The 57,367-nt window shown below is 69.8% G+C and carries 51 protein-coding genes (1 of these 51 running past the window's edge); 20 read left to right on the top strand and 31 right to left on the bottom strand.

All coding sequences use genetic code 11. The features are described from left to right. From ACIRHA_RS22205 to ACIRHA_RS22260, 12 genes are all read right to left on the bottom strand, one after another. Positions 1-2,808, bottom strand: the 5' portion of a protein-coding gene (locus ACIRHA_RS22205) for a DEAD/DEAH box helicase (protein WP_403848312.1). The gene continues 3 nt to the left of window position 1, outside the view; the window shows 2,808 of its 2,811 coding nt (coding positions 1-2,808); its start codon is at positions 2,806-2,808; the stop codon falls past the left edge of the window. Between the two features lie 150 nt (positions 2,809-2,958). Continuing rightward, the gene (locus ACIRHA_RS22210) at positions 2,959-3,849 is read right to left on the bottom strand and encodes a diacylglycerol kinase (protein ID WP_403848315.1); all 891 of its coding nucleotides are present in this window, start codon (positions 3,847-3,849) and stop codon (positions 2,959-2,961) included. A 42-nt stretch (positions 3,850-3,891) separates the two neighbouring features. Further along, a complete protein-coding gene (tatC, locus tag ACIRHA_RS22215) occupies positions 3,892-4,866 on the bottom strand; it encodes a twin-arginine translocase subunit TatC (RefSeq protein WP_403848318.1) in 975 nt (324 codons plus the stop codon). Between the two features lie 51 nt (positions 4,867-4,917). Continuing rightward, entirely contained in the window at positions 4,918-5,211 is a 294-nt protein-coding gene (gene tatA / locus ACIRHA_RS22220; protein ID WP_403848321.1) for a Sec-independent protein translocase subunit TatA, read from the bottom strand. Positions 5,212-5,468: 257 nt separating this feature from the next. After that, positions 5,469-5,666, bottom strand: coding sequence for a hypothetical protein (locus ACIRHA_RS22225; RefSeq protein WP_403848323.1), 198 nt, complete (start codon positions 5,664-5,666; stop codon positions 5,469-5,471). Positions 5,667-5,675: 9 nt separating this feature from the next. Next, positions 5,676-5,957 carry a hypothetical protein gene (locus ACIRHA_RS22230; RefSeq protein ID WP_403848326.1) on the bottom strand — a complete coding sequence of 94 codons (282 nt, stop codon included), beginning with the start codon at positions 5,955-5,957 and terminating at the stop codon, positions 5,676-5,678. An 82-nt stretch (positions 5,958-6,039) separates the two neighbouring features. Next, the gene (locus ACIRHA_RS22235) at positions 6,040-6,996 is read right to left on the bottom strand and encodes a helix-turn-helix transcriptional regulator (RefSeq protein WP_403848328.1); all 957 of its coding nucleotides are present in this window, start codon (positions 6,994-6,996) and stop codon (positions 6,040-6,042) included. Between the two features lie 18 nt (positions 6,997-7,014). After that, positions 7,015-7,968 carry a helix-turn-helix transcriptional regulator gene (locus ACIRHA_RS22240; RefSeq protein WP_403848330.1) on the bottom strand — a complete coding sequence of 318 codons (954 nt, stop codon included), beginning with the start codon at positions 7,966-7,968 and terminating at the stop codon, positions 7,015-7,017. 129 nt (positions 7,969-8,097) lie between these two features. Beyond that, positions 8,098-8,472, bottom strand: a complete 375-nt coding sequence (locus ACIRHA_RS22245) for an FKBP-type peptidyl-prolyl cis-trans isomerase (protein WP_389279417.1) — start codon at positions 8,470-8,472, stop codon at positions 8,098-8,100. A 75-nt stretch (positions 8,473-8,547) separates the two neighbouring features. After that, positions 8,548-9,564, bottom strand: coding sequence for an FKBP-type peptidyl-prolyl cis-trans isomerase (locus ACIRHA_RS22250; RefSeq protein WP_403848333.1), 1,017 nt, complete (start codon positions 9,562-9,564; stop codon positions 8,548-8,550). Between the two features lie 155 nt (positions 9,565-9,719). Then, positions 9,720-11,081 carry a Pup--protein ligase gene (gene pafA, locus ACIRHA_RS22255; protein ID WP_351337432.1) on the bottom strand — a complete coding sequence of 454 codons (1,362 nt, stop codon included), beginning with the start codon at positions 11,079-11,081 and terminating at the stop codon, positions 9,720-9,722. A 9-nt stretch (positions 11,082-11,090) separates the two neighbouring features. Beyond that, positions 11,091-12,350: an MFS transporter gene (locus ACIRHA_RS22260; protein ID WP_403848336.1), complete on the bottom strand. Its 1,260-nt coding sequence runs from the start codon at positions 12,348-12,350 to the stop codon at positions 11,091-11,093. Between the two features lie 120 nt (positions 12,351-12,470). Here ACIRHA_RS22260 and ACIRHA_RS22265 point away from each other — a divergent pair, with 120 nt between their 5' ends. Then, positions 12,471-13,517 (top strand): LacI family DNA-binding transcriptional regulator, encoded by a 1,047-nt coding sequence (locus ACIRHA_RS22265; RefSeq protein ID WP_403848338.1) that lies wholly within the window; start codon positions 12,471-12,473, stop codon positions 13,515-13,517. A gap of 61 nt (positions 13,518-13,578) precedes the next feature. Here ACIRHA_RS22265 and prcA read toward each other — a convergent pair whose 3' ends face one another. The 6 genes from prcA to arc all read right to left on the bottom strand — a co-directional run bounded on the left by prcA (position 13,579) and on the right by arc (position 19,804). Then, the gene (gene prcA, locus ACIRHA_RS22270) at positions 13,579-14,349 is read right to left on the bottom strand and encodes a proteasome subunit alpha (RefSeq protein WP_403848341.1); all 771 of its coding nucleotides are present in this window, start codon (positions 14,347-14,349) and stop codon (positions 13,579-13,581) included. A 71-nt stretch (positions 14,350-14,420) separates the two neighbouring features. Then, complete coding sequence (gene prcB, locus ACIRHA_RS22275) at positions 14,421-15,266, bottom strand: proteasome subunit beta (RefSeq protein ID WP_403848344.1); 846 nt, start codon at positions 15,264-15,266, stop codon at positions 14,421-14,423. Beyond that, entirely contained in the window at positions 15,218-15,820 is a 603-nt protein-coding gene (locus tag ACIRHA_RS22280; protein WP_403848346.1) for an endonuclease VII domain-containing protein, read from the bottom strand. Before ACIRHA_RS22280 ends, prcB begins: the two co-directional genes overlap by 49 nt. A gap of 5 nt (positions 15,821-15,825) precedes the next feature. Next, the gene (locus ACIRHA_RS22285) at positions 15,826-16,044 is read right to left on the bottom strand and encodes a ubiquitin-like protein Pup (protein ID WP_306319237.1); all 219 of its coding nucleotides are present in this window, start codon (positions 16,042-16,044) and stop codon (positions 15,826-15,828) included. A 201-nt stretch (positions 16,045-16,245) separates the two neighbouring features. Further along, positions 16,246-17,757 (bottom strand): depupylase/deamidase Dop, encoded by a 1,512-nt coding sequence (gene dop / locus ACIRHA_RS22290; protein ID WP_403848349.1) that lies wholly within the window; start codon positions 17,755-17,757, stop codon positions 16,246-16,248. Between the two features lie 280 nt (positions 17,758-18,037). Then, complete coding sequence (arc, locus tag ACIRHA_RS22295; protein ID WP_403848352.1) at positions 18,038-19,804, bottom strand: proteasome ATPase; 1,767 nt, start codon at positions 19,802-19,804, stop codon at positions 18,038-18,040. Positions 19,805-20,067: 263 nt separating this feature from the next. Between arc and ACIRHA_RS22300 the strand changes: the two genes are divergently transcribed. Next, the gene (locus ACIRHA_RS22300; protein WP_403848355.1) at positions 20,068-20,382 is read left to right on the top strand and encodes a ferredoxin; all 315 of its coding nucleotides are present in this window, start codon (positions 20,068-20,070) and stop codon (positions 20,380-20,382) included. An 85-nt stretch (positions 20,383-20,467) separates the two neighbouring features. Here ACIRHA_RS22300 and ACIRHA_RS22305 read toward each other — a convergent pair whose 3' ends face one another. The 3 genes from ACIRHA_RS22305 to ACIRHA_RS22315 all read right to left on the bottom strand — a co-directional run bounded on the left by ACIRHA_RS22305 (position 20,468) and on the right by ACIRHA_RS22315 (position 23,905). Next, positions 20,468-21,043 carry a hypothetical protein gene (locus ACIRHA_RS22305; RefSeq protein ID WP_403848358.1) on the bottom strand — a complete coding sequence of 192 codons (576 nt, stop codon included), beginning with the start codon at positions 21,041-21,043 and terminating at the stop codon, positions 20,468-20,470. Between the two features lie 241 nt (positions 21,044-21,284). Further along, on the bottom strand, positions 21,285-22,190 hold the full coding sequence (locus ACIRHA_RS22310) for a tRNA (adenine-N1)-methyltransferase (RefSeq protein ID WP_351337459.1): 906 nt from the start codon (positions 22,188-22,190) through the stop codon (positions 21,285-21,287). 62 nt (positions 22,191-22,252) lie between these two features. Next, on the bottom strand, positions 22,253-23,905 hold the full coding sequence (locus ACIRHA_RS22315) for a site-2 protease family protein (RefSeq protein WP_403848361.1): 1,653 nt from the start codon (positions 23,903-23,905) through the stop codon (positions 22,253-22,255). A gap of 179 nt (positions 23,906-24,084) precedes the next feature. On the opposite strand from ACIRHA_RS22315, the gene ACIRHA_RS22320 reads away from it, so the two are divergent. Next, entirely contained in the window at positions 24,085-24,984 is a 900-nt protein-coding gene (locus ACIRHA_RS22320; RefSeq protein WP_403848363.1) for a RecB family exonuclease, read from the top strand. 49 nt (positions 24,985-25,033) lie between these two features. Continuing rightward, a complete protein-coding gene (locus ACIRHA_RS22325) occupies positions 25,034-25,705 on the top strand; it encodes a response regulator (protein ID WP_403848366.1) in 672 nt (223 codons plus the stop codon). A 112-nt stretch (positions 25,706-25,817) separates the two neighbouring features. Here the strand turns inward: ACIRHA_RS22325 and ACIRHA_RS22330 are convergent, their stop codons facing one another. From ACIRHA_RS22330 to metH, 4 genes are all read right to left on the bottom strand, one after another. Further along, a complete protein-coding gene (locus tag ACIRHA_RS22330) occupies positions 25,818-27,395 on the bottom strand; it encodes an ABC transporter substrate-binding protein (RefSeq protein WP_403848369.1) in 1,578 nt (525 codons plus the stop codon). 69 nt (positions 27,396-27,464) lie between these two features. Further along, positions 27,465-29,072, bottom strand: a complete 1,608-nt coding sequence (locus tag ACIRHA_RS22335; RefSeq protein WP_403848372.1) for an ABC transporter substrate-binding protein — start codon at positions 29,070-29,072, stop codon at positions 27,465-27,467. A 368-nt stretch (positions 29,073-29,440) separates the two neighbouring features. Continuing rightward, the gene (locus tag ACIRHA_RS22340) at positions 29,441-30,136 is read right to left on the bottom strand and encodes an HAD family hydrolase (RefSeq protein WP_403848375.1); all 696 of its coding nucleotides are present in this window, start codon (positions 30,134-30,136) and stop codon (positions 29,441-29,443) included. Positions 30,137-30,295: 159 nt separating this feature from the next. Next, positions 30,296-33,805 carry a methionine synthase gene (metH, locus tag ACIRHA_RS22345; RefSeq protein WP_403848377.1) on the bottom strand — a complete coding sequence of 1,170 codons (3,510 nt, stop codon included), beginning with the start codon at positions 33,803-33,805 and terminating at the stop codon, positions 30,296-30,298. A 279-nt stretch (positions 33,806-34,084) separates the two neighbouring features. On the opposite strand from metH, the gene ACIRHA_RS22350 reads away from it, so the two are divergent. From ACIRHA_RS22350 to ACIRHA_RS22365, 4 genes are all read left to right on the top strand, one after another. Further along, positions 34,085-34,858, top strand: a complete 774-nt coding sequence (locus tag ACIRHA_RS22350) for an IclR family transcriptional regulator (protein WP_403848380.1) — start codon at positions 34,085-34,087, stop codon at positions 34,856-34,858. A 366-nt stretch (positions 34,859-35,224) separates the two neighbouring features. Then, complete coding sequence (locus tag ACIRHA_RS22355) at positions 35,225-36,019, top strand: MIP/aquaporin family protein (RefSeq protein WP_403848383.1); 795 nt, start codon at positions 35,225-35,227, stop codon at positions 36,017-36,019. Positions 36,020-36,065: 46 nt separating this feature from the next. Then, positions 36,066-37,613, top strand: coding sequence for a glycerol kinase GlpK (glpK, locus tag ACIRHA_RS22360; RefSeq protein WP_403848386.1), 1,548 nt, complete (start codon positions 36,066-36,068; stop codon positions 37,611-37,613). Positions 37,614-37,622: 9 nt separating this feature from the next. Further along, on the top strand, positions 37,623-39,239 hold the full coding sequence (locus ACIRHA_RS22365; RefSeq protein WP_403848389.1) for an FAD-dependent oxidoreductase: 1,617 nt from the start codon (positions 37,623-37,625) through the stop codon (positions 39,237-39,239). A gap of 205 nt (positions 39,240-39,444) precedes the next feature. Here the strand turns inward: ACIRHA_RS22365 and ACIRHA_RS22370 are convergent, their stop codons facing one another. From ACIRHA_RS22370 to ACIRHA_RS22390, 5 genes are read right to left on the bottom strand one after another with little or no spacing between them, the layout of a single operon-like run. After that, a complete protein-coding gene (locus ACIRHA_RS22370; protein WP_403848392.1) occupies positions 39,445-39,978 on the bottom strand; it encodes a MarR family winged helix-turn-helix transcriptional regulator in 534 nt (177 codons plus the stop codon). 58 nt (positions 39,979-40,036) lie between these two features. Further along, positions 40,037-40,651: an SRPBCC family protein gene (locus ACIRHA_RS22375; RefSeq protein ID WP_403848395.1), complete on the bottom strand. Its 615-nt coding sequence runs from the start codon at positions 40,649-40,651 to the stop codon at positions 40,037-40,039. Between the two features lie 23 nt (positions 40,652-40,674). Then, a complete protein-coding gene (locus ACIRHA_RS22380; protein ID WP_403848398.1) occupies positions 40,675-43,020 on the bottom strand; it encodes a xanthine dehydrogenase family protein molybdopterin-binding subunit in 2,346 nt (781 codons plus the stop codon). Positions 43,021-43,025: 5 nt separating this feature from the next. Then, on the bottom strand, positions 43,026-43,577 hold the full coding sequence (locus ACIRHA_RS22385) for a (2Fe-2S)-binding protein (RefSeq protein ID WP_403848401.1): 552 nt from the start codon (positions 43,575-43,577) through the stop codon (positions 43,026-43,028). Then, positions 43,574-44,434, bottom strand: a complete 861-nt coding sequence (locus tag ACIRHA_RS22390; RefSeq protein ID WP_403848403.1) for an FAD binding domain-containing protein — start codon at positions 44,432-44,434, stop codon at positions 43,574-43,576. Before ACIRHA_RS22390 ends, ACIRHA_RS22385 begins: the two co-directional genes overlap by 4 nt. Before the next feature lie 207 nt (positions 44,435-44,641). Between ACIRHA_RS22390 and ACIRHA_RS22395 the strand changes: the two genes are divergently transcribed. After that, positions 44,642-45,766, top strand: a complete 1,125-nt coding sequence (locus ACIRHA_RS22395; RefSeq protein ID WP_403848406.1) for a TetR family transcriptional regulator — start codon at positions 44,642-44,644, stop codon at positions 45,764-45,766. Here ACIRHA_RS22395 and ACIRHA_RS22400 read toward each other — a convergent pair. Next, positions 45,756-47,138, bottom strand: a complete 1,383-nt coding sequence (locus tag ACIRHA_RS22400; RefSeq protein ID WP_403848408.1) for an MFS transporter — start codon at positions 47,136-47,138, stop codon at positions 45,756-45,758. The genes ACIRHA_RS22395 and ACIRHA_RS22400 overlap by 11 nt on opposite strands. A gap of 230 nt (positions 47,139-47,368) precedes the next feature. On the opposite strand from ACIRHA_RS22400, the gene ACIRHA_RS22405 reads away from it, so the two are divergent. Genes ACIRHA_RS22405 through ACIRHA_RS22455 form a run of 11 tightly spaced genes read left to right on the top strand, consistent with a single transcriptional unit; the run spans position 47,369 to position 57,367 of the window. Beyond that, the gene (locus tag ACIRHA_RS22405) at positions 47,369-48,853 is read left to right on the top strand and encodes an aldehyde dehydrogenase (RefSeq protein ID WP_403848411.1); all 1,485 of its coding nucleotides are present in this window, start codon (positions 47,369-47,371) and stop codon (positions 48,851-48,853) included. Between the two features lie 23 nt (positions 48,854-48,876). Then, positions 48,877-49,827: a VOC family protein gene (locus tag ACIRHA_RS22410; RefSeq protein WP_403848414.1), complete on the top strand. Its 951-nt coding sequence runs from the start codon at positions 48,877-48,879 to the stop codon at positions 49,825-49,827. Beyond that, entirely contained in the window at positions 49,824-50,618 is a 795-nt protein-coding gene (locus ACIRHA_RS22415; RefSeq protein WP_403848417.1) for an aspartate dehydrogenase domain-containing protein, read from the top strand. The genes ACIRHA_RS22410 and ACIRHA_RS22415 overlap by 4 nt, the downstream gene beginning before the upstream one ends. Then, positions 50,615-51,409, top strand: coding sequence for an alpha/beta fold hydrolase (locus ACIRHA_RS22420; RefSeq protein WP_403848420.1), 795 nt, complete (start codon positions 50,615-50,617; stop codon positions 51,407-51,409). Before ACIRHA_RS22415 ends, ACIRHA_RS22420 begins: the two co-directional genes overlap by 4 nt. A gap of 15 nt (positions 51,410-51,424) precedes the next feature. After that, complete coding sequence (locus ACIRHA_RS22425; protein WP_385759546.1) at positions 51,425-51,946, top strand: cupin domain-containing protein; 522 nt, start codon at positions 51,425-51,427, stop codon at positions 51,944-51,946. Further along, the gene (locus ACIRHA_RS22430) at positions 51,939-52,694 is read left to right on the top strand and encodes an SDR family oxidoreductase (RefSeq protein WP_403848423.1); all 756 of its coding nucleotides are present in this window, start codon (positions 51,939-51,941) and stop codon (positions 52,692-52,694) included. The genes ACIRHA_RS22425 and ACIRHA_RS22430 overlap by 8 nt, the downstream gene beginning before the upstream one ends. 41 nt (positions 52,695-52,735) lie before the next feature. Beyond that, entirely contained in the window at positions 52,736-53,515 is a 780-nt protein-coding gene (locus tag ACIRHA_RS22435) for an SDR family oxidoreductase (RefSeq protein WP_403848426.1), read from the top strand. Between the two features lie 9 nt (positions 53,516-53,524). Next, positions 53,525-55,171 carry a thiamine pyrophosphate-binding protein gene (locus ACIRHA_RS22440; RefSeq protein ID WP_403848428.1) on the top strand — a complete coding sequence of 549 codons (1,647 nt, stop codon included), beginning with the start codon at positions 53,525-53,527 and terminating at the stop codon, positions 55,169-55,171. 10 nt (positions 55,172-55,181) lie between these two features. After that, on the top strand, positions 55,182-56,123 hold the full coding sequence (locus tag ACIRHA_RS22445) for a PDR/VanB family oxidoreductase (protein ID WP_403848431.1): 942 nt from the start codon (positions 55,182-55,184) through the stop codon (positions 56,121-56,123). Positions 56,124-56,133: 10 nt separating this feature from the next. After that, positions 56,134-56,361 carry a recombinase-like helix-turn-helix domain-containing protein gene (locus ACIRHA_RS22450; RefSeq protein ID WP_403848434.1) on the top strand — a complete coding sequence of 76 codons (228 nt, stop codon included), beginning with the start codon at positions 56,134-56,136 and terminating at the stop codon, positions 56,359-56,361. Positions 56,362-56,368: 7 nt separating this feature from the next. Next, the gene (locus tag ACIRHA_RS22455) at positions 56,369-57,367 is read left to right on the top strand and encodes a Rieske 2Fe-2S domain-containing protein (protein WP_403848437.1); all 999 of its coding nucleotides are present in this window, start codon (positions 56,369-56,371) and stop codon (positions 57,365-57,367) included.

Genomic DNA, 57,367 nt, shown 5'->3' on the forward strand with positions numbered 1-57,367 from the left:
CCCCACCGAGGAGTAGGCGACGACTCCCCTGCGCACGGCGTCCACGGCCTTGCGCGCGTTGCGCCCCACCGTGGAGCCCTCCGTGGGCGCGGCCGCCGCGATCTGCCCCAGCACGTCGATGACCTGCTTGCACCAGCGCACGAAGTCACCGGCCGGCATCTCGGCCTCCCGCAGCACCTCGTCGAGCCCCTTGCCGGACGCCCACTGGTAGGCGATCCAGGCGAAGCCGAGATCGGGCTCGCGCTGGCCCACGCCCTCCGCCTGGTTGATCCGGAACTCCTCCTCCAGGGCGTCGAGCCGGCCCCAGATCCGCACCATCTCGCCGAGCGCCGCCTTGGCCTTGCCGGCGGGCAGCTTGGGCGCGAGCGCGTCGTCCGCGACCCGCGCCTCGAACACCAACGCCGAGACGCACGCCGCGAGTTCGGCCGGGTTCAGGTCCTCCCAGACGCCGTCCCGCAGGCACTCGCTGGCGAGCAGGTCCAGCTCACCGTAGAGGCGGGCGAGCCGCTTGCCGTGCTCGGTCACCTCGTCGCCGCGCAGATAGTCCATTTCGGTGAGCAGCTTGACGATGCGGTCGAAGGTCCGCGCGATCGTGTTGGTGCGCCCCTCGATCCGCCGCTCCAGCTGCCCGGTGTCCCGCTTGAGCCGGTAGTAGCGCTCGGCCCACCGCGCGTGGTCCTCGCGGTCGGAGCAGCCGTGGCACGGATGGGCCCGCAACTCGGCCCGCAGCCGCGTGATCTCCCGGTCGTCCGCGGCCTGCGAGCGGCCCTTCTTCTTGTGCCGGTCCGGCACGATGTGGCCGGCCTTGGTGCGCAGCGCGGAGGCGAGGTCACGCCGGGACTGCGGTGAGCGCGGGTTGAACGACTTCGGGATGCGCATCCGCTCCAGCGCCTCCACGGGCACCGGGAAGTCGATCGAGGCGAGCCGCTTGACCTGGCGCTCGGCGGTCAGCACCAGCGGTCTCGGACCGTCGTGGTGCTCGAAGCCGCGATGCCCGTTGGACCGGCCGGCCGGAATGCCCGGGTCGAGCACGAGCGCGAGGCCCGCGAACTTCCCCGTCGGCACATGGATGACGTCACCGGGCTTCAGCTTCTCCAGCGCGGCCGCCGCCTGGGCGCGCCGCTGCGCGGCCCCCTGCTTGGCCAACTCGGTCTCGCGGTCCTTGAGTTCGCGCCGCAGCCGGGCGTACTCATCGAAGTCGCCGAGGTGGCAGGTCATGGACTCCTTGTAGCCCTCGAGCCCCTCCTCGTTCTTCTGCACCTGCCGGGAGATGCCCACGACCGAGCGGTCCGCCTGGAACTGGGCGAAGGAGGTCTCCAGGAGCTCCCTCGACCGGTGGCGGCCGAACTGGTCGACCAGGTTCACCGCCATGTTGTACGACGGCCGGAAGCTCGACTTGAGCGGGTACGTGCGCGTACCCGCGAGCCCCGCCAGGTACTCGGGGCTGAAGCCGCGCTGCCACAGCACCACGGCGTGGCCCTCGACATCGATGCCACGCCGCCCGGCGCGGCCCGTGAGCTGCGTGTACTCGCCGGGCGTGATGTCCGCGTGCTGCTCGCCGTTCCACTTGACGAGCTTCTCCAACACCACCGACCTGGCAGGCATGTTGATACCGAGTGCCAGGGTCTCCGTCGCGAACACGGCCTTCACCAGGCCGCGTACGAACAGCTCCTCGACGACCTCCTTGAACGTCGGCAGCATGCCCGCGTGGTGTGCGGCGATGCCGCGCTCCAGGCCTTCGAGCCACTCGAAGTAACCGAGGACGTGCAGGTCCTCGTCGGGAATCGCCGCCGTGCGCTCCTCGACTATCGAGCGGACCTCGGCCCGCGCGTCCTCGTCGTTGAGCCTCAGGCCCGCGTACAGGCACTGCTGGACGGCGGCCTCGCAGGCGGCGCGGCTGAAGATGAACGTGATGGCGGGCAGCAGGCCCTCGGAGTCGAGCCGCTCGATGACCTCGGGGCGGCCCGGCGTCCAGATCCGGGAGCGCTGCCTGCGCTCCCGCTCCCTGTCGGCCTCGCGCATGTGCCGGCCGCGTCTGCGGTCCTGGTACGAGGGGCGGCTGGCCTCCATGCGCGCCATCCGCGTCAGGTCGGGGTTGACCGCCTTCTTGCTGCCCTCGCCCTCCTCGAAGAGGTCGTACATCCGGCGCCCGGCGAGCACGTGCTGGAACAGCGGTACGGGCCGATGCTCGGAGACGATCACCTCGGTGTCGCCGCGCACCGTGTCCAGCCAGTCGCCGAACTCCTCCGCGTTCGACACCGTCGCCGACAGAGAGACCAGTGTCACGGACTCCTGGAGGTGAATGATCACCTCTTCCCAGACGGCGCCGCGGAAGCGGTCGGAGAGGTAGTGCACCTCGTCCATGACGACGTAGCCGAGCCCGAGGAGCGACTGCGAGCCCGCGTACAGCATGTTGCGCAGCACTTCGGTGGTCATCACGACCACGGGCGCGTCACTGTTCACACTGTTGTCGCCCGTGAGCAGGCCGACCTTGTCCGCGCCGTAGCGCTTCGAGAGGTCCTGGTACTTCTGGTTCGACAGGGCCTTGATGGGTGTCGTGTAGAAACACTTCTTGCCCTGCTGAAGGGCAAGGTGTACGGCGAATTCGCCGACGATCGTCTTGCCGGAGCCGGTGGGCGCCGCGACCAGGACGCCCTTGCCCGCCTCCAGCGCCTGGCACGCCTCGATCTGGAAGGGGTCGAGGCCGAAGTCGTACATCTCGCGGAAGGTCGCGAGTGCGGTGGCCTGCTCGGCGGCCCGCTTACGGGCTGCCGCATACCGCTCGGCCGGAGAGAGGTCCTCTGTCATCGTGCTTTCCAGCCTACCGACGACCACTGACATCGGACGATCATTATCCGGCAAGGGCCCTTCTGACGGATCAGCCGGACGCGGGAGGCCGCATCGTCCGGCCCCGCGACTCCGGCAAGATCCGTCAGAAGGGCCCTTGGCCTTGCCGTCTCAGCCGGTGAGGATCCGGACCGCCCCCGGCACGCACTCCGCGACCAGCGGCAACGCGCCGACCGGCTCCCCGTCCGCGTAGCCCGTGATGCCCCCGGCGGCCAGCTCGACACGCGCGGCCCGGTACACGCTCACCGCGGGGTGGTCGAGGTGGGTCCCCTTGTAGACGCGCGGGAACACCTTCAGCAGGGTCGTGCGGGAGCAGTCCCCGACCACGGTCACGTCGAAAAGACCGTCGGCCATGTCGGCCTCCGCGCAGATCCGCATGCCACCGCCGTACGAGCTGCCGTTGCCGACGGCGATCAGGGTCGCGGGGACCTCGCGTACGGAGCCGTCGTCGAGCGTCAGCTTGAAGGGCACCGCCTTGAAGGTGGCCAGTTCCAGTGCGATCGCCAGGTCGTACTTGAAGCGGCCGAGCGGCAGCCGCATCCGGTTGCCGCGGTCGTTGACGCGGGAGTCGAAGCCGGAGGCGAGCACGGTGCCGAACCAGTGGTCGCCGATCCGGCCGAGGTCGACCTCGCGGCTCCGCGAGCCCTTCAGCGCGTCGGCGACGAGCCGGCCGGCCGTGGCCGGGTCACGTATCGGAAGGCCGAGGGCGCGGGCGAAGTCGTTGCCGGTGCCTACGGCGACGATCCCGAGCGGTGTGTCGGTCCCGGCGACCGCCTGCAGTGCGAGGTTCACGAGGCCGTCCCCGCCGACGGCCACCAGCGCCCCGGTCCCCTCCGCCACCGCCGCACGCGCGCGTGCGAGGGCGTCGTCGGCGTCCGTTCCGACGACGGTGCGCACCTGGAAACCGGCTGCCCGCAAAGCGGAGGCGGCCGGCTGCGCAGCTTGTGCGCCCCGGCCGCGTCCCGCGGTGGGATTGACGAAGAGGGTGATCTCACGGCTCACGGGCGGACACTAACAAGTACCCCGCCCCGAACTGGAGTTACCTCAGGTCACATCGTCGTAACCGTTGACCCGGTCCGGCCGTGTCGCCGTGTCCGCCCGCTCGGAGGACGCCTGCTCCGGGAGCGCCCGGCTCGCCGGGACGGGCTCGATCTCGCCGATGTCCTCGGGCGTCAGGTCGAGCTCGGACGCCTCGTCGTCATCGGGTCCGTCGGCCTCGCTCAGCCGCCTGCGCCGGTCGTTGAGCAGCGAGAAGGTCACCGCTCCGAAGTAGAGGATCCAGATGGGACCCGCGAGCATCAGCATGGTCAGCGGGTCGGTGCTCGGCGTCGCCACGGCCGCGAACACCGTGATGCCCATGATCATCGCGCGCCACCAGCCGAGCATCCGCTTGCCGGTGATCGCCCCGATGAGGTTGAGGAAGATCAGCAGCAGGGGCAGCTCGAAGGAGAGTCCGAAGACGAGCACCATGCGCAGCACGAGGTCGAGCAGGTCGTCGAGCGGCAGCAGGTTCTGGGCGTTGCCCGGCGTGAAGTCGATGAGGACCTTCGCCGTCGTCGGCAGCACCCTGTAGGCGAAGTAGGCGCCGACCATGAAGAGCGGAGCGCCCGTGGCCACGAACGCGTACGCGTACTTCTTCTCGTGCCGGTGCAGACCCGGCGCGATGAAGCCCCAGAGCTGGTACAGCCAGACCGGCGAGGCCCCGACGACACCGACCATCAGCGACACCTTCAGCGCGAGGGTGAAGGGAGTCAGCAGACCGTTGAGGGTGATCTGGGCGCAGGGCTTGTCCGATGCGGTCTTCGCCAGCTCCGAGAACGACTGCGCGCAACCGACCGAGTCGAGGATCGGCTTGGTGATCACATTGATGATGTCGTTGTAGAAGAACGCGGCGACGATCGTGATCGCGACGATGCCCAGGAGCGCCTTCGCGAGCCGGTTGCGGAGCTCACGCAGGTGCTCCGCGAGCGGCATCCGCCCCTCGGGATCCTTCTCCTGTTTGCGGGCAGACTTGAGCAACCCACGTCCTCATCTCGTGCGGCAGGCCGCCATGGCAGGGGCGGCCTTCGATCAGCTCTTGGTCGTCTGGTTCGTCTGCTCGTTCACGGGACGCGAGCTGTCCACGTCGCCGGGGGCCGCCTGGATGGTGCGCGGCACCGCGGTGTCCTTGGCGTCCTGCGGCGGGTCGGAGGGAGCGGCCGCCTTGTCGCCGCCCTCGCCCTTCATGGCCTTGGCCTCGCTCTTGAGGATGCGGGCCGACTTGCCCAGCGAACGCGCCATGTCGGGAAGCTTCTTCGCGCCGAACAGCAGAATGACCACTACGAGGATCAGGATGATCTCGGGTGCACCGAGCCTTCCGAACATATCCGTTTACCTTCTCACTGAGGCGGCAGGGGCGGGGCTGCCGGTACCGATCGGACCTCGGACTGTTGTCCGACCACCGTGCTGGCAGCGATCGTATCCCGTGGGGGTAAACACGAGGCAATGCCCGTGCGTCCTCCCAATTGCGGACCGCGCCTCACTACCGGGCCGCCAAAGGGAGCGTACCCGCCGACCCCGACAACGGGACAGGCCGCGACGGTAAAGCGCTTTCCACACTCCGCCGGGGCGCCGACGGGCCGTCAGACCACGTCGCCGCCGGCCTTCGCGACACCCACCGCAGCCCGCTCGAGATCCTCGGCCGCGCGGTTGATCCGCTGCGTGGTGTCGGCCACTTGACTCCCGAGGCGCTGCGCCTCGATGAAGACCCGTACCGCGAGAACCGCCAGCACGGCGAGCCCCACGAAACCCACAGCAACCGCCAGCATCGCCCAGAACATGCGCCGAGCCTAGACGGTCTGGTGGAGGCGCAGCGTGCGCACCCCGCCACCGGTGAGGAGTTCGATGATGCGCTCACCGGCGGGCTTGCGCACCGAGGTCTCGCACTCGGGGCAGGTGAACGAGTAGAACGTGGTGCGACTGCTGCCCCCGATCGCCAACCGGATCGCGGTCGCGGCCAGTTCGAAGCGGGCGCGACAGTCGGGGCAGGCGGCCCTGAAGACGACGGGCGCGACGGTGGACGCCGTGGCGGGCAGTTCGGCGATGTCAGTGAATCCGGCCACACCTGTCATGTCACGCACCTCACACCATTTGTCCGTTGTGCACCGTACGTCGTGATACGTCGTCGGGGATCCGGGGGCGCGTCCAACTCCCTCACGCCGCCCCGTCGTACGCCACGAGCGCCTCGCGCGCCGCGTCCCGCGCGCTGGTCGCCAACTCGGCGGGCGCGACGATGTGCCCGTCCCGACCGAGCCGCAGCGCGAGCCTGCGCAGCGAGGACGGTTCCGGCGTGCGCAGCGTGATCCGCAGCCCGCCGTCCGGCAACTCCTCGGCGCTGTCGTGCGGGTAGTACTCGGCGACCCAGCGGCCACCGGGACCGACCTCGACGACCACCTCGGGGTCCTCGGCCGCGGGCTGCACAAGGCCCTCGGACAGATCCCGCAGTTCGACCTCCGGCGGCGCCGACGGCTCGTCCAGGACCTTGATCTCGGCGACCCGGTCGAGCCGGAACGTCCGCCGCGCCTCCGAACGACGACACCACGCCTCTACGTAGGTGTGGCCCACGCTCACGAGCCGGATCGGGTCGATCTCCCGCTCGGTGACCTCGTCACGGGCGGGCGAGTAGTAGCGGATCCACAGCCGGCGCCGCTCCGAGATCGCCCGGTCGACATCCGCGAAGACGCCGCCCTCCGACTCGAACGTGACGCTCAGGCGCGCGCTGGCGCCGGCCACCTCACCGGCCGCGGCCTCCAGCTTCGCGGTCGCCCGCAGCAGTGCGAGCCGGTCGCTCTCCCGCAGCCCCGGCAGCGTCGCCACCGCGCGGGCCGCGACGAGAAGCGCGGTCGCCTCGTCGGCGGCGATCCGCAGCGGCTCCGCGACATCGTCGGGGTTGTGCCACCAGATGCGGTCGCCGTCGGTGTCGATGTCCAGCAGATCGCCGCCGCGGAAGCTCGTCCCGCACAGCGGCAGCACATCCAGGTCGGAGATCAGCTCGTCCTCGGTGATGCCGAAGGCCCGCGCGACGTCCTCCACGCGCGCGCCGGGGCGCTCGCGCAGATACGTCACCAGGGACAACATCCGCCGGGTCTGGTCAATGGCGTTGGAAGCCATGCTTGTCCGTACTCCCCCTCAGCCCTTGGCCACGGCGCGCAGCCGGTCCACGACATCGGCCCGCAGCTCGGCGGGCTCCAGCACCACCACGTCAGGGCCGAACTCCACGAGCCAGGCGTCGAGCCCGTGCCCGTACGGGACCTCCACCTCGTCCCAGCCGTCGCCCAGCTCGCGCACGGAGGCGGCCTTGGCGCGCAGCGGGTAGCCGGCGCCCACCCGCAGCCTGATCAGCGCGGAACGGTCGGCGGTCTCCCCCGCCCAGCTCGCGACGGTCTCCCGCACGGTCACCACGTCCGGCACGGGCACCTTGAACTGAGCCGCGCGCGAACGCACCTTGCCGGTGATCCGGGACAGCCGGAAGACCCGCTCGGCCTGCCGGTCACGGTCCCAGCCCGCGAGGTACCAGTGGCCGCGCCAGCACTCCAGGGCCCACGGCTCGACGTGCCGCTGCTCGGGGCGGGCGGCCGTGGCCTTGCGGTAGTCGAAGACGACGGGGCGCCGGTCGCGGCAGGCCAGCATCAGCGGCTCGAAGGACGCCTCGTGCGCGGGGATACGGGGTTCGAGGGCGCCATGGCGCTCGTACGGGTCGACGTCCTCGGGCATCCCGGCCGCGCGCAGCTTCTGCAGAGCTCCGCTCGCCGCTCCCGCGAGGCGGGCCTGCTGCCACACCTTCGCGGCGAGGCCGAGGGCGGCGGCCTCCTCGGCGTCGAGTGTGACGGGCGGCAGGCGGTTGCTGTCACGGCCGGCCAGATAACCGACCTCGCCGTCCAGGTTCTCCACGGTCTCGATGACCAGGCCGAGTTCGCGCAGATCGTCCTTGTCGCGCTCGAACATCCGGTTGAAGGAATCGTCGCTGCCCGCTTCGAGGTAGGCCTCGATGGAGCCGCGCAGCTCGCGCTTGCTGAGCGGGCGCCGCGTCCCGAGCAGACACAGCGCCAGATTCATCAGCCGCTCGGCCTTGGCAATCGCCATCGACGCCCTTTCTGAAGATGACTCCCGACGGACGACCGTACCGCTCGGGGGTGTCCTGGCAAAAGCCGAAGGCCCATGCCAGGCGGCATGGGCCTTCGGTTGACCGCTCGCGGTCGGAGTGCGACTGACTCAGACACCCATCAGGTCACACACGAAGATCAGCGTCTCGCCGGGGGCGATGCGGCCGCCACCGGCGCCACGGTCGCCGTACGCGAGGTGCGCCGGGATGGTCAGCCGACGACGACCGCCGACCTTCATGCCCTGCACGCCCTTGTCCCAGCCCGCGATGACCTGACCGGCGCCGAGCTGGAACTCCAGCGGGTTGCCCCGGTTCCAGGAGGCGTCGAACTCCTCGCCGGTGGAGAAGGCCACACCCACGTAGTGGACCTTCACGAAGTCGCCGGCCTTGGCCTCGGCGCCGTCGCCCTCCCAGATCTCCTCGATCTGGAGGTCCGTCGGTGCGTCACCGATCGGGAAGTCGACCTCGGGCTTGTCGATGTTCACGTGAAGCGCTCCTGCTTGTTGACTGCTCTGCAACCGGGACAGTCTGCCATCTTGCCCGACGCGGTGTGCGACGGTTCAGTGCGCCGCGAGGACGTCGACCGTGAAGACCAGCGTCGAATTGGCCGGCAGCGTCTTACCCTGCGCCTTCTTGCCGTACGCCTGCTCCGGCGGGATCACCAGGAGCACCCGGTCACCGACGTGCTTGCCGACGAGCCCGTTGTCCCAGCCCTTAATGACCTGGCCGCCGCCGATCGGCGTCGTGAACGGCTGGCCGCTCTTCCAGGACGAGTCGAACAGCGCGGCCTTCTTCTTGCCCTCGTTGATCTTCCAGGCGGCACCGCTGTACTGCATGGTGACCGTCTGGCCCTTCTTGACCTCGGCACCCTTGCCCTGGATCAGGACCTTGTCGACCAGATCCTTCGGCGGGTCACTCTTCGGGATCGAGATCGTCGCCGGCTCTTCCTTGTCGGCCTGGATCTGCGGCAGGTTCGACGGGATCGAGGCCTGCTTGCCCGTGGCCTTCTTCGGGATCACCTTGCCGACGTCCAGGGCGAAGACGAGCGTGTCCGAGCCCTTGATGCCCACCTGCTGGTTGCCCTGGCTGCCGAAGCCCGCGGCCGGCGGCGCCACGACGAGGACCCGGCTGCCCTCCTTCTGCCCGAGCACGGCCTGCGCGAACGCCGGAAGCTGACCCTCGGCGCCCGCCGTCACCATCTGGTCGCCACCACCCTGCGAGCCGTACGTGGAACCGAGGTCCTTGCCGCCCTTCCAGACCTTCCCGGTGAAGTTCATCGACACCAGGTCGTTCTTCTTCACCGCCGGACCGTCACCCTGGGACACCGTGTGCACGACGAACTTGTCGCTCGGGTCACCCTTCGGCAGCGCGATCTTCGCCTGCTTGCCGTACGCCCCCGACACCTTCGGCATCGGGTCGGCCTTGTCGACCGCCTTCGGCACCGCGGCCCCCTTCGGCGAGGAGGACGACGAGTCGGCCTTGTCCGCCGAATCCTTCTTGCCGTCATCGCTGCCGCAAGCCGTCGCGGTCAGCGCCAGTGCCGGCACGATCAGTAGAGCTGCAAGTCGGCGTCGCACAGTGGTCCTCAAGTCGCTCGAATAGGGTCCGGCCACTCTAGGCCCTCCCCCTGTCAATCCAAGTCATTCCAAGGGGACGGCCAGGGGCCTCGTACGAATGATTCGTACGAGGCCCCTGGCCGGATTGCTCAGCGTGTGCGCCCACATACCGGGGATCACATACCGGCGATCAACTTCTCCACCCGATCGTCCACACTGCGGAACGGGTCCTTGCACAGCACCGTGCGCTGCGCCTGATCGTTCAGTTTCAGATGCACCCAGTCGACCGTGAAGTCACGGCGCTGCTCCTGGGCACGGCGAATGAAGTCACCGCGCAACCTCGCGCGCGTGGTCTGCGGCGGCACCGACTTGCCCTCGAAGATCTTCAGGTCGTTGCAGATCCGCTTGGCCTGGCCCTTCTTCTCCAGGAGGTAGTAGAGACCGCGCTGCCGGTGGATGTCGTGATACGCGAGGTCTATCTGCGCGACCCTCGGGTGCGACATCGTCATGTTGTGCTTCGCGCGATAACGCTCGATGAGCTTGTACTTCATGACCCAGTCGATCTCGGTGCCCACCCGGTCCAGGTCCTCGGACTCGATGGCATCCAGCGTGCGGCCCCACAGCTCGAGGACCTGCTCGACGGTGCCGGTGCGGATCCCCCGGCGATCGACGAAGTCCACGGCCTTCTCGTAGTACTCGCGCTGCACCTCGAGAGCCGAGGCCTCCCGGCCACTGGCGAGCCGCACCTTGCGGCGGCCCGTGATGTCGTGACTCACCTCGCGGATCGCCCGGATCGGGTTCTCCAGGGTGAGGTCCCGCATCACCGTGCCCGCTTCGATCATGCGCAGGACGAGGTCGGTCGCGCCGACCTTCAACAGCATCGTCGTCTCTGACATGTTCGAGTCGCCGACGATCACGTGCAGACGGCGATAGCGCTCGGCGTCCGCGTGCGGTTCGTCCCTGGTGTTGATGATCGGCCGGGAACGCGTCGTCGCGGAGCTGACGCCCTCCCAGATGTGCTCGGCACGCTGGCTCACGCAGTACACGGCGCCGCGCGGAGTCTGCAGCACCTTGCCCGCGCCGCACAGCAACTGCCTTGTGACCAGGAAGGGGATGAGAATGTCCGCGAGTCGCGAGAACTCCCCGTGCCGCGCCACCAAGTAGTTCTCATGGCAGCCGTAGGAGTTACCCGCCGAGTCGGTGTTGTTCTTGAACAGGTATACGTCGCCCGCGATCCCCTCCTCGTGCAGGCGGCGTTCGGCGTCGACGAGCAGGCCTTCCAGAATGCGCTCGCCCGCCTTGTCGTGCGTGACCAACTCGGTCACGTTGTCACATTCGGGAGTTGCGTATTCCGGATGCGACCCGACATCGAGGTAAAGGCGGGCACCGTTCCGCAGAAAGACATTGCTGCTGCGGCCCCATGACACGACACGGCGGAAGAGGTACCGCGCCACCTCGTCAGGAGACAGGCGGCGCTGTCCCCTAAACGTACACGTGACGCCGTACTCGTTCTCCAGCCCGAAAATGCGGCGGTCCATGACTGAACATTACGCCCGATCCCCCGAGCTGAAACGGGGTTCGACGGCACGGTTTGGATCATTTTCCGACGAGCGCGCGACACGCCCGGACGTGCGCGGCTCCGCAAGGACCCGAGCCGTTGAAACCAGGACGACCAGCGCAAGCGCACCGGCGGCGGCCGGAACGGCGAACCCCCACCGCGTGCCGGCCCACTCGACGACCGGGCCCGCCACGGCCGTTCCCACGCTGGAGCCGACCATGAACGTCGTCACGAGCCACGAGAACGCCTCCGTCACCGTGCCGGCCGGCGCATGCCGGTCCACGACGATGAACGCGCACGCGAGGCACGGCGCCAGGAACACCCCCGCCACCGCCGTCAATGCCACCATCGCGACCGGCCCCGGCATCAGGACCAACGGCACGTAGAACAAGGCCAGCAGAGCCACCAGCCACCGAAGTCGCCGCTCCGGAGCGCCACTCCACTGACGGGCCCCGTAGACACTGCCGCCCACCAGCGCGCCCAACCCGATCGCCGCCATCAACCAGCCGTACACCGCGTCGCCGCCCCGGCCCTCCGCGTACGACATCGCCGCCACGGTGATCGAACCGAGCGCGGTGCCGATGAACAGGAAGGCGACGAGCAGGACCAGCAGCCCCGACGAGCGCAACGCGCCCAGCCAGTGCGCCTCGCGCGGAGCCGAACGCCACGCGCGCGAAGGCTTCGACAGCACCACGGAGAGCGCACCGAGCACACCGATCACATTGACGACCACGAGCGCGGCCTGCGCCGACCACAGCGACACGCACAACGTCACCAGCAACGGCCCGACGGTGAACATGACTTCCTGCGCGATCGCGTCCATCGCGTACGCCGTGTGCACCTGCTCCTCGCGCGCCAGCACACTCGGCCACAACGCGCGCAGACCGCCCTCCAACGGCGGCGTGAACAGTCCGGCCAGGGCCATCGCCGCGTACGCCAACGGCAGCGAGTCCATCCCGGCGAACGCGAAGACCGTCATCGCGAGTCCCGACAGGACCGCCGCCGGCAGCTGCACCATCGGCTGGCCCCGCAGGTCGACGAGGCGCCCGAGGAGCGGCTGCCCGATCGCGTTCGCCACCCCGTACACCGCCGCGAGCGCGCCCGCCAGGCTGTACGTGCCGCCCTCCGCCCGGATGAAGAGCACGACGGCGATCGGGGCCGTCGCGTTCGGCAGCCTGCCCACCAGGGTCCCCGTGAGCAGCCGCATCGCGTGCCGCGCCCTGAGGATCTCCGCATAACCCGCGGCCATCGCCCCGCCCCCGCCCTGAAGTTTTACGTATAACGTCTCGGCGTTATACGTACCACGTGCCCGGCGGACACAGCCACCCGCTAACGTCGGGACCCCTGGACGACACCTACGGAGGCACCAGTGACCAGCGGCCCGGACGGCACCACGACCGCCCGCCCCACCAGCAGGGACGTCGCCCGAGCCGCCGGCGTCTCCCAGGCCGCCGTCTCGCTCGTCATGGGCGGCAAATGGCGCGGCCGCGTCTCCGAGACCACCGCCGAACGCGTACGCGCCGCCGCGGAGCGGCTCGGCTACCGCCCCAACCTCGCGGCCCGCAACCTCCGCACCGGCCGCACCCGCACCGCCCTCCTCGTCGTCCCCGCACTCACCAACGAGTTCTTCGCCGGGGTCTACACCGGAGCGGCCCGCGTCGCGGCACAGCACGACTTCGGCGTCATCCTCTACCCCTCACCCGACGGCATCGGCCCTGCACGCGACCCCTTCCCCTCCGCCCGCGCCGCACTCGACGGCATCCTCGCCTCCTCCATGGCCGCCGACGCCCTCACCGCCCTGCGCGGCGACGACACCCCACCCATCCCCCTCGTCATGCTCGACAGCGACCCCACGGGCAGCCCCGGCGCCACCACCGTCAACCTCGACCTCGCCGACGGCACCCGGCAGATCACCGACCACCTCATCGCCCACGGCCACCGCAACTTCCTGCACCTCGCCTCCGCCGTCCGGTCCTGGACCTTCGACGTCCGCGCCCGCGAACTCGCCGCCCGCACCGCACAGTTGCCGGACACCACCGTGCGCACCGTCCGCTCCGCCCTCACCGTCGAGGACGCCGTCACCGCCACCGAAACCGCGCTGCGCACCTCCGGCATCACCGAACCCACCGCCATCGTCTGCGACGACGACAAACTCGCCGCCGGCGCCTACAAGGCCGCACGCCGGATGGGCCTGCGCATCCCCGACGACCTCTCCGTCACCGGCTTCGACGACCTCTCCCTCGCCACCGCGATCGAACCCGAACTCACCACCGTGCGCCTGCCCGCCGAGGAGGTCGGCGCCCACGGCATGCACGCCCTGCTCGCCGTCCTCGACGACCGCGAAGCCGAAACCACCCCGCTTCCGGTCGAATTGATCGTGCGCGGCTCCACGGGCCCGGCCACACCCCGCCCCTGACACACACGTGTGCCCCGACCGGTTCGACAACCGGCCGGGGCACACGACGCGCCAGGCGCTGCTACTCGTCCTCTGAAGGACCCTCGTCGTCGGACACCGCATCCGACTCGGCCTCCGTCGTCGCGGCAGCCCCCTCGGCCGTGAGCAGCCGCGACAGCTGCCGCCCCACGATCCGCTTGAACTTCCGCTGCTGCGGCCGCGTACGGTCCAGGACCGCCACCTCAAGGCGCTCCGCGGGAATCTCCCGCTCGCCCCCATTGGTGTCCCGCGACAGCGCCGTCACCGCCAACTTCAACGCCTCGGACAGCGTCATACCGTCCCGGTGCTGCTGATCCAGGTAATTACTGATCTGCTCCGCACTGCCACCGACCGCCACCGAGCCGTGCTCGTCGACGATCGACCCATCATGCGGAAGCCGGTAGATCTGATCACCCTCGGCCGACTGCCCGACCTCGGCGACCACCAACTCCACCTCGTACGGCTTCTCCCCCGCGCTGGAGAAGATCGTGCCCAGCGTCTGCGCGTACACATTCGCCAGACCACGAGCCGTCACATCATCACGGTCGTACGTGTACCCCCGCAGATCCGCGTAGCGCACACCACCGATCCGAAGATTCTCGTACTCGTTGTACTTACCGGCGGCCGCGAAACCGATCCGGTCATAGATCTCGCTGAACTTGTGCAGAGCACGGGACGGGTTCTCGCCGACGAACACGATGCCATCGGCGTACTGCAGCACGACAAGGCTGCGACCGCGAGCGATGCCCTTGCGCGCGTACTCCGCGCGGTCGGCCATCGCCTGCTGGGGTGAGACATAGAACGGCGTCGACACCGGCTATCCGTCCCTTTCTGTCAGTGACTCTCAGGGGCTCGATGAGTAGGCAACCAAAAGAAGCGGCCGGCTCAGAGCAGAGCGGCCCGCGGACCGTCCGGCTGCTCCAGACGCCGCTCGAGGATCGCACGGGCGATCTCCGACGACTCGTCGTCCGACAGCCGCCGGAACCCGTCGTCCGTGATCACGGTGACGATCGGGAAGATCCGCCGCGCCATGTCAGGGCCACCCGTCGCCGAGTCGTCGTCCGCGGCGTCGTACAACGCCTGGATGACCAGCGTCGTCGCCTGCTCCTCCGTCAGATCCTCGCGGTAGAGCTTCTTCATCGCCCCACGCGCGAACACCGAACCAGAACCCGTGGCGGCGAAGCCGTGCTCCTCGCTGCGGCCGCCCGTGACGTCGTACGAGAAGATCCGGCCCTTCTCGCGATCCACGTCGTAACCCGCGAACAGCGGCACCACGGCCAGCCCCTGCATGGCCATGCCGAGGTTCGACCGAATCATGGTCGACAACCGGTTCGCCTTGCCCTCCAACGACAGCTGCGCACCCTCGACCTTCTCGAAGTGCTCGAGCTCCAACTGGAAGAGCTTCACCATCTCGACGGCCAGACCGGCGGTGCCGGCGATACCGACGGCCGAGTACTCGTCCGCCGGGAAGACCTTCTCGATGTCGCGCTGCGCGATCACATTCCCCATCGTGGCCCGACGGTCACCGGCCAGCACCACGCCACCGGGGAACGAGACGGACACGATGGTCGTGCCGTGCGGGGCCTCGATGACGCCCTGCGTCGGCGGCAACTGCCGGTTGCCCGGCAGGATTTCGGGCTGATGCTCGGACAGGAAGTCCATGAAGGACGAGGATCCCGGCGTCAGGAAGGCAGCCGGTAGACGCCCGGTGCTACGAGGGTTGGCTTCCACGCGTTTCCTTCCAAGTAGGCAGCGGCCCGACGGACGGTGCCGGGGTCATCCCCCAACTTGCCGATGGCCGAATTGCAGTTGAAGCACAGTACGCCACGGACACTACCCGTCTCGTGGCAGTGATCCACATGTACTGCCGGGGCATTCAGGCAGATCACACAGATACCCATCTGAGAGGCGACCATCTCGTCGCGCTGGGCCTCCGTGAGGTTGTAGTTGCGCTTGAGGTGGTCCTGCCGACCCTGGATCGCTCGGCACGCCTTGCACTTGGTCGACAACCCGTCAGACGCACTCGCGTTGCGGTGCCAGTCAGCGTGCGGCTTGATCTCACCGCACGCACGACACAGCTTGTGCCCTTCCGGGACGTCCACCTTGACGCGGACGGACTTGCCACGGGCTTCCTGGCGGCGCCGATAATGCGCGGCGCTGTACTCCGCGACGCATTCCCGGCACCACACCTGAAGCCCGTCCCGACGGTTCTTGTCGGCCGCGAACGAGACCAGTGACAGCACCCGCGTGCACTTCGTGCACTGCTTGCCAGTCGCGCCCGACATGTCCGCTATTGCCCGCCTTTCTGCACAAATGAGCGCACGAAGTCCTCGGCATTTTCCTCGAGTACGTCGTCGATCTCGTCCAGAACCGAGTCGACGTCATCGCTCAGCTTCTCCTGGCGCTCCTTGAGGTCCTCGGTCGACTGCTCGTCGACCTCCTGCTCCTCGACCTCCTCGGTGGAGCGCGTCGCCTTCTGCTGTCCGCCGCCGGTGTCCTTGGTTGCCATGTCCAGCTCACCCCGCTCGGTTCGACATCCACGCCGTGGACGACGTGGTTCGCTCAGGTCGTTCGTGATCAGAACCCTACGCGTCGGCTCTGACATCGGCCCCGCACTTGGTGCAACGTGCGGGGCCCACCTCTGTGATTCCCCTGCCACCGACTTTTCAGCCCCGGATCCGTGATTGATCATCGGTGGATCGGACGCCCGTCACTGGCCGGACAGCACCCGGACCAGGTCCTCGGCCGTGCGGCACCTGTCCAGGAGCTCCTTCACGTGGTTCCGCGTTCCGCGAAGGGGTTCCAGGGTTGGGACGCGCTGGAGCGAGTCCCGGCCGGGGAGGTCGAAGATGACCGAGTCCCAGGAGGCCGCCGCGACGTCGTCCGCGTACTGCTCGAGGCAGCGTCCGCGGAAGTACGCGCGGGTGTCCTCCGGCGGCTTCGTACGGGCGTTCTCGACCTCGGTCTCGTCCAGGAGGCGCTTCATCTTGCCGCGCGCCTCCAGGCGGTTGTAGAGGCCCTTCTCGGCCCGTACGTCGGCGTACTGGAGGTCGAGCAGGTGCAGCTTGGCGGCGTCCCATTCGAGGTTGTCGCGGCGCCGGTAGCCCTGCATGAGCTCGAGCTTGGTGACCCAGTCGAGCTCGCCGGACAGGCTCATGGGATCCGACTCCAGGCGCCCCAGTACGTCCTCCCAGCGGGCCAGGACGTCCTTGGTCTGGTCGTCCGCGTCGGAGCCGAAGCGCTCCTCCACGTACTTCCTGGCGAGCTCGAAGTACTCCATCTGGAGTTGCACAGCGGTGAGGGTGCGGCCGCTACGGAGCGTGATCAGGTGCTGGAGGGACGAGTCGTGGGAGACCTGGTGGAGGGTGCGGACCGGCTGGTCCACGGCCAGGTCGACCGCGATGAAGCCGTCCTCGATCATGGACAGAACGAGTGACGTCGTGCCGAGCTTGAGGTAGGTCGAGATCTCCGACAGATTCGCGTCGCCGATGATCACGTGCAGGCGGCGGTACTTCTCCGCGTCGGAGTGCGGCTCGTCGCGGGTGTTGATGATCGGGCGCTTGAGGGTGGTCTCGAGGCCCACCTCGACCTCGAAGTAGTCCGAGCGCTGGCTGAGCTGGAAGCCGTGTTCGTGGCCGTCCTGACCGATGCCCACCCGGCCGGCGCCCGTGACGACCTGGCGGGAGACGAAGAAGGGCGTCAGGTGGCGCACGATGTCCGAGAAGGGGGTCTCCCGCTTCATCAGGTAGTTCTCGTGCGTCCCGTAGGAGGCGCCCTTGTTGTCGGTGTTGTTCTTGTAGAGGTGGATGGGCTGGGCGCCGGGCAGCTGGGCCGCCCGCTCCGCGGCCTCGGCCATGATGCGCTCGCCGGCCTTGTCCCAGAGCACGGCGTCGCGGGGGTTGGTGACCTCTGGTGAGCTGTATTCGGGGTGTGCGTGGTCCACGTAGAGGCGCGCGCCGTTGGTGAGGATGACGTTGGCCAGGCCGATGTCCTCGTCGGTGAGCTGGCTGGAGTCGGCGGCTTCGCGGGCGAGGTCGAAGCCTCGGGCGTCGCGCAGCGGGTTCTCTTCCTCGAAGTCCCAGCGGGCCCTGCGGGCCCGGTGCATCGCCGCCGCGTAGGCGTTGACGATCTGGGACGAGGTGAGCATGGCATTGGCGTTGGGGTGGCCGGGGACGGAGATCCCGTATTCCGTCTCGATGCCCATTACTCGCCGTACGGTCATGCGGCCCTCCTTGCCCGGCAGCGCCCTCGGTCGGGGGCGCCGCTCAAGTACCGCTGGTTCTCCGGTGCGTGTGCGGTGCCCGTCCCCGCACTGCGCGACTCGGCGGCATAGCAGAGCCTAGAACGCCTTTGCGCTGGTGGGGAGATCATTTGCGTCATTGGATTCGCTCCGCTTTCGAGCGGGTGGTCGCGTGGTCGGTTCCTGTCGTGTGCCGCGACGTGCTGCCGCAAAACAGTCGGCTGCGGGTACCCGCTCGGGGCACCCGCAGCCGCCCTGTCTTTTACAGGTACTGACCGGTGTTCGCCACCGTGTCGATGGAGCGTCCGGTGTCCGCGCCCTGCTTTCCGGTGACGAGGGTGCGGATGTAGACGATCCGCTCGCCCTTCTTGCCGGAGATTCGGGCCCAGTCGTCCGGGTTGGTGGTGTTGGGCAGGTCCTCGTTCTCCTTGAACTCGTCGATGCAAGCCTGCAGGAGGTGGGAGACCCTGAGTCCCTTCTGGTTCTGTTCGAGGAAGGCCTTGATGGCCATCTTCTTGGCGCGGCCGACGATGTTTTCGATCATTGCGCCGGAGTTGAAGTCCTTGAAGTAGAGGACTTCCTTGTCACCGTTTGCGTACGTCACCTCGAGGAAGCGGTTTTCCTCGGTTTCGGCGTACATCTGCTCCACGGCCGTCTGGATCATGGCGTGGACGGTGGCCGCCCGGTCGCTGCTGTGCTCGTCGAGGTCGTCGAGGTGCAGGGGCAGGCGTTGGGTGAGGTACTTGCCGAAGATGTCCTTGGCCGCTTCGGCGTCCGGGCGCTCGATCTTGATCTTCACGTCGAGTCGTCCGGGCCGCAGGATGGCCGGGTCGATCATGTCCTCGCGGTTGGAGGCACCGATCACGACCACGTTCTGCAGGCCTTCGACGCCGTCGATCTCGGCGAGGAGCTGCGGGACGATGGTGTTCTCCACGTCCGAGCTGACGCCGGAGCCTCGGGTGCGGAAGAGGGATTCCATCTCGTCGAAGAAGACGATGACGGGGGTGCCCTCGCTGGCCTTCTCACGAGCGCGCTGGAAGACGAGGCGGATCTGCCGCTCGGTCTCACCGACGTACTTGTTGAGAAGTTCGGGACCCTTGATGTTGAGGAAGTAGCTCTTGCCCTGTGCCACGCCGGTCACTTCGGCGACCTTCTTGGCGAGGGAGTTGGCCACTGCCTTGGCGATCAGGGTCTTACCGCATCCGGGGGGCCCGTACAGCAGGACGCCCTTGGGCGGCCGCAGTTCGTGCTCCCTGTAGAGGTCCGGGTAGAGGTAGGGGAGCTCGACCGCGTCGCGGATCAGTTCGATCTGGTTGCCCAGGCCGCCGATCTGCTCGTAGCCGATGTCCGGGACCTCTTCGAGGACGAGTTCCTCTACTTCGCTCTTCGGTACGACTTCGTAGACATAGCCGGATCGGGGTTCGAGCAGTAGGGCGTCGCCGGGGCGGATGGTGACGTCCAGCAACGGCTCGGCGAGCCGTACCACCCGTTCCTCGTCGGTGTGCCCGACCACGAGGGCTCGATCGCCGTCCTCGAGGATTTCCTTGAGGGTGACGATGTCGCCGACGCTCTCGAACTCCATGGCCTCGACCACGTTGAGCGCTTCGTTGAGCATGAGTTCCTGGCCGCGTCGGAGCTCTTCGAGTTCGACGCTTGGGCTCACGTTCACGCGGAGTTTGCGGCCGCCGGTGAAGATGTCGGCGGTGCCGTCCTCGTTGGCCGAGAGGAAGACTCCGAAGCCTGCCGGTGGTTGTGCGAGCCGGTCGACTTCTTCCTTGAGGGCCACGATTTGGTCGCGGGCCTCACGGAGTGTGCCTGCGAGCCGCTCGTTCTGGGCGGACACGCCGGCCAGGTTTGTCTGCAGTTCGACGATCCGCTCTTCGAGAATCCTCGTGTGCCGCGGAGAGTCGGCGAGCTTGCGCCGCAGGACGGCGATTTCCTGCTCGAGATAGGCAACCTGCCCGGCGGGGTCTTCGGACCCTCGTCCCGGGCGGATGCCGCGGTTGATGTCGTCGTCGTGGGCTGCCACGGTCCTCACCTCCTCCAAGGGGAGCTGGACGCTTCCAGACCCTACCTGGGCGGGTGTCGATTGAAACCCCTAGATCAAAAAGACGATGGGGTGTGTCCGATCTTCACCCTTGCGCTCTCCCTCACGCCAGGGGAATACCCACCCAACAACATCGGAAAGCGGCCGGTTGTAGGGTCGAAGCGTTCAACACCCGTCAGGCTTGGCCCGACTTGCTCCTCTGAAGGAGATTTTCGGGGGCCGCGACGCAGGAAAGCGCAGGAGACATGACCGTGCGGCAAGAGGCCGGATCCGACACTGAGAGCAGCGTTCCGCTGGAGGTGTGGATCGACCAGGATCTGTGCACCGGGGACGGCATCTGCGCGCAGTACGCCCCCGAGGTCTTCGAGCTGGACATCGACGGTCTGGCGTATGTGAAGAGCGCGGACGACGAGCTGCTGCAGGACGTGGGCGCGTCAACGCCCGTGCCGCTTCCGCTTCTCACGGATGTGGTGGCGTCGGCGAAGGAGTGTCCGGGCGACTGCATCCATGTGCGGCGGGTTTCGGACAGGGTCGAGGTGCACGGCCCTGACGCCGAGTAACTTCGAGGGAATTTTTCTCACTCTACGTAGACGGACGGGCCCCGTTCGCCGGTGTTCCGGCGGGCGGGGCCCGTTGCGTGCGGTGTCAGGCGGCGCGGGCCTCGGAGGGCGTGGAGCGGACGAACGCCCCGTCCTGCCACTGCCACTTGGCCTTCTCGTGGACGTCCGGGCGGTAGCGGGGCACGGAGTCCGAGGAGTAGCCGTCCAGGTCGGCGAGGACCGATCCGTCCTGTATGGCGAGCGCGGTCGCCGAGTAGTTGTCCTTGGGCGTGACGAGCGTGGCGACGACGCGGGGCTTGGCGCCGGCGGGTTGTGTGACGACGTAGATGCCGCTGGGCGGTGTGCCGACGCCGGCGTCGCAGCGGACGACGGCGACCGTCTCCGGGCGTCCGTCGCCGTCCAGGTCCCCGGCGGTCTTCTGGACGACAGCGGTCTTGACGGGCCCGCAGTCGAGCGGGAAGTGGACGGCGGCGGGGTCGGGCGGAGCGACGGCCGCGGGTTTGCCCGCGGGGGCCTTGTGGTCGGCCTGGGCCGCGGTGGCGGAGCCCGGCTTGAGGAAGCCGGAGACCGCGACGACAGCGGCGAGGGCGGTCGCGGTGGCCAGCCAGTGGATGGGTCGTGTGGTGGTGTGCGCCAGTTCCGGGACGGCGGATTGCTGCACGAGGAGCGTCTCCTGTGAGGGCTGTGCCGGTGGGGGTGGCCAGCATCGTGCCATACGTCACAGTGCGCGGGAACGGCGGGGTCCGTTCTTTCTTTCGGTGATATCCGGTCCTGGTGCTGCCGCTTCGCCAACGAACAAGCGCCGCCGCGGAGTTCCCGTGTGAGCGGGGGAACTGCGCGGCGGCGCTTTCGCGTTGTGCGGTTGTACGTTTCCGGTGACTCGGTGACTCGGCCTCGGCGGCTCAGCGGCCGCGGTTGCCGCCGTCGGCGTTCGGACCGTCGTAGTCCTCGCCGTAGGCGCCCTTGGAGGGGCGGCGGCGGCGCATGGGCGGCTCGACGCCGTCCGCGAGGCGGCGGGCGGTGAGCAGGAAGCCGGTGTGGCCGATCATCCGGTGGTCGGGGCGGACGGCGAGGCCTTCCACGTGCCAGTTGCGGATCATCGACTCCCAGGAGGTCGGCTCGTTGAAGCAGCCGATCTCGCGGATGGACTCGACGGTGCGGGCGAGCTGCGTGGTGGTGGCCACGTAGCAGCACAGGATGCCGCCGGGGACGAGCGCCTTCTTGACGACGTCCAGGCACTCCCAAGGGGCGAGCATGTCGAGGATGACGCGGTCGACGTCACCGTCGGACAGGTTGTCCTGGAGGTCGCCGACGGTGAGCTGCCAGGCGGGGTGCGGTCCGCCGAAGTAGCGCTCGACGTTGCCCTTGGCGATGTCGGCGAAGTCCTCGCGGCGCTCGTAGGAGTGCAGCATGCCTTGGTCGCCGATGGCGCGCAGCAGGAAGCTGCTGAGCGAGCCGGAGCCCACGCCCGCCTCCACGACGCGCGCGCCGGGGAAGATGTCGGCGAAGGCGAGGATCTGCCCCGCGTCCTTGGGGTAGACCACGGCGGCGCCGCGGGGCATGGACAGGACGTAGTCGGGGAGCAGGGGGCGCAGCGCGAGGTAGGCGACGTTTCCGGTGGTACGGACAACGCTGCCCTCGGGTGCGCCGATCAGCTCGTCGTGCGGGAAGGAGCCCTTGTGGGTGTGGAAGCTCTTTCCCTCTTCGAGCGTGAACGTGTGATGGCGGCCCTTGGGGTCGGTCAGCTGAACCTGGTCCCCGACCGTGAAGGGCCCGCGCCTGCGGGCGGCACCGGTCGGTTCGGACATGTGAACAGCCTACCGGGCCCGGCGGTCCACTCCGACCACGCGGCTTCCGGCCACGCGGCTTCTTACGAAGGGCGGGCCATGGCCTTGACGAAGGCGCGCTCCACGTCGGCCGCGGAGAGCACTCCGTAGATGGCGCCGTTCTCCTCGACCACGAGGTATTCGGTGGCGGGGGTCTCGCGGAGGGTGTCGAGGAGTTCCTCGCCGGCGAGTTCGGCGGAGACGCGCATGCCGTCGGTGAGGTCCTGGGCGAGGCCGCTGACGGGGACCCAGGGGCGGCGGTGTTCGGGGATGCCGACGATGGCGGCCTCGCGGACGAGGGAGTGGGGGTCGCCGTCGGCGTCGACGACGACGAGGGCGCGGGCGCCCGCCTCGTTGGCCCGGCGCAGGGCTTCGGAGAGCGGGGTTTCGCCTTCGACGGGGACGGCGCGCCGGGTGAGCGTGCGGGCGCGCAGGTCGGGGAGGTGTTCGCGCAGCCGTGCCATGCGCAGGCTGTTGCCGGCGCCGGTCCAGATGATCGCGGCGAGGATGGCGGCGAGCAGCGCGTCCATCAGGGTGTCCATGCCGCCCGCTTCTTCGGCGCCTTCGCCGAGGGCGCCGGACTGGGTGAGCAGCGGCAGGCCGATGAGGACGGTGACGGCGAGGGCGCGGCCGACCCAGGCGGCGGCGATGGTGCCGCTCATGGGCTTGCCGGTGAGCTTCCAGACGACGGCGCGGAGCATCCGGCCGCCGTCGAGGGGCAGTCCGGGCAGGAGGTTGAACGCGGCGACGATCAGGTTGGAGATCATCAGGCCCGCGAGGAGCACGCCGGGGACGGTGCCGGGTTCGACGGCTCGCATGGCCACGTAGAAGACGCCGGAGAGGACGAGGGAGAGCAGCGGGCCCACGAAGGCGAGCACGAACTCGCGTCCCGGGGTCTCGGACTCCTTCTCGATCTCCGACACGCCGCCGAAGAACTGCAGCCGGATGCGGCGCACCGGGAGTTTGAAGCGCAGCGCGGCGACGACGTGCGCGAGTTCGTGGACGAGTACGGAGGCGTAGAAGGCGACGGCGAAGAAGAGGGAGACCAGGTAGCGGGCGGCGCCGAGTTCGGGGAGCACACGGTCGAGCTGGCCGCCGAAGACCCAGGTGATCAGCGCGGCCACGAGGAACCAGCTGGGGGCGACGTACACCGGGACGCCGAAGGGGCGGCCCATGAGCAGTCCGCCGCGTGGTTCGGGGCGCTTGGTGGGTCCCTTGGTGGCGCCCTTGCGAGTGCCGGAGGTGGCGGCGGCGCGCTCGGGGTGCCGGTCGTAGGGGTGCGTGGGCGACGCGTCCTGCGGCTGCGGGGCGGAGTCCGTGGCCGGGGCGGAGTGCGTGGCCGGGGTGAAGTCGGTCGGCGGGGTGCCAGGGGTGTGCTGCGGCGCCGAGCTGTCCGGTTCCGCGTCGGGCTGGTCCGTGCCGGCCTGGCTCGCGTCGGCCTGGTCCGCGTCGGCCTGGCTCGCGTGGTCCGCGTCGGGCTGCTTCCGCACTGCCGCGCTTTCCGGCTGCTCGGTGACTGCGGCCTGCGGCTGCGTGCCGGTCTCGCGCTCCCTCCGGTCCTGCGGCGCCTCCTGCTCGCCCGGGTCCTGGGTGCCGCTGGTTTCGCGGGCTTCGGTCGCATCCGGCTCGACCGCGGCCGGAGGCCGGGGCGACGTCGCCTCGCCGGTGCCGGGCTGCGGCTGGCCGCTCTCGTCCACGGTGATCCCTCGGTCCCCTCGTTCGAAGCGTTTCCCGCCGCCCGGCGGGACGTTCTGGCGTCGATGGTATGCGGACAGTGCCGGTGGGCCCCCGTCGACTCCCCCGCGCCACGCTACGCAAGACGCGGCTGCCCGTGCAGGTGCCTGACTGTCAGTGCGGGCCCGTATCGTCGTGACGCATGGAGACCAGCACCGATCAGGCCCCCGCGCAGGCCGTGGCCGCCCCGCCGAGGTCGCTCTCGCCGTCGCGCGCGAGCGATTTCATGCAGTGCCCGCTGCTGTACCGGTTCCGCGTGATCGACAAGCTGCCGGAGAAGCCGAGTGAGGCGGCAACGCGGGGCACGCTGGTCCATGCCGTCCTGGAGAGGCTCTTCGACGCGCCCGCGGACGAGCGGACGGCGCCGCGGGCCACCGCCCTGATCCCCGGCCAGTGGGAGCGCCTGCGGGAGTCGAAGCCGGAGCTGGCCGAGCTGTTCGCCGATGCCGGCGAGGGCGAGGAGGCCGCGGGCGAGCGGATGACGCGCTGGCTCGGCGATGTGGAGCGCCTCGTGGAGCGGTGGTTCACGCTGGAGGATCCGACGCGGCTCGAGCCCGTCGAGCGGGAGCTCTTCGTGCAGGCCGAGCTGGAGTCGGGCCTGAAGCTGCGCGGGATCATCGACCGGGTGGACGTGGCGCCGACGGGCGAGGTGCGCATCGTCGACTACAAGACGGGCAAGGCGCCGCGCCCCCAGTACGCGGAGGGCGCGCTGTTCCAGATGAAGTTCTACGCGCTGGTGGTGTGGCGCCTGAAGGGGGTCGTGCCGCGCCGCCTTCAGCTCGTGTATCTGGGCAGTGGGGACGTGGTGACGTACGACCCGGTGCCCGCGGATCTGGAGCGGGTGGAGCAGAAGCTGCTCGCGTTGTGGGAGGCGATCCAGCAGGCGACGGAGACGGGCGACTGGCGGCCGCGGCCCACGAAGCTGTGCGGCTGGTGCGACCACCAGGCGGTGTGCCCGGAGTTCGGCGGCACTCCCCCGCCGTACCCGTTGCCGATCGTCCCGGCGCCCGCGGCCGGGGCGGAGGACCTTCCGCAGGCATAGCAGGGCAGAATGGGCCGCCGGGTCTATCGAAGGATCAAAGGAGAGTTTCGTGGCCATCCGCGTCCTACTGGTCGACGACCAGCCGCTGCTGCGTACGGGCTTTCGCATGATCCTGGAGGCCGAGCAGGACATCGCGGTGGTCGGTGAGGCCGGGGACGGTCTGCAGGCGCTCGACCAGGTGCGTGCCCTGCAGCCCGATGTGGTCCTCATGGACATCCGGATGCCGCGGATGGACGGCGTGGAGGCGACCCGGCAGGTCTCGGGCCCCGGCAAGGACGGACCGGCGAAGGTCCTGGTGCTGACCACGTTCGATCTCGACGAGTACGTGGTGGAGGCGTTGAAGGCGGGGGCCAGCGGCTTCCTGCTCAAGGACGCGCCCGCGGGCGAGCTGGTGCAGGCGATCCGGGTGGTGGCGGCCGGCGAGGCGATGCTGGCGCCGAGCATCACCCGCCGTCTCCTCGACAAGTACGCGGACCATCTCCCGTCCGGGGACGAGCCGGTCCCGGACACGCTGGGCACCCTCACGGAGCGGGAGGTGGAGGTGTTGAAGCTGGTCGCGCGCGGCCTGTCGAACGCCGAGATCGCCGCTGACCTGTTCGTGAGCGAGACGACGGTGAAGACGCATGTGGGCCATGTGCTGACGAAGCTGGGCCTGCGCGACCGGGTGCAGGCGGCCGTGTACGCGTACGAGAGCGGACTGGTCCGCCCCGGCGCGCAGTAGTAGGCCGCTGGCCCGCCCTGGCACGCAGTAAGTGGGCGGCCGGCCCGCCCCGGCCGCGCAGTGAACAGCCGCCCGCCCCGGCGCGCGGAGGCGGGCCGGGGCGGTCCCGCGGTCAGCCCTTGCTGATCTCCCAGAACCGGAAGACGGTCGACGCGTCGAGGCAGTTCTCCAGGCCGTACACGTCGGACTTGGCGACGGCGTACTGCTTGGCCTGCCAGACCGGCAGGATCGGCAGCTCGTCGGCGACGATGTTCTGCAGCTGCTCGTAGCGCGGGGCCGTTCCGGCCCGGTCGCTCTGGGCGCCCGTCTCGGGGATGATCCGGTCGGTGATGGCGTTGTTCTCGTAGCGGTTGTCGAGGACGTTGCCCTTGCCGAAGAACGGCTGGGTGAAGTTGTCCGGGTCCGGGTAGTCGGGCACCCAGCCCTTGACGTAGACGCCGTACTTGCCGGACTTGATGTCCCGCTCGTACTGGGCGAATTCGACGGACTTCACGTCGGCGTCGAACAGGCCGCTCGCGTTGAGCTGCTTGGCGATGGTCTTCAACTCGGCGTCGGTGGCCGGTCCGTAGCGCGCGGGCGTCGACCAGAGCGTGAGCTTGACCGGCGTGTCGATGCCGTCGGCGCGCAGTGCGGCCGCCGCCCTGCTCTTCGAGGGGTGGGCCCCGTACTTGTCGAAGAAGGCGGTGTTGTGGCCGGTGATGCCCGCCGGGATGATCGAGTACAGCGAGGTCGCCGTCTGGTCGTACACGTCGCTGATGAGGGCGTCGCGGTCGATGAGGTAGGCCATCGCCTTGCGGACGCCGATCTTGCCGGCGACCGGGTCGTCCATGTTGAAGACGAGGTGCTGGACCTCGGCGCTCGTGCCCTCGATGACGTCCAGGTCCTTGGTGCCGGACTTCTGGATGTCGGCGACATCCTTGGCGGCGAGGCCGCGGTAGGCGAGGTCGAGGTGCCCGGCGAGCAGCGACTTCTTCAGGCCCGCCTGGTCACCGTGGAAGAACTTCATGGTGACGCCCTGGTTCTTGACCTTGGCGGTGCCCTCGTACTTGGAGTTGACCGAGAAGTCGGCCTGCTTCTTGCCGAAGGAGTCGAGCTTGTAGGGGCCCGAGCCGGTGGCCTTGCCGTCCGTGCGCAGCTTGTCCGCGGGGTACGCGGTGTGGTCGACGATCGATCCGGCGCCCGAGGCGATCTTGCTGGGGAAGGTCGCGTCGGCCGACTTGAGCTTGAAGGTGACGGTTTTGGCGTCCGGGGTCTCGACCCTGTCCAGCATCGGGAACATGATCGCCGGGCCGGCCTCGTCGTTGATCTTCATCATGCGGTCGAAGGAGAACTTGACGTCCTTCGACGTGAGCGCGTGCCCGTTGCTGAACTTCAGGCCGGAGCGGAGCGTGCACGTGTAGACCTTGGTGGCGCTGTCGCTGAAGTGGCACTCCTTGGCGGCTTCCGGCTGCGGCTCGGTGCCGCCGTTGGGGAAGCTGAGGAGCGACTGGAAGACGTTGTTGAACAGCAGCCACGAGCCGGGGTCGTAGCCGGAGGCGGGGTCGGTGGCCTGGATGTCGTCGGACATTCCCATGACCACGGCGTCGCCGTTGTCGGCGGAGTCGCTCTCGTCAGAGCCACAGCCGGTCAGGAGTGCCGCGGCGAGTCCCGCGCCGAGGGGCATGACCAGCCACTGGTTGCGCATTCTCACGTACGTGCCTTGTCGTCGGTCGAGCGGACGGGCTGGGCCGGCCACGAGTGGACCGGCCCCGGGGTGGGCTCAGCCGCTGACGCCGCGGCCGAGCTCCCACAGCTGAAGGACCGAGGAGGCGGACAGCGCCCATTCCACCCCGGTGATGTCGTCGCGCGCGGCGACGTACTGCTTGCCCTGCCACAGCGGGAGAACCGGCACGTCGTCGGCGACGAGGTTCTGGATCTGCTGGATGGGCTTGGACGCGGTGAGCCGGTCGGCCTCGCGGCGCTCGGCCGGGATCAGGTCTCCGCGGATCTGGCTGTTGGCGTACGGGGACGCCAGGAAGTTGTCCTTGTCGAGGAACGGCGCGAGGAAGTTGTCGGCGTCAGGGAAGTCGGGGAACCAGCCGAGGCCGTAGACGTCGTACTTCCCCTTGAGCTGGGCGTCGCGGTAGGTGTCCCAGACATCGCCCTTGATGTCGACGTCGAAGAGGCCGCTGGTGTTCAGCTGCTTCTGGAGGAGCTCGAACTCCTTCTTGGTGCCCGATCCGTAGTGGTCGCTCGTGTAGTGCAGCGTGAGCTTGATCGGCGTGCTGATGCCCGCCTGCTGCAGAATCGATGCGGCCTTGGACCTGCTGGGGTTCTGGTACTTGTTGAAGAACGAGTTCTGGTGGCCCGTGATGCCGCTGGGCACGAGCGAGTACAGCGGCTCCGCGCCGGTGCCGTACACCTCGGACGCAAGCTCGCCGCGGTCGACGAGCTGCGCCATGGCCTGGCGGACGGCCTTGTCCCTGACGGTGCTCGCCTTGGTGTCGAAGCCGAGGTAGCGGATCTCCATGCCGGGCATCTCGACCAGGTTGACGTTCTTGGGCGCGCTGGTCGAGTACTTCTTGATCTGCTCCGGCGACATGGTGCGCGTCATCATGTCGATGTCGCCCTTCTCCAGCGCCTTGCCCATGGCGTCGGCGCCGGTGAAGGAGTCCAGCTCGACCTTGTCGTTCTTCGGCTTCAACTGACCCTTGTAGTTGGGGTTCTTGGTGAAGACGGTCTTGACGACGGCGTCGTTCTTGACGGTGGCCTTCAGGGTGTACGGGCCGGAGCCGTTGACCTTGAAGCCGGTGCGCAGCTTGTTCTTGGGGTACTCGTCGGGGTCGACGATGCCGGCGGAGGGCGTGGCCAGCTTGTACGGGAACGTGGCGTCAGGGGACTTGAGGTGGAAGATGACCTCGCGGTCGCCCTGGGTCTCGATGGTGTCGATCGAGGAGAGCAGACCGTAGGAGCCGCTGTCGCTCTTGATGTTCCTGACGCGGTCGATGGAGTACTTCACGTCGGCCGCGGTGATCGGCTTGCCGTCGGCGAACTTGAGGTCCTTGCGCAGCTTGCAGGCGTAGCGCTCGCTGCCGCTGTCGGAGAATATGCAGCTCTGGGCGGCCTCGGGCACGGGCTCGCCGCTGCCGCTGCGCGGCATCGCCATGAGCGTCTGCACGGTCTGGCGCAGCACGTTCCAGGATCCGGTGTCGTAGGCGTACGCCGGGTCGAACGGTGCGGGCACCTTCCCGGAGGCGATGAACCGGTCCGTGGTGCCCACCTTGATCGCATCGCCGCCCGCGTCTCCGCTGTCCGACCCGCCGCAAGCGGCGAGCACGGGGGCCAGCAGGCCGATGATGGCCGGCAGCACCAAAGTCTTGCGGTTCATGCTCGAAGTTCTCCAGAGCTGTTGAACCCGCCGGCCCGGCGAAAGGGGTGGGACGCGTGGGCGACGGGAGGGTACGGCGATGTTCTCGCGACGACATTAATGGCCGTACCGCCGCCGCGCCGCCGTGGTTCGCGGGCGCGGGATCGGGGCTTTCATCACGCTGTGGAATCAGGCGTGGACGCACCGAAAACACCTCAGGAGGAAGGTTCGTCGCATGGGGTGGCCAATCGGGACACAAGGGCACCCCTCGCCGCGCGGGACGCGGTCGCGCAGCATGCCACCGACAAGCTGTCGACCCTCGGAGAAGTGGGAAAGGTCACACCCTCAACAAGCTTGTCGTACACACCGATTCGGCCACCCCGCGGACTTCAGGACGTCATCAGTCCCTGCAGGAAAGGCACGTTGACGTGTTCCAGGGAACGGACGACGGTGCGCCGGGGCGCGGGCTCGATCGGTGACACGGAGGGCACGGCGACGACCTGGCAGCCCGCGGCCTCGGCCGATGTGACGCCGGTTGCGGTGTCCTCGATGACGGCGCAGCGGGCGGGCTCCGCGCCGAGCCCCGCGGCGGCGAGGAGGTACGGGTCGGGGTGCGGCTTGGTCCGTGAGACTTCGTCACCGGCGACGGTGAGGCGGAAGTTGGCCGGTCCGAGCGAGTGCAGGACGCGGTCGATGATGCGCCGGTGGGAGGCGGAGACGAGCGCCGCGGGCACGTCGTGCGCGGCGAGTTCGGCGAGGAGTCTCGCGGCCCCCGGCATCAGCGGCAGGGAGCTGCTGATGCGCTTCTCGAAGCCGTCGTTGAGCAGCACGGTCAGCTCGGGCAGGGTGATGTCGGCGCCGGTGGCCTCGATGAGGAAGCCGGCACTGCGGGTCATGGGCCCGCCGACGACGACGTGGCGCCAGGCCTCGTCGAGGGTGTGGCCGAGTTCGGCGAAGACGGCCTTCTCGGCGTCCCACCAGAAGCCTTCGGTGTCGACGAGTGTTCCGTCCATGTCCAGGAGCACGGCCTGGAGCGTGGATCCTTCGGCCGTTCGGGTACCGAGTGCGGGGACCGTACTGGTCATCCGTACACCTCCATGAGGGACGAAGAGGCCGGTTGCCCCTTTTCGAACACAAGGGCAACCGGCCTGCGCTGGACCGACCAGTGTACGACTGGTCTCGATTACCGCGCGTTGCTGTATCTCCCGGGGGATAACCCCCGGACCCCCAGCCGCTTCACCGCGCTACCGCGCGTTGAAGTACTTCGCCTCGGGGTGATGGATGACGATCGCGTCGGTGGACTGCTCGGGGTGGAGCTGGAACTCCTCGCTGAGCTGGACGCCGATCCGCTCCGGCTCCAGGAGGTCGGCGATCTTCGCGCGGTCCTCCAGGTTCGGGCAGGCGCCGTAGCCGAGGGAGAAGCGGGCGCCCCGGTACTTCAGGTCGAACATGTCGGCCATGGCGTCCGGGTCCTCGCCCGCGAAGCCCAGCTCGGAGCGCACGCGCGCGTGCCAGTACTCGGCCAGGGCCTCCGCCAACTGCACGGACAGGCCGTGCAGTTCGAGGTAGTCGCGGTAGGAGTCGGAGGCGAACAGCTTCGCCGTCTCCTCGCCGATCCTCGAGCCGACGGTGACGACCTGGAGGCCGACGACGTCGATCTCGCCGGACTCCTCCGGGCGGAAGTAGTCCGCGAGGCAAAGGCGGCGGCCGCGGCGCTGGCGCGGGAACGTGAAGCGGGTCCGCTCGTTGCCCGCGTCGTCCAGGATGATCAGATCCTCACCCTTGGACACGCACGGGAAGTAGCCGTGCACGACGGCCGCTTCGAGCATGTTGTCCGTGTGCAGCTTGTCGAGCCAGCCGCGAAGCCGCGGACGGCCCTCGGACTCCACCAGCTCCTCGTACGAGGGTCCGTCGCCGGTGCGGGCCTGGCGCAAGCCCCACTGGCCCTTGAAGAGCGCGCCCTCGTCGAGCCAGGAGGCGTACTCCTTGAGCTGGATGCCCTTGATGACGCGGGTGCCCCAGAACGGCGGCTCGGGGACCGGGTTGTCGACGGCGACATCGGAGCGCACGGGGCCCTCGTCGACCTGCTCCTCGACCACCACGTCCCGCTTCGGGACCCGGCGCTGCTTGAGCTCCGGCAGGGTCGCGCCGGGGACGCCGCGCTTGACCGCGATGAGCGCGTCCATCAGGCGCAGGCCCTCGAACGCGTCGCGGGCGTAGCGGACTTCGCCCTCGTAGATCTCGTGCAGGTCCTGCTCGACGTACGCGCGGGTCAGCGCGGCACCGCCGAGGATCACCGGGAAGTCGGCTGCCAGCTTGCGCTGGTTGAGCTCCTCCAGGTTCTCCTTCATGATCACGGTCGACTTGACCAGGAGACCCGACATGCCGATGACGTCGGCCCGGTGCTCGGCGGCCGCGTCGAGGATCGCGGAGACGGGCTGCTTGATGCCCAGGTTGACCACGTTGTAGCCGTTGTTGGACAGGATGATGTCGACGAGGTTCTTGCCGATGTCGTGGACGTCGCCGCGCACGGTGGCCAGGACGATCGTGCCCTTGCCCTCCGAGTCGGACTTCTCCATGTGCGGCTCCAGGTGGGCCACCGCGATCTTCATGACCTCGGCGGACTGCAGCACGAACGGCAGCTGCATCTGTCCGGAACCGAACAGTTCGCCGACGACCTTCATGCCCGCCAGGAGTGTGTCGTTGACGATGTCCAGGGCGGGGCGGGTCTCCAGCGCCTCGTCGAGGTCGGCCTCCAGGCCGTTCTTCTCGCCGTCGATGATGCGTGCCTGGAGGCGCTCGTCCAGCGGGAGGGCGAGGAGCTCCTCGGCCTTGCCGGCCTTCATCGACTTGGTGGAGACCCCCTCGAAGAGCTCCATGAGCTTCTGCAGCGGGTCGTAGCCCTCGGCGCGGCGGTCGTAGATGAGGTCGAGGGCGGTCTTGACCTGCTCGTCGTCGAAGCGTGCGATCGGAAGGATCTTGGAGGCGTGCACGATCGCCGAGTCCAGGCCCGCCTTGACGCACTCGTCGAGGAAGACCGAGTTGAGCAGCACGCGGGCGGCCGGGTTGAGGCCGAAGGAGATGTTGGAGAGGCCGAGCGTGGTCTGTACGTCCGGGTGGCGGCGCTTGAGCTCGCGGATCGCCTCGATGGTGGCTACGCCGTCGCCCCGGGATTCTTCCTGACCGGTGCAGATGGTGAAGGTCAGGGTGTCGATGAGGATGTCCGACTCGTGGATGCCCCAGTTCCCGGTGAGGTCGTCGATCAGCCGCTCGGCGATCTGGACCTTGTGCTCGGGGGTGCGGGCCTGGCCCTCCTCGTCGATGGTCAGCGCGATCAGCGCGGCGCCGTGCTCCTGCGCCAGCTTGGTGACCTTCGCGAAGCGGGACTCGGGGCCGTCCCCGTCCTCGTAGTTCACGGAGTTGATGACCGCGCGACCGCCGAGCTTCTCCAGGCCGGCCTGGATGACGTCGACCTCGGTCGAGTCCAGGACGATGGGCAGCGTGGAGGCGGTGGCGAAGCGTCCTGCGAGCTCCTTCATGTCGGCGACACCGTCGCGGCCCACGTAGTCGACGCACAGGTCGAGCATGTGCGCGCCCTCGCGGATCTGGTCGCGGGCCATCACCACGCAGTCGTCCCAGCGGGCCTCCAGCATGGCCTCGCGGAACTTCTTCGAGCCGTTGGCGTTGGTGCGCTCGCCGATCGCCATGTACGCGGTGTCCTGGCGGAACGGGACCGTCTGGTAGAGCGAGGCGGCGCCCGGCTCGGGCCGCGGGGCGCGGGTCGTGGGCTCCATGCCGCGCACCCGCTCGACGACCTGGCGCAGGTGCTCGGGGGTCGTACCGCAGCAGCCGCCGACCAGGGAGAGACCGTATTCGCGTACGAAGGTCTCCTGGGCCTCGGCCAGTTCGGGGGCCGTGAGCGGGTAGTGGGCGCCGTCCTTGCCGAGGACCGGCAGGCCCGCGTTGGGCATGCAGGAGATCGGGATGCGCGAGTGGCGCGCGAGATAGCGCAGGTGCTCGCTCATCTCGGCGGGGCCTGTGGCGCAGTTCAGGCCGATCATGTCGATGCCCAGCGGCTCCAGGGCCGTGAGGGCGGCGCCGATCTCGGAGCCGAGCAGCATCGTGCCGGTGGTCTCGACGGTGACCGAGCAGATCAGCGGGAGGTTCACGCCGGTGGCGTCCAGTGCGCGGCGGGCGCCGAGGATCGCGGACTTGGTCTGCAGGAGGTCCTGGGTGGTCTCCACCAGAAGGGCGTCGGCGCCGCCCGCGATCATGCCTTCGGCGTTGGTCTGGTAGGCATCGCGCAGCACCGTGTACGGAGCGTGGCCGAGGGTGGGCAGCTTGGTGCCGGGGCCCATCGAGCCGAAGACCCAGCGCTGCTGCCCGGTCTTCTCGGTGAACTCGTCGGCGACCTCGCGGGCGATGCGGACACCGGCCTCGGAGAGCTCGAAGTTCCGCTCGGGGATCTCGTACTCGTTCAGGGCGGCGAAGTTCGCGCCGAACGTGTTCGTCTCGACGCAGTCGACGCCGACGGCGAAGTACTCCTCGTGGACCGAGCGGACGATGTCCGGCCGTGTCACGTTCAGGATCTCGTTGCAGCCTTCGAGCTGCTGGAAGTCGTCGAGCGTCGGGTCCTGCGCCTGCAGCATGGTGCCCATCGCTCCGTCGGCCACCACGACGCGGGTGGCGAGGGCTTCTCGGAGGGCGTCCACACGGGCGCGGGGATCGGATGCGGGCGTTGGCAACGAGGCCATGAAAGTTCTCCCAGAGGTGCGACGGCTGTCGGCTTTGCGGCTCCACTCCCGGAGGCGCACCCGGTCAGGGTAACGGGGACGATGGTCCCGTCGTGGTGACGTCCACAAGCCGGAACGTCGTGCGCGTGTCGTGGCCGGAAGCATCCGATGGAAATATTGGCGCACGCCGCGCTCGCCGGAGGTCGGCAACGACCGATACTGTTCAGCATTGCCGAACGTCGCATGGCAATCACCCCTGCCAGCTGTCAGCGAGAAGAACCGAGGGAGGAAGGGACTGCGATGGCACGCAACATCCAGTCGCTCGAACGGGCCGCGGCCATGCTCCGGTTGCTCGCGGGCGGCGAGCGGCGGCTCGGCCTCTCGGACATCGCCGCCGCACTCGGCCTCGCCAAGGGCACGGCCCACGGCATCCTGCGCACCCTGCAGGCCGAGGGCTTCGTGGAGCAGGACTCCGCCTCGGGGCGCTACCAGTTGGGCGCCGAGCTGCTGCGCCTGGGCAACAGCTACCTGGACGTGCACGAGCTGCGGGCGCGCGCCCTGGTGTGGACGGACGACCTGGCCCGCTCCAGCGGTGAGGCGGTGTACCTCGGCGTGCTGCACCAGCAGGGCGTGCTGATCGTGCATCACGTGTTCCGGCCCGACGACAGCCGGCAGGTCCTGGAGGTCGGGGCGATGCACCCGCTGCACTCCACGGCTCTCGGCAAGGTGCTCTCCGCGTACGACCCGGTGGCGCACAGCGAGGCCCTGGAGGCCGAGCGCAAGGACTTCACGGCGCGCACGGTGTGCGACTCCGGCGAGCTGGAGGCGGTGTTCGACCGCACCCGTGCGCGCGGGTACTCCGCCGACGTCGAGGAGACCTGGGAGGGCGTGGCCTCGGTCGCCGCCCCGATCCACGACCGGCACCGGATGCCGGTGGGCGCGGTGGGCATCACCGGCGCCGTGGAGCGGGTGTGCAGGCAGGACGACCCCGCGGCGCTGCGCCCCGAGCTGATCGCGGCCGTCCGTGACTGCGCCCGTGCCGTCTCCCGCGATCTGGGCGCCAGCCGCTTCTGAGCCGCTCCCCCACGCTTCGCGAGCCGCGACGAGCGCGGTGGACGTGGCTCAAGGTGCAGACCACACCAATCCGAGTGACCATCGTTGAACGCCCACCGGCCTGCCGCCCCACAACGGCGGGCCGATAACCGCAAGCGATCAATAACGATCACGCATTCGATAAGAGATCCCTTGACGAGCCGGGAACCTCAGAGCGAGACTCGCGTCCATCGGTCGGCATTGTCGAACACCTACCGGCAATACGCGTTAGAGTGTGAACAGGCCAGACCGGACCCGACCCTCGCCTGAGGGCTCGGACCACCGGAAAGGGACCCGGGAGGTTCGTTACTCGGGTTTTCCCCTGGACGAAGGACAAAGGAGTCGCGGGTGTCCAGCCACGACATCTTCCTCGGCGAGACCATCGGTACCGCCATTTTGGTTCTGCTCGGCGGTGGCGTGTGCGCCGCCGTCACTTTCAAGCGCTCGAAGGCCTACGAGGCCGGCTGGGTCGCCATCGCGTTCGGCTGGGGCTTCGCGGTTCTCACCGGTGCCTACCTGGCGAGCGGCGTCTCCGGCGCCCACCTCAACCCCGCGGTCACCATCGGCCTCGCCATCGAGGGCGGCACCAAGTGGAGCGACGTACCGCTCTACCTGGTCTCGCAGCTCTTCGGCGCCATGATCGGCGCCGCCCTGGTCTGGCTCGCGTACTACGGGCAGTTCCACGCCCACCTCACCGACCGCGAGGTGCTCGCCGCGCACAACGGCACGGACGGCGACGAGGGCCTCGTCGACCCGAAGGCCGCGCCCGAGGCCGGCCCCGTGCTCGGCGTCTTCTCCACCGGTCCGGAGATCCGGAACCTGGCCCAGAACCTCATGACCGAGATCATCGCCACGGTCGTGCTCGTCCTGGCGATCCTCACGCAGGGCCTGAACGACAACGGCAACGGCCTGGGCACCCTCGGCGCCCTCATCACCGCGCTCGTCGTGGTCAGCATCGGTCTCTCCCTCGGTGGTCCGACCGGCTACGCCATCAACCCGGTCCGTGACCTCGGTCCGCGCATCGTGCACGCGCTGCTCCCACTGCCCAACAAGGGCGGTTCGGACTGGTCGTACGCCTGGGTCCCGGTCGTCGGCCCGCTCATCGGCGGAGCCCTCGCGGGCTTCATCTACAAGCTGTTCTGAGCGACGCCGCCGAGACCACCGACTTACGTACGACGAGGAGCACACCGTGACCGACGCACACACCACCGGCCCCTTCATCGCGGCGATCGACCAGGGCACCACGTCCAGCCGCTGCATCGTGTTCGACAAGGACGGCCGGATCGTCTCCGTCGACCAGAAGGAGCACGAGCAGATCTTCCCGAAGCCGGGCTGGGTCGAGCACGACGCGAACGAGATCTGGACCAACGTCGAGGAGGTCGTCGCCGGGGCCATCACCAAGGCCGGCATCACCCGCGACGACATCAAGGCCATCGGCATCACCAACCAGCGCGAGACGACGCTGCTCTGGGACAAGAACACCGGTGAGCCCGTCCACAACGCCATCGTCTGGCAGGACACCCGCACCGACGCGCTCTGCAAGGAGCTCGGGCGCAATGTGGGGCAGGACCGCTTCCGCCGCGAGACCGGCCTCCCGCTGGCGAGCTACTTCGCGGGCCCCAAGGCCCGCTGGCTGCTCGACAACGTCGAGGGGCTGCGCGAGCGCGCGGAGCGCGGCGACATCCTCTTCGGCACGATGGACACCTGGGTCATCTGGAACCTGACGGGTGGTGTCAACGGCGGCAAGCACTACACCGACGTCACCAACGCCTCCCGCACGATGCTGATGAACCTGCACGAGATGGAGTGGGACGACCGCATCTGCGCCTCCATCGGCGTCCCGATGACGATGCTGCCGGAGATCCACTCCTCCGCCGAGGTCTACGGCGAGGTCACCGGAGGCAAGCTGGGCGACCTGCTCGGCGGCATCCCGGTCGCCTCGGCGCTCGGCGACCAGCAGGCGGCCCTGTTCGGCCAGACCTGTTTCGCCGAGGGCGAGGCCAAGTCCACGTACGGCACCGGCACCTTCATGCTGATGAACACCGCGGACAAGGCCATCAACTCGTACTCGGGCCTGCTGACCACGGTCGGCTACCAGATCGGCGACCAGAAGCCGGTCTACGCGCTCGAGGGCTCGATCGCCGTCACGGGCTCCCTGGTGCAGTGGATGCGCGACCAGATGGGCCTGATCAAGTCGGCCGCCGAGATCGAGACGCTGGCCTCCAGCGTCGAGGACAACGGTGGCGCGTACTTCGTCCCGGCCTTCTCCGGCCTGTTCGCCCCGTACTGGCGCTCCGACGCGCGTGGTGTCATCGCGGGTCTGACCCGCTATGTCACCAAGGCGCACCTCGCGCGCGCCGTCCTCGAGGCCACCGCCTGGCAGACCCGCGAGATCACCGACGCCATGACGAAGGACTCCGGCGTCGAACTGACCGCGCTCAAGGTCGACGGCGGCATGACCTCCAACAACCTGCTGATGCAGACCCTCTCGGACTTCCTGGACGCGCCGGTGGTGCGCCCGATGGTCGCCGAGACGACCTGCCTCGGCGCCGCTTACGCCGCCGGTCTCGCCGTCGGCTTCTGGTCCAACACCGACGAGCTCCGTGCCAACTGGCGCCGGGCCGCCGAGTGGACCCCCCGCATGGACGCGGACACCCGCGACCGTGAGTACAAGAGCTGGCTCAAGGCCGTGGAGCGGTCCATGGGCTGGCTCGAAGACAGCTCTGTCGAGGAGTAACACCCCACCATGAGTACCCAGTCCACCCTGCAGACCGTGCCTGCCCTCGGAACGCACCCGGTCGCCGGTTCCAACCCGAGCCGCGCCGAGACCCGCGAGCAGCTTTCCAAGGCGACGTACGACCTCCTGGTCATCGGCGGCGGCATCCTGGGCATCTCCACTGCCTGGCATGCGGCGCAGTCCGGCCTGCGGGTGGCCCTGGTCGACGCCGGCGACTTCGCCGGCGCCACGTCCTCCGCGTCCTCCAAGCTGCTCCACGGCGGTCTGCGCTACCTGCAGACCGGCGCGGTGAAGCTGGTCGCGGAGAACCACTTCGAGCGGCGTGCGGTGTCCCGCAACGTGGCCCCGCACCTCGCCAACCCGCTCACCTTCTACCTGCCCGTCTACAAGGGCGGCCCGCACGGCGCGGCCAAGCTGGGCGCGGGTGTCTTCGCGTACTCGGCGCTGTCCGCGTTCGGTGACGGTGTGGGGCACCTGTTGTCGCCGGACAAGGCGCAGCGCGATGTGCCCGAGCTTCGTACCGACAACCTGAAGGCCGTCGCCGTGTACGGCGACGACCAGATGAACGACGCGCGGATGGCGCTGATGACCGTGCGTGCGGCTGTGGACGCGGGCGCCGTCGTTCTCAACCACTCCGAGGTCACGGGCCTTCGGTTCACCAACGGCCGGGTCACCGGCGCCGAGCTCAAGGACCGCACGAGCGGTGACGAGTTCGGGGTCAACGCCCGCCTGGTGCTGAACGCGACGGGGCCGTGGGTCGACCACCTGCGCAAGATGGAGGACCCGAACGCGGCGCCGTCCATCCGCCTCTCCAAGGGCGCGCACCTGGTGATGAAGCGGACCTCGCCGTGGAAGGCCGCGCTCGCGACCCCGATCGACAAGTACCGCATCACCTTCGCCCTCCCCTGGGAGGACATGCTGCTGCTCGGCACGACCGACGAGGAGTACGAGGGTGACCCCGCGGACGTCTCGGTCACCGAGAAGGACGTCGACCAGATCCTGGACGAGGCCGCCTTCTCGGTACGTGACCAGCAGCTCAAGCGGGAGCTGATGACGTACTCCTTCGCCGGTCTGCGCGTGCTGCCGGGTGGGCCCGGCGACACGTCGAAGGCCAAGCGCGAGACGGTCGTCAACGAGGGCAAGGGCGGCATGCTGTCCGTCGCGGGCGGCAAGTGGACGACGTTCCGGCACATCGGCCGCACGGTCATGCAGAAGCTGGAGGCGCTGCCGGGGCACCCGCTCGGCGACGACTTCGAGCAGATCAAGAACCTGCCGAAGAAGCTTCCGCTGCCGGGTGTCGCCAATCCGCGTGCCGTGGCGCACCGGCTTCTCGTCGACAGTCCGGCGCCCGGTCCGCGGATGGGTGCCGACACGGCCAAGCACCTGGCGACGCATTACGGGTCGCTGTCCTTCGACATCGCGCGGCTCGCCAATGAGGATCCGGCGCTTGCCGAGCGGGTGCATCCGGATGCGCCGGAGATCTGGGCGCAGGTCGTGTATGCGCGGGATCACGAGTGGGCGGAGACGCAGGACGACGTGCTGCGGCGCCGTACGACCCTGACGATCCGGGGGCTGGACACGGACGACGTTCGCACCAAGGTGCAGGATCTGCTCGACAAGAAGTAGGCCTGTGCGCAGGCGGATGGGGCGGCACCCACGGGGGTGCCGCCCCATTCGCCTGTCGCCGCGGCGGGGTTGCGGTCGCGGGGCTCTGCCCCGGACCCCGCTGCTCAATCGCCGCAGGGGCTTAATGTGCCGAACCGGAGTTGCGGACGCGGGGCTCCGCCCCGGACCCCGCTGGCTCTCGTCCAAAGTGCGGGGCTTGAATTGGTCACCCGTCGCTTGATGGGTCGTCCGACTCGAGGATCGAGTGTTCCAGTTTGCCGAGGAGGCGGGCGAGTTGGCGGCGTTCCGCCGGGGAGATGTCGGCGAGCATCCGCTCCTCGTTGGCCAGGTGGTCGGCGAACACCTCGTCCACCTTGGCGAGCCCCTCGTCGGTGAGGCGGGAGTAGACGACGCGGCGGTCCTCGGCGTCCCGCTCGCGCACGATGAGGCCGTCCTTCTCCAGGCGGTCCATGCGCAGGGTGACCCCGGCGGACGAGACGAGCCCCGAGTCGGCGAGCTGTCCGGCGGTGAGCCGGAAGGGTTTGCCCGCGCGGCGCAGCGCCGTCAGTACATCGAACCCGGCGACGGACAGTCCGTGCCGCTCGATCGACGCGTTGAGCTTGGTGTTGTAGCGCAGGAACGAGCGGTGCAGCCGGGCCAGCACCTCCAGCGGTCCTGTGTCGAGCTCGGGCCGCTCGCGCGCCCAGTCCGCCACGATCTGTGTCACGGCGTCGTGCCGCTTCGCCTTCCGCTCGGCCATCCCCGTCCCCTCGTGCGCTTCCCACGGGCGGACGCAAAATCGTACGCCCCTGAAAATTCTACCCCTGAAGCGATGTGCGGCGGCGCTTGCCGATCACTCGTACCAGTATCACCGCTGCGAGCGCGGCGGCGGCCGGAACGGCGGCCTTCTTGAGGAGGACGGGAAGGGCGGCGGCTCCGAGGTCGACGGCCTCGGGTTCGGCGGGCGCCGCCGGAGCGCCGGGCTCCGGTTGCGGGCCGGACATCAACTCCGCGAGCCGTTCGGCGAATTGGCCGACGATGCGGTCGCCGACCTCGGTCATGATGCCGCGCCCGAACTGGGCGGGCCGGCCCGTGATGTCGAGGTCGGTGCGGACGCGGACGCGGGTGCCCGCGGGGTCGGCGACGAGCTCGGCGGTGACGGTCGCGGAGGCCGTGCCCGCGCCGCGGGTCTCGCTGCCGCTGAGGTCGATCCGCAGGCCGCGGCCCGTCTCGTCGCGGGTGACGGTGCCCTCACCCCGGTAACTCATCTGCACCGCGCCGACCTTGACCTTCACGCGGCCGGTGAAGGTGTCGCCTTCGAGGGTGTCGAGGACGGCGCCTGGCATGCAGGGGGCCACGCGGCCGAGGTCGTGGAAGAGCTTCCAGGCCTCGTCGGGTGCGGCCGGGACGGTGAAGGTGTGGTCGAGCTGCATGATCCGGTTCTTTCGCTCGGGGGTCAGTGGGTGGCGGCGGGGGCGTCGCGCAGCAGGTCGCGGATGCGGCTGGGCGAGAGCGGGCCGCGGCGGACGACGACACCGAAGGGGCGCAGGGCGTCCTCGACGGCGTTCGCGAGGACGGCCTGCGGGGCGATGGCACCGCCTTCGCCGAGGCCCTTCACCCCCAGGTCGTTCATGGGACTCGGTGAGTGGATCTCGTCCATGTCGAGGTCGGGGATCTCGGAGGAGGTGGGGACGAGGTAGTCCATGTACGTGCCGGTGCGGGGCTGGCCGTCGGGGCCGTAGATCATCTCCTCGTAGAAGGCGCCGCCGATGCCCTGGGCGATGCCGCCGGTGACCTGGCCCTCGGCGATCAGCGGGTTGACGATGACACCGGCGTCGTGGACGACGGCGTACTGGAGTATCTCCAACTCGCCTGTGTGCTCGTCGACTTCGACGACCGCGGCGTGCGCTCCGCTGGCGACGGCGAAGCCGGGCGGGCGGAAGTGGACGGTCTCGCTGAGTTCCGTGCCGTACCGGCCGTCGGTGGGTTCGGGGGTGCCGGGGAGCGGGGCGCGGCCCGCGAGTTCGGCGAGGGTGAGGGTGGGCCCGTCGGGCTCCTTGGTGGTGAACACGCCCTCGTCGAGGGTGAGTTCGGCGACGGGTATGTCGAACCGACGGGCCGCCGCGTCGAGGGCCTTCTCGCGGACGAGCCTGCCGGCCCGGTGGGTGGCGTTGCCCGCGTTGACGAGGGCGCGGCTGGCGATGGTGCCGACGCCGAACGGGGTCTTGTCGGTGTCGCCGCCCACCACGTCGATGACGTCGAGCGGGACACCGAGTGCGTCGGCGGCGATCTGCGCCATGGAGGTGCGGTGGCCCTGGCCCTGCGAGGGCGCGCCGATGGCGAGCTTGACGCGGCCACTGGGGGCGATGTCGATGCGCGCGGTCTCGAAGGGGCCGAGACCGGTGGCCTCGATGTACATGGCGTAGCCGACGCCGATGTGCTTGCCTTCACGCGGTTCGTGACGGGTGGTGTCCACCTTGGCGCGGGCCCGGCGCAGGAGTTCGGGGAAGTCGCCGGAGTCGTACGACTGGGGGTTGCCTGAGCGGTCGACGAGGCCGGTCGTGTACGGCATGTCGTCGGGTCCGATGAGGTTGCGGGCCCTCAACTCGGCGGGTTCGAGACCGAGTTGTGCGGCGAGCCGGTCCATGGCCCGCTCCATCGCGAACACCGTCTCGGGTCGCCCCGCTCCTCGGTAGGGCGTGGCGAAGGCCGTGTTGGTGAGGACGCCGACGACGTCGATGTCGACGTTCGGGATCCGGTAGGGGCCGAGGAGGTGGCACAGCGAGTTGTAGGGCACGACCAGGCCGGTCATGTTGTACGCGCCGAAGTTGACGGTGATGCGGTCGCGCACGGCGAGGAGTCTGCCGTCGGCGTCGGCGGCGAGTTCGATGCGGTGGATCTGCTCGCGGGCGTGCGAGGCGGCGGTGAGGTTCTCGTTGCGGTCCTCGCGCCAGACCACCGGGCGGCCCAGCTTGGCCGCCGCGTACGGGATCAGCATTTCCTCTACGTACAGGATGCCCTTCTGGCCGAAGCCGCCGCCGACGTCGGTGGCGATGACGCGCACGGACTCGGCGTCGAGGCCGAGGGTGTGGGCGATGGACTCGCGGACACGGTGCGGGGTCTGGGTGTTGGACCAGACGGTGAGGTCGCCGCTGTAGGGGTCGACGCGGGCGGCGACGGCGCGGGTCTCGATGGGCGAGGCGACATAGCGGTGCGCCTGGAACTCCTCGCCGATGACGGTGTGCGCGGCGGCGAACGCGGCGTCCGGGTCGCCCACTTGGGCGGCGACGGCGACCGCCGTGTTGTCCGGCAGGTCGTCGTGGAGCAGCGGGGCGTCGTCCGCGAGGGCGCGGTCGGGGTCGACGAGGACGGGCAGCGGCGCGTAGCGGACGTCGACGAGTTCGATGGCGTCCTCGGCGAGGTAGCGGCTGTCGGCGAAGACGATGGCGACGGGCTGGCCGACGTAGAGCACCTTGTCGGTGGCGAGCAGCGGCATCGGGGTCGTGGCGACGCGCGGGTCGAGGAGTTCGGCGAGGCGGGGCGGGGTGCGCAGCTCCTCCTTGTTCAGGAGCGGCGCGAGGTGGGCGACGTCGGCGCCGGTCCAGACGGCGAGGACGCCCGGGGCTTCGAGCGCGGCGCTCACGTCGACGGATTCGACGCGGGCGTGGGCGTGCGGGCTGCGCAGGACGGCGGCCTCGGCGGCGCCGGGCAGCTCGATGTCGTCGACGTAGCGGCCGTTGCCGCGCAGCAGGCGGTCGTCCTCGACGCGGGGGACGGGGCGGCCGATCCAGGGGGCGGACATGTGGATCACTTCCCTCGCTGTGCGTCGGTGGCGTCGTACGTCTCGTCGAGAACCCGGCCGAGCGCGCGGCGGATGTTGCGGTAGCCGGTGCAGCGGCAGAGGTGGCCGCTGAGCGCGTCGGCGACCTCGGTGTCGTCGGGCCGCTCGGCCTGTTCGGTCAGGGCCGTCGCCGTCATCAGGAAGCCGGGGGTGCAGAACCCGCACTGCATGCCGTGGCAGGCGTGGAAGGCCTCCTGCACTGGGGTGAGCGGCGCGTCCGGCCTGGCCAGGCCCTCGACGGTGCGCAGTTCGGCGCCCTCGCACTGGACGGCGAGCGTGAGGCAGGAGCGGACGGGGGTGCCGTCGACGAGGACGGTGCATGCGCCGCACACGCCGTGCTCGCAGCCGACGTGGGTGCCGGTGAGCCGGAGCCGGTCGCGCAGGAAGTCGCTGAGCAGCAGCCGGGATTCGACCTGGGCGGTGACGGGTTCGCCGTTCACGGTGAGGCGGACCTCGTGCCAGCCGGAAGGTTCCGCGAGCGGGGGCGTACGGACGGTGGCGGGGCTCGGCGTGGTCATCGGGTGCGCTCCCATGCGGTGGTGCAGGCGCGGGCCAGGAGGTGGGCGGCGGTTTCGCGGCGGTACGCGGCCGTGGCGTGGACGTCGTCGGACGGGGCGAGGTGCGCGAGGGCGGCTTCGCGCGCGGCGTCGAGGGCGGCGGGCCCCGCGTCGGTGCCGGTCAGTGCCGCTTCGGCGGCGGGCAGCCGGACCGGGGTGGGGCCGACGCCGCAGAAGACGACGCGGGCGGCGCCCACGGTGTCAGCCGAGCGTTCGAGGAGGACGGCGACGCCGACCGTGGCGAAGTCGCCGTGCCGGCGGGTGAGTTCCTCGAAGGCCCAGCCGCCACGGTGGGCCGGGAACACGACCTCGGTGAGCAGTTCGTCCGGTTCCACGGCGGTCTGGAAGGTGGCGACGAAGAACTCCTCGGCGCCGACGGTGCGCTCCCCCGCCGGCCCCGCGATGACGAACCGGGCGTCCAACGCCACGGCAGCGGTGGGGAGTTCGGCGGCCGGGTCGTGGTGGACGAGGCTGCCGCAGACGGTTCCGCGGGCACGGATCTGCGGGTGTCCGATGTGGCCGATCGCGGCGGCGAGCAGCGGCCAGCCGGTCCGGAGCCGGGGGTCGGCGGCCGCGTCGGACTGGCGGACGGCGGCGCCGATGCGCAGCGCGCCCGACGCGTCGACGGAGAGTTCGCCGAGGCCGGGGATGCGTGTGATGTCGACGAGAAGGCCGGGGCGGGCGAGCCGCATGCTCAGCATCGGGATCAGCGACTGGCCGCCGGCCACGACCTTGGGCTCACGGCCCTCGTCGGCGAGCAGGGCGAGCGCCTCCGGGACGGAGCGCGGGGCGCTGTAGTCGAAGGGTGTGGGTTTCAAGCCGTCTGCCACCAGCCTCTCGGATCGAGCGAGCGAACGGTACGGGTCACCTAAGACAAGTTGCCTAAGACCTGAAATGATTGACTGTGAACTACCTTCTTGGCAAGAGGGTCGCTCACATCGATACTCGCCAGCTCCTGCTTGGGTAGCCAATTTGAACGCCCGTGCACAAGCGGGCACCTGCACCGGCTCGACTACTGTTGCGCCGTGGACCCACAGCAGGAAAAACGGCGCGGCCGCTCCCACGACCCCGAGGGGAACCGGAGGGCCGTGCTCGAAGCGGCCCGGCGGCTGTTCGCGGCCCACGGGTACCAAGGCGTCGGTATCCGGGCGATCGCCACCGAGGCCGGGGTCACGCCCGGACTCGTCATGGCGTACTTCGGGTCCAAGGACGGGCTCTTCCGCGCCGTCGTCGGCGAGGGCACCGGGGTCACGGCCGCCCTGCTCGACGAGGCGGGCAACGATCCGGCCGGCCTCCCGCAGGCCCTCGCCCACTCCTACCTCGACCGCTGGGACCGCCTCCGCACCGAGGACCCGCTGGCCGCGCTGATCCGCTCGGCGCTCAACCACCCGCCCAGCGCGCAGCAGTTGAGCGAGCTCCTGGAACGGCTGGTGACCGGGCCCCTGCAGGGCGTGCTCGGCGACGGTCCCGAGGCCGCGGCCCGGATCGGGATGATCCGCAGCGTCCTGTTCGGCGTCATCATGGAGCGCTATCTGTTCGCGCACGAGCCGGCCCGCTCGGTGCCGACGGCCGACCTTGAACCGCTGCTCGCGGACGTACTGGCCACGGCGATCGGCACGCCCGCGGAGGGTGCTGCCGGGCCGCCGCGCCCCGCGGACTCCCCTGCGGCCTCCCCCGCAACCGACGCCGACACCCGCGTCTTCGCCGCCCTCACCGACTGCGCCGCGCGCTACCGCACCCTGATCGGCCGCGTCGTCAAGCGGCACGGCATCGGCCTCGCCGCCTTCGAGCTGCTCGCCGAGCTGCGCCGCGCCCCGGCCCCGCACCGCCGCACCATGGGCGAGCTGGCGGCGGCCGGGGTGGTCGGGGCCGGCGGGGTGACCCAGCACGCTGACCGGCTCGCGCGGGCCGGGCTCATCGAGCGGGAGCGGGACGACCGGGACCGGCGGATCGTGCATCTGCGGCTGAGCGAGGCCGGGCGGGTCCTGGTCGACCGGGTGGCCGAGGAGCGCAGGGCGGGTGAGCGGGAGCTGCTGGACGGGCTGCGCCCCGACGAGCGGCGGGACCTGCGGCGCCTGCTGGGGACACTGGGCGCGGCCCTCACGGACCCGCAGTCCCCCGCTACGAACGCTACGAACGCTACGAGTTGAGCTCCTCCAGCGTCTTCCCCTTCGTCTCCACCGCGAACAGGGCGATCACCGCACCCACCGCCGCCATGGCCGCCAGCTGCGCGAAGACCAGGCCGAGCCCGCCGCCGGAGCCGATGATCGCGCCGACCGCGATCGGGCCGAGGATGACACCGAGCCGGTTCCACAGGCCGCCGAAGGCCGCACCGGTGGCCCGGTTCCGCGTCGGGTACAGCTCCGGCGAGTAGAGGTAGAGGCCGGCGTTGATCGCGTAGACGAAGAACGTCGTGCAGGACGCGAACAGGGCGACCTGGAGCCCCGACGTCACGCCGACCAGGGCCAGGATCCCGAGGGTGAGCGCCGTGCCGCCGAGCGCGGCGACCAGCGCCGGGCGCCGCCCGATCCGGTCGATGAGGAGCGCGACGACGAAGGTGCCGACCAGACCGGTGATGTTGCTGAGCAGCGTGTAGACCAGCGCGGTCGTCAGGTCGAGGCCGAAGTTCTTGGTGTACAGCGAGGGCAGCCACGTCGAGATGCCGTGGTTGACGTAGTACGCGACGAACCACAGGCCGGACAGGACGGCGGTGCGCCGCAGATAGCGGCCGGTGAACAGGTCGCGCAGCCGGCCGCGACCGGTCTCCGCCACGGGCGCGGGACCGGGCTCCGGCAGCGGTTCCCCCACGGCCCGCTCGACCTCGGACTCGATCCGGGCGATGACCTGCTCGGCCTCCTCCAGGCGCCCCTGCGAGAGCAGCCAGCGCGGCGACTCGGCGACGTGCTTGGGCAGCGCCACGGCGATCAGGACGGGCAGCGCGCCGAGCACGAACATCGCGCGCCAGCCCAGGTTCGGCACCACCCACACCGCGACGAGGCTGGCGGCCGCGAGCCCGGCCGGGAAGATCATCTCGTAGAGCAGGACGAAGCGGCCGCGCTTGTCGGAGCGGGAGATCTCGTTGATGTACGTGGCCGCGACCGGGACGACGCCGCCGATGCCGAGCCCCTGGACGAACCGGAAGAGCGAGAACAGCTCGATCCCGTTCGCCATGGCGACGGCGAGGCTGGCGACGCCCGTGATCGCGACGCCCAGGGCCACCGTGCGCACCCGGCCGATCCGGTCCCCCAGCCACCCGGCGACCAGTGCGCCGAGCAGCATGCCGACGGAACCCGTGGTGACCGCGAAGGTCGCCTGCGCCGTGCTGAGGTGCCAGTCCTTGATGAGGACGGGCAGCGCGGAGGCGGCCAGGAGCTGGTCGAAGGCCTCGAAGAACGTCACGGCGCCGATCAGGCAGCGCACCTTGACGTGCCAGCGGGAGTGCGGAAGCCGTTCGAGTCTGGCCGCGACCGAGCCGAGGCCCTGTTTATCGGGCATGCCCGGTTTGCCTGCCACTGTCGTCATGGGGAGGTGTCCTTCCGCGAGCACGCGAACACAGGGACGTGAAGGGGGATGCCGCGACCTTAGAAGGCAACCACTTAGCGGTCAATGGTTAGGCGCTTAGGGATCCGGAAGCCCGAAGTTCCTCAACTCTTCTTGCAGCGCACTCTTGCGGAGAAACATTTAAGCGCTTAGATTTCTAGCGCTTCGACTTAACAACGCACCTACGCACCACTCCATTTGGAGGTCCCGCCGTGTCTCAGCACCCCACCGAAATCCTCGTCGCGGGCCAGTGGCGACGCGGCTCCGGTGCCCCGCTCGACACGGTCGACCCCGCCACCGGGCAGCTGCTCGCCACGCTGCACACCGCGTCCGCCGAAGAGGTCGACGAGTCCGCGCAGGCGGCAGCAGCGGCCGCGGCGGACCCGGCCTGGCGCGAGCTGCTCCCCCACCAGCGGGCCCGGCTCCTGTACCGGATCGCGGAGCTGACCGAGGAAGCCGCCGACGACCTGGCCGCGACGCAGACCGCCGACACCGGAAAGACCCTCACCGAGACGAAGGCGCTCGCACTCAGCGCGGCCGGCACCTTCCGGTACCTGGCCGCGACCCTGGAGACCGCCGAAGAGGCCCTCACGCCCTCGCGCGGCCCGTACGTCACGATGAGCGTGCACGAGCCGATCGGCGTGGTCGGGGCGATCAACCCGTGGAACTCCCCGGTCGCCAGTGACGCGCAGAAGCTCGCGCCCGCCCTGGCCGCGGGGAACGCGGTGCTGCTCAAGCCGGCCGCCTGGACCCCGCTGGTCTCCCTGAAGCTCGGCCGGATCATCACCCGGGCCCTCACCGAACTCGGCCTGCCCACCGCCCTGTTGTCGGTACTTCCGGGCAGCGGCCGGGTCGTCGGTGACGCCGTCGTACGACATCCGCTCGTCGGCCGGATCGGGTTCACGGGCGGCACGGAGACCGGCCGCTCCATCGCCGAGATCGCCGCGCGCAAGCTGATCCCCGCATCGCTCGAACTGGGCGGCAAGTCTCCGACGATCGTGCGGGCCGACGCGGACGTCGAACAGGCCCTGTCGGGTGTGATGTTCGGGATCTTCTCGTCCAGCGGGCAGTCCTGCATCGCGGGTTCGCGGCTGTTCGTCCACGCGTCGCTGTACGAGTCATTCGTCGGCGAACTCGTCTCGCGGGTCGGCAAGTTGCGGGTCGGGCCCGGCACCGACCCCGACACACAGGTCGGCCCGCTGGTGCATGCGAAGCACCGGGACTCGGTCGCCGACTACGTCGACCTCGCCCGCTCCGAGGGCGCCGAGGTGCTGTGCGGCGGCGCCGCACCCGAGGGCGCCGCGTACGAGAACGGCGCGTACTACCTGCCGACCGTCCTCGCCGGGCTGCCGAACGACTCCCGCACCTGCCAGGAGGAGATCTTCGGCCCGGTCCTGGTGGTCCTCCCCTACGACGACGAGGACGACCTGGTCCGCCAGGCCAACGACTCCGTGTACGGCCTCGCCTGCGGGATCTGGACCCGCGACCACCGCGCCGCCTGGAACCTGGCCCGCCGGATCGACGCGGGCACCGTGTGGATCAACACGTACAAGCAGTTCAGCGCGTCCACCCCGTTCAGCGGGATGAAGGACAGCGGCCTCGGCACCGAGAAGGGACGTGACGCCATCCGCGCCTACCAACGCCAGAAGTCCCTGTACTGGGGCACGTCCGAAACCCCGCTCCCCTGGGCCAACTGATCACCCCCGCAACGGAGTTCCGTATGTCCCACCCCACTCACCCGCCGATCGCCCGGCTGCGCGCGCTGCGCTCCGTCGAACTGCTCACCCCCTCCTTCGCCGAGGCCACCGACTTCTACGAGGACGCGTGGGGCCTGGAGGTCGTCGAGTCCGAGCACAGCGCGAGCTGGCTGCGCGGCACCGGCGAACAGCACCACGCCCTCCAGCTCACCCGCTCCGACCGCACAGGGCTCGGCCGCCTCGTGTTCGCCGTGGCCACGCCCGCCGAGATCGACGAGGCGGCGCGGCGGCTCGAAGCCCGCGGCATCGTGCCGCTCGCGGGGCCCGGCCTCCTCGACCAGGTCGGCGGCGGCTACGGCCTGCGGTTCCACGACCACGAGGGCCGGCTCGTCGAGCTGTCGGCCGAGACCTGGGCGGTCGCGCCGCGCGGCCAGGACACCGCCGTGCCGGTCGGTGTCACGCACGCGGTCCTCAACACCCCCGACATCGACGCCGCCGTCGCCTTCTACTGCGACGTCCTCGGCCTGCGCGTCTCCGACTGGTCCGAGCACCAGATGGCGTTCCTGCGCTGCAACGCCGACCACCACTGCATCGCGTTCAACCAGGCCGAGTGGGTGTCCCTCAACCACGTGGCGTACGAGATGAGTTCGGTCGACCACTTCATGCGCGGGCTCGGGCGCCTGCGCCACCACGGGATCGTCCCGCAGTGGGGTCCGGGGCGGCACGGTCCCGGCAACAACACCTTCTCCTACTTCACCGATCCGACCGGGCTCGTCTGCGAGTACACGTCCGAGGTCGCCCAGATCGTCGAGGACCGGTGGATCGCCAAGGTGTGGCGGCGGGTGCCGGAGCTGTCCGACCTCTGGGGCACGGCGGGCGCGCCGTCGAAGGAGATCCGCTGTCACATGGCCGGTTCGCCGGAGTCCCCGGTCATTCCGGCGTCCCCGGTCATCCCTGAAGGAGCACAGAAATGAGCACGCTCAAGGTCGGACTCGTCGGCTGGGGCGCCATCGGCCGTGTCGTCGGCACCGCGCTGGCCCAAGGGGACGTTCCTGGCGCCGAGTTGGCCGGCATCGTCGACAACCGGCCGCTCGGTGAGGCGGCGCCCGCGCCGCAGGTCACCTTCGATGAGGCCATCGAGCGCTGCGACCTGATCGTCGAAGCCGCAGGTCAGGGCGTCGTACGGGAGTGGGGCGAGCACGTACTCAACCACGGCACCGATCTGCTCGTGGCCTCGACCGGGGCCCTCACCGACGACGAGCTGGCCAAGCGGCTGCTCGCCGCCGGGCCCGGCCGGGTGTACTTCACGGGCGGGGCCGTCGGCGGCCTCGATCTGCTCCAGGCCGTGCGGGGCCTGGGGCCGATCGAGGACGTCCGGCTGACGACCACGAAGCTGCCCGCCACCCTCGAACAGCCGTGGATGGACGAGGAGTTGCTGGGCCGGATGCGCTCGGCGACCGGGCCGGTCGTCGTCATGTCGGGCACGGCGCGGGACGTGCCGGTGAAGTTCCCCAAGTCGACGAACGTGGCCGCCTCGGTCGCCCTCGCCGTCGGCGACCTGGACGCCGTGCGGGTCGAGGTCGTCGCCGATCCGGGGGCCACGCGCACCCGGCATGTCATCGAGGCGTCCGGGGAGCACGGCTCGTACCGCTTCGAGGTCGCGCACCGGCCCGACCCGGGCAATCCGGCGACCAGCCAGGTCGTGCCGTACGCGGTGCTGCGCTCGCTGGCGGCGCTCGCCGGGCGGTCGGGGCAGATCCTGTGACGGCCGCCCACCCGGCCGCCAACCCGGCCGTCCACGTGGAGGAGGCCGGCACCGAAGGCCCCCTGCTGGTGTGCCTGCACGGCATCGGCTCCTCGTCGGCCGCGTTCGCACCGCAGCTCGCCGCACTGAGCGAGCACGCGCGCGTGGTGGCCTGGGATGCCCCCGGGTACGGCAAGTCCCCCGATCCGGAAGGCCCGTTGGACCTGGACGGGTTCGCGGACGCCGCTGCCGACCTCATCCGCTCGTACGGTCGCTCGGCGCACGTCCTCGGTGTCTCGTGGGGCGGTGTCATCGCGCTGCGGCTCGCGACCCGGCACCCCTCGCTCGTCGATTCGCTGATCGTCGCCGACTCCAGTGCGGGTTCCGGTACCGACCCCGCCAAGGCCGAAGGCATGCGGGCCCGCGCCACCGACCTGGCGGACAGCGGACCACGCGCCTTCGCCGAGAAGCGCGGCCCCCGCCTCGTCTCCGACCTGGCGCCCGCCGCGCTCGTCGAGCGGGTCGTCGACACCATGGCCGCCTCCGTGCGGCTGCCCGGCTACGGGTACGCCGCCGAGTCCATGGCCGGCGCCGATCTGCGCCCCGAACTGTCCGCCGTCTCCGCGCCCACCCTCGTGATCTGCGGCGACCGCGACAAGGTCACCGGCGTCGAGGCCTCCCAGGTCCTCGCCGGGGGCCTGCACAAGACGGCCTACGTGATCGTCAAGGACGCCGGTCACCTGGCCAACCAGGAGCAGCCCGAGCGGTTCAACGCCTGGGTCCTGTCCCACCTGCACATCGTCACCCTCTAGCGAAGGACGCACACCATGCCTCTGACCACCACCGAGTACGACAACGGCGGCGACCTCGGCGCGTACACCGACTCGCTGATCGCGTCGAAGGAGTCCCGCGTCGCCGACTTCGACACGCTCTCCTTCCAGGAGAAGGCGGGCAAGCAGTACCGCCGCGGCCAGATCCGCTACGTCGGCTCCGGCGCCACCGGCAACCACGAGGGCGACAGCCGCATCCTCCCGTCCGGCGGCTTCACCTTCTCCAACATGCTGCTGCCGCCCGGCGCCGAGGGCCCGGCCCACACCCACCACGACGTGGAGGAGGCCTTCTTCGTCCTGGAGGGCGAGGTCCGCGTCGGCGTCCACCGCGGCCCGGACGAGGTCGAGTACCGCACCCTCGGCTACCGCGACATGATCGTGGTGCCCGCCGGTGTGACCCGCTCGCTGAAGAACGAGGGCGACACCGACGCCCTGTTCTGCGTCGTCATCGGCACGCAGAAGCCGCAGGTGCCCTCGTACCCCGAGTACTCGCCGATGCACGGCGTCACCCGTGACTGAGCTGTCCCTCAAGGACGCGCGCACGGTCGTCGTGACCGGGGCGGGCCGTGGCCTGGGCCTCGCCATGGCCCGCCGGGCCGCCGAGGACGGCTTCCGGGTCGTCCTCGCCGAGCTCGACCCCGAGCGCGGCGCCCGGGCCGCCGAGGAGCTGCGGAGCGAGGGCCACGACGCGCACTTCGCACGCTGCGACGTGGCTGACCCGGCATCCGTCGGGGAACTCGCCTCGTTCGTACGGGAGTTGGGCGGACTCTACGGGCTCGTCAACAACGCGGCCCTCGCCAACGGCGTCGGCGGCAAGGAGTTCCAGGACATCGACATCGAGACCTGGGACCGCCTGATGACGATCAACGCACGCGGTCCCTGGCTGGTGGCCAAGGCGCTGCACCCGCTGTTCGGCCCGACCGGACGCATCGTCAACATCGCCTCGGACGCCGCACTTTACGGCTCCCCGCGGCTCGCGCACTACATCACGTCGAAGGGCGCGGTCATCGCCCTCACCCGCGCGATGGCGCGGGAACTCGGCGAGCGCGGCATCACCGTCAACGCACTGGCGCCCGGCCTCACCGAGTGCGAGGCGACCGAGGGAGTGCCGGAGGAACGGCACGGCCTGTACGCCGCGAACCGGGCGATCTCCCGGCCGCAGCAGCCCGACGACCTCACGGGCCTTGCCTCCTTCCTCCTCTCCGAGGAGTCCCGCTATCTGACAGGACAGGTGATCGCCGTCAACGGCGGCTTCACCATGAACTGACTCAATGAACTGACCCAACTTCCTTACTGGAGCAAGTAGTTATGGATCTGGGCCTCGCCGACCGGACCTATGTGGTCACCGGAGGCAGCTCGGGCGTCGGCCTGGCCACGGTCCGCGCCCTCCTCGACGAAGGCGCGAACGTCGCCACCTGCGGGCGCGACGCCGACCGCCTGAAGAGGGTCGGCTCGCACGACCGTCTCTTCACCGCCACGTGCGACGTGCGTGACGCCGAGGCCGTACGGGACTTCGTACGGGCGTCGGCCGGCGCGTTCGGCGGTGACCGCGTCGACGGTCTCGTGAACAACGCCGGACAGTCCCGCATGAAGCGCCTCGACGACACGACCGAGGACGACTGGCGCGACGAGCTGGAGCTGAAGTTCGCGGGCGTGCTGAACCCGCTGCAAGCGGCGCGGGAGTATCTGCGGGCGTCCGACGCGGCCTCCGTCGTCAATGTCAACGCGGTGCTCGCCAAGCAGCCCGAGCCGCGGCTGATCACGACGAGCGCCGCCCGCGCCGGCATCCTCAATCTCTCCAAGTCCCTGTCCCAGGAGCTGGCTTCGGACGGCATCCGGGTCAACTCGGTCTGCCTCGGTCTCATCGACACCGGCCAGTGGACGCGCCGGCACGCCGCCGCCGACTCCGGGATGTCGTACGAGGACTGGCAGGCGGAGCTCGCCGCCGACCGCGGCGTCTCGCTCGGCCGGCTCGGCCGCGCCGAGGAGGTCGCGTACGCGATCGTCGCGCTGCTCTCGCCGCGCGCCTCGTACATCACCGGAACCGGCGTCGACGTCTGCGGCGGCGTCGGCCGCGGCATTCTCTGAGGAGTTCACATGTCTCATACGTCATATACGACGTACGCCAATGGCGGTGACCTCCTCGTCGCCGTCCTGAAGGAACTCGGCATCGACACGGTCTTCGGCATCGTGTCCGTGCACAACCTTCCGCTGGTCGAGGCCGTCGACCGCGAGCTGCGCTTCGTACCCGTGCGGCACGAGGCGAGCGCGGTCAACGCCGCCGACGCCTACGGCCGGGCCCGCGGCTCCATCGGCTGCGCGCTCACCTCGACCGGAACGGGCGCGGGCAACGCGGCCGGTTCACTGATCGAGGCGCTCGCATCCGGCACGTCCGTGCTGCACGTCACGGGCCAGGTCGAGACCGAATTCCTGGGCAGCGGACGCGGGTTCATCCACGAGACGAAGAACCAGCTCGGCATGCTCGACGCCGTCTCGGCGTACGCGGCCACGGTGCGCTCCGCCGATGAGGCGGGTGAGGTGCTGCGGTCCGCCGCGCATGCCGCGCTCGCCTCTCCGGGCGGCCCGGCGAGCGTCGAGTGGCCGATCGACCTGCAGTACGCGGCGCAGACGGACGCTCCCGTGGCCGTGGAGCCGACCGCCACAATGATCAATGAGAACCAACTGGCTTCTGCCGCCGCACTGTTGGCGTCCGCCGAGCGCCCCCTCATCTGGGCCGGCGGCGGCGCCACCCGCGCCGGCGCCGAGCTCACCGCGCTCGTCGAGGCGACCGGCGCCGGACTGCTCACCTCCAACTCCGGGCGCGGCGCGGTCCCCGAGGACCACCCGCAGGTGATCGGCAACTTCGCGACCACCCCAGCCGGACGCGCCCTGCTCGCCGACGCGGACCTGCTGCTGACCATCGGCACGCACTTCCGCTCCAACGAGACCGCCGACTACGGGCTCCAACTCCCCGACGCCGAGCGGCACATCCAGATCGACGTCGACGCCGCCGCCCTCGGCCGCGTCTACCCGGCCGCGCACACCCTGCACGCCGACGCCGCGGACGCGCTTGCCGCCCTGCTCCCCCACGCCCGCGCCGCCGAACCGTCATGGACGGAGCGGATCAAGGGCGTGCGCGACGAGGTGCGGGCCACGCTGCACGACAATATCGGCCCGCAGGCCGCCATCTGCGACGCGCTGCGCGCCGTGCTGCCACGCGACGCGGTCGTCGCCCGTGACGTCACGATCCCGTCCAGCAGCTGGGGCAACCGGCTCCTGGAGATGTACGACCCGCGCTCCAACGTCTTCCCGCGCGGCGGCGGCATCGGGCAGGGCCTCGGCATGGGCATCGGCGCGGCGCTCGCCGACCCCGAGCGGCCCACCGTCGTCATCGCGGGCGACGGCGGGCTCGCCGTGCACCTCGGCGAGCTGCTCACCGTCGCCCAGGAGCGCCCCCGCCTGACCGTCCTGGTCTTCAACGACGGCGGCTACGGCGTGCTGCGCAACATGCAGGACCGCTACAGCGAGCGCCGCTCCGGCGTCGACCTCGCAACGCCGGACTTCGAACTCCTAGCCCAGGCCTGCGGGTTGCCGTACTTGCGGATCTCGGACGCCGCGCACGCCCGCCCGGTGATCGAGCAGGCCGTCGGCGCCGAAGGGCCGACGCTCGTCGAGGTGGACCTGGCCTCGCTCGGCCCGATGAAGAACCCGTTCACCCCGCCCGTGAAGATCCCCGGCGCGTAAGGAGACCACCATGAGCGACGACCGTCTCCTGGACCTGCTGGTCCGGCGGATGACCTGGGAGGCCGACGGTGTCCTGTCCGTCGAGCTGACCCACCCGGACGGCAAGCCGCTGCCCACCTGGGCGCCCGGCGCGCACCTCGACGTGCACGTCGGCGGCCAGGTCCGCCAGTACAGCCTGTGCGGCGACCCCTCCGACTGCGGCACGTACCGCATCGGCGTGCTCAACGAGCCGTCCTCGCGCGGCGGTTCACGGCACGTGCACACCACGCTGCGCCCCGGCCAGCAGGTCACCGTGTCCGAGCCGCGCAACCACTTCGCCCTGGAGGAGGCCCCCGCGTACGTGTTCATCGCCGGCGGCATCGGCGTCACACCGATCCTCGCGATGGCACGGGAGGCCGCCCGGCGCGGCGCCGACTGGCGCATGGTGTACGGCGGCCGGGGGCGCGCCTCGATGGCGTTCACCGAGGAACTGACCGCGCTCGGCGGCGACCTGACCCTCGTACCGCAGGACGAGCAGGGGCACATCGACCTCGACGCGACGCTCGCCGGGCTGCCCGAAGGGGCGCTCGTCTACTCCTGCGGGCCCGAGCCGCTGCTCGCCGCCGTCGAGGAGCGCTGCCCGGGTGACCGGCTGCGCCTGGAGCGCTTCGCCGCACCTGTCGTCGAACGGTCCGCGGACGACGGCGAGTTCGAGGTCGAGTGCCGGACCTCGGGACAGACCCTCACCATCGGCGCCGACACGTCGATCCTGGAGGCCGCCGAGTCCGCGGGCATCGACGTCACCAGCTCCTGCCGCGACGGCATCTGCGGCTCCTGCGAGACCCGCGTCATCGAAGGCGCTCCCGAACACCGCGACTTCCTCCTGTCGGAAGCCGAGCACGCCGCGAGCGCCTCGATGATGATCTGCGTCTCGCGCTGCGCGGCCGGCTCCCGCCTCGTACTCGACCTCTGAGGAGATATCAATGACCACCACCGACTGGCCGTACCTGGAGATCCACCAGTCCCGCACCCACGAGCCGAGCCCCTACGAGTACAAGCTGGCGGCCACGCTCGAAGAGGTCTTCACCAAGGTCGGCCACGAACTCGCCGATGTCGTCAGCGGGCTGAACGCCCGTCAGGTCCACGCTCCCGACGGGGCGCCGTGGACCGAGGAATCCTTCCGCGCCGAGATGCACCGACTGGGAGCGTGACGTACCCATGGCTCTGACCGCCGACAAGATCTACGCGACCGGCCTGCGCAACCAGTGGCACCCGGTCGTCCCCTCCTCCTTCGTCGCGCCCGGCGCGATGCGCAAGGTCACCGTCCTCGGTGAGCAGTGGCTGCTGTTCCGCCGCTCCGACGGCACCCTGAGCATGCTCGCCGACCGCTGTCCGCACCGCGGCGCACCGCTCTCCCTCGGCAAACACCTGGGTGACCGGGTGGCCTGCTGGTACCACGGCGTCGAGATCGAGACCGACGGCACCGTCTCCTCCGTGCCGGGCCTGCCCGGCTGCAACCTGGAGGGCAAGAAGCTCGTCACCTCGCTGCCCGTGCGCGAGGTCTCCGGCGCCGTCCTCGCCTACTTCGGCGACGAACAGCACCCGGAGCCGGTCGAGTTGGAGCTCCCCGAGCCGCTCACCGACCCCGACACCGACGCCATCCTCTGCTACGCGGAGTGGGACGCGCCGTGGCGCTACGGCGTCGAGAACCTGCTCGACCCGATGCACGGCCAGTTCCTGCACCACGACTCACACACCATGTTCGACGGTGACACCACCGCCAAGTTCCGCATCCGCGAGACCGACCGCGGCTACTTCTTCGAGAAGACCGACCAGCGGGGCGTGAACTTCGACTGGGTCGAGCTGTGCCGCACGGGCGTGGACTGGGTCGACCTGTCGATCCCCTACCCGCCGTCGGCGGGCCCCGGCGGCCCGTTCGGCATCGTCGGCATGGTCCGCCCGGTCGACGAGGGGCGCTGCGCGGTCTTCTTCTGGCGCTACCGCAAGGTCCAGGGCTGGCAGCGCGACACCTGGCGCTTCCTCTACAAGACGCTGATCGAGAAGCGCCACTGGGAGGTGTTGGAGCAGGACCGGGAGATGCTGGAGGCCATGCCGGCCGACGCCGACCAGCGGGAAAACCTCTACCAGCACGACCTCGGCGTGGTCCGCCTTCGCCGCATGTACCGCTCGGCTGCGGAGGCACAGGCGACCGCGTGA

The organism is Streptomyces sp. NPDC102360 (assembly GCF_044766085.1).
Taxonomy (GTDB): domain Bacteria; phylum Actinomycetota; class Actinomycetes; order Streptomycetales; family Streptomycetaceae; genus Streptomyces.

What these genes read in the sequence shown, in the direction of transcription:
- ACIRHA_RS22400 (WP_403848408.1), bottom strand. Translation starts at nt 47,138, where the DNA reads ATGACGACAGTGGCAGGCAAACCGGGCATGCCCGATAAACAGGGCCTC.
- ACIRHA_RS22385 (WP_403848401.1), bottom strand. Translation starts at nt 43,577, where the DNA reads ATGACCACGCCGAGCCCCGCCACCGTCCGTACGCCCCCGCTCGCGGAA.
- tatA (WP_403848321.1), bottom strand. Translation starts at nt 5,211, where the DNA reads ATGTTCGGAAGGCTCGGTGCACCCGAGATCATCCTGATCCTCGTAGTG.
- ACIRHA_RS22300 (WP_403848355.1), top strand. Translation starts at nt 20,068, where the DNA reads ATGACCGTGCGGCAAGAGGCCGGATCCGACACTGAGAGCAGCGTTCCG.
- ACIRHA_RS22365 (WP_403848389.1), top strand. Translation starts at nt 37,623, where the DNA reads ATGAGTACCCAGTCCACCCTGCAGACCGTGCCTGCCCTCGGAACGCAC.
- ACIRHA_RS22240 (WP_403848330.1), bottom strand. Translation starts at nt 7,968, where the DNA reads ATGGCGATTGCCAAGGCCGAGCGGCTGATGAATCTGGCGCTGTGTCTG.
- ACIRHA_RS22285 (WP_306319237.1), bottom strand. Translation starts at nt 16,044, where the DNA reads ATGGCAACCAAGGACACCGGCGGCGGACAGCAGAAGGCGACGCGCTCC.
- ACIRHA_RS22410 (WP_403848414.1), top strand. Translation starts at nt 48,877, where the DNA reads ATGTCCCACCCCACTCACCCGCCGATCGCCCGGCTGCGCGCGCTGCGC.
- ACIRHA_RS22415 (WP_403848417.1), top strand. Translation starts at nt 49,824, where the DNA reads ATGAGCACGCTCAAGGTCGGACTCGTCGGCTGGGGCGCCATCGGCCGT.
- ACIRHA_RS22340 (WP_403848375.1), bottom strand. Translation starts at nt 30,136, where the DNA reads ATGACCAGTACGGTCCCCGCACTCGGTACCCGAACGGCCGAAGGATCC.
- pafA (WP_351337432.1), bottom strand. Translation starts at nt 11,081, where the DNA reads ATGGACCGCCGCATTTTCGGGCTGGAGAACGAGTACGGCGTCACGTGT.
- ACIRHA_RS22335 (WP_403848372.1), bottom strand. Translation starts at nt 29,072, where the DNA reads ATGAACCGCAAGACTTTGGTGCTGCCGGCCATCATCGGCCTGCTGGCC.
- ACIRHA_RS22310 (WP_351337459.1), bottom strand. Translation starts at nt 22,190, where the DNA reads ATGTCCGAACCGACCGGTGCCGCCCGCAGGCGCGGGCCCTTCACGGTC.
- ACIRHA_RS22370 (WP_403848392.1), bottom strand. Translation starts at nt 39,978, where the DNA reads ATGGCCGAGCGGAAGGCGAAGCGGCACGACGCCGTGACACAGATCGTG.
- ACIRHA_RS22375 (WP_403848395.1), bottom strand. Translation starts at nt 40,651, where the DNA reads ATGCAGCTCGACCACACCTTCACCGTCCCGGCCGCACCCGACGAGGCC.
- ACIRHA_RS22450 (WP_403848434.1), top strand. Translation starts at nt 56,134, where the DNA reads ATGACCACCACCGACTGGCCGTACCTGGAGATCCACCAGTCCCGCACC.
- dop (WP_403848349.1), bottom strand. Translation starts at nt 17,757, where the DNA reads ATGACCGTACGGCGAGTAATGGGCATCGAGACGGAATACGGGATCTCC.
- ACIRHA_RS22235 (WP_403848328.1), bottom strand. Translation starts at nt 6,996, where the DNA reads ATGGCTTCCAACGCCATTGACCAGACCCGGCGGATGTTGTCCCTGGTG.
- ACIRHA_RS22350 (WP_403848380.1), top strand. Translation starts at nt 34,085, where the DNA reads ATGGCACGCAACATCCAGTCGCTCGAACGGGCCGCGGCCATGCTCCGG.
- ACIRHA_RS22445 (WP_403848431.1), top strand. Translation starts at nt 55,182, where the DNA reads ATGAGCGACGACCGTCTCCTGGACCTGCTGGTCCGGCGGATGACCTGG.
- metH (WP_403848377.1), bottom strand. Translation starts at nt 33,805, where the DNA reads ATGGCCTCGTTGCCAACGCCCGCATCCGATCCCCGCGCCCGTGTGGAC.
- ACIRHA_RS22455 (WP_403848437.1), top strand. Translation starts at nt 56,369, where the DNA reads ATGGCTCTGACCGCCGACAAGATCTACGCGACCGGCCTGCGCAACCAG.
- ACIRHA_RS22435 (WP_403848426.1), top strand. Translation starts at nt 52,736, where the DNA reads ATGGATCTGGGCCTCGCCGACCGGACCTATGTGGTCACCGGAGGCAGC.
- ACIRHA_RS22230 (WP_403848326.1), bottom strand. Translation starts at nt 5,957, where the DNA reads ATGACAGGTGTGGCCGGATTCACTGACATCGCCGAACTGCCCGCCACG.
- ACIRHA_RS22440 (WP_403848428.1), top strand. Translation starts at nt 53,525, where the DNA reads ATGTCTCATACGTCATATACGACGTACGCCAATGGCGGTGACCTCCTC.
- ACIRHA_RS22225 (WP_403848323.1), bottom strand. Translation starts at nt 5,666, where the DNA reads ATGTTCTGGGCGATGCTGGCGGTTGCTGTGGGTTTCGTGGGGCTCGCC.
- ACIRHA_RS22280 (WP_403848346.1), bottom strand. Translation starts at nt 15,820, where the DNA reads ATGTCGGGCGCGACTGGCAAGCAGTGCACGAAGTGCACGCGGGTGCTG.
- ACIRHA_RS22260 (WP_403848336.1), bottom strand. Translation starts at nt 12,350, where the DNA reads ATGGCCGCGGGTTATGCGGAGATCCTCAGGGCGCGGCACGCGATGCGG.
- ACIRHA_RS22320 (WP_403848363.1), top strand. Translation starts at nt 24,085, where the DNA reads ATGGAGACCAGCACCGATCAGGCCCCCGCGCAGGCCGTGGCCGCCCCG.
- ACIRHA_RS22380 (WP_403848398.1), bottom strand. Translation starts at nt 43,020, where the DNA reads ATGTCCGCCCCCTGGATCGGCCGCCCCGTCCCCCGCGTCGAGGACGAC.
- ACIRHA_RS22425 (WP_385759546.1), top strand. Translation starts at nt 51,425, where the DNA reads ATGCCTCTGACCACCACCGAGTACGACAACGGCGGCGACCTCGGCGCG.